This is a genomic window from Mesorhizobium sp. L2C084A000, from assembly GCF_000502875.1.
In the GTDB taxonomy this organism is placed as follows: Bacteria; Pseudomonadota; Alphaproteobacteria; order Rhizobiales; family Rhizobiaceae; genus Mesorhizobium.
The window spans coordinates 1-50,507 of the sequence record NZ_AYWX01000022.1; the positions used below are offsets into that span (position 1 = coordinate 1).

Consider the following 50,507-nt stretch of genomic DNA (forward strand, 5'->3'; position numbering starts at 1 on the left):
GCCGGCTCGACGCCGCCGGCGACCAACGGCACGGCTCCCGCCGCGCCGGCGGCCCCGCAGGTGCCGAACCAATAGTCTTCGGGCCCCTGAAACCGCGATCTGTGGTCGTTTGAACACAGTCGCGGCAAATGCGGCGAGATCACGAAGATTCGACGAGGTGAGGCATGGCCTCGCGCTTGAGGCGCCCGCGCTTATTCGACTATAGATTGCGTGCGGCATTTCCGGCGCCCTTGGGGGGCGCTGGGCGACGCCGTGGCAACAAGCATAGAACGATCGGATCTTCGCCATGCAGCTTCGCAGCTTCATTTTCCTGGGACTTTGCGCCGCACTCGGCGTGAGTTCCCCCGCTTTCGCAGGCGTTCCGGCCAATATGGCCGCACAGCCTTCGGTTGAAACAACCTCCGCCATCAACGTCGCCGTCAAAAGTGACGCGTCGCAATTGAAGCTTCTCAAGAAGAAGAAAAACCCGACGCCCGACGACCTCGCCCAGATCAAGAAGATCGAGGCCAAGATCGTTGCCGACAAGGAGGCCGCCAAAGCCAAGGCGCTCGAAGCCAGGAAACTGGCGATGCGCGAGGCGGCCAAGGCCAAGGCCGACGCTGAACGGCAGGCGTTCCTTGCCAAGAAGGGCAAGAGCGCGCCGGCAACCGAGGTGGCCGATGCCAAGCCGGCCAAGAAGCAGGTTGCCAAGATCATCGAGCCTATCGAACCGATCGCGCCGATCCAATCGGCAGAGCCGCTTCCGGCAGAGGCGATGAACGTCGCCTTGACCGGCAACAATGGCGAGCTGCGCAGCGAGGTCATCGGCCAGAAGCAGCCGAGCAACGGTGGTCTGTTCGCCGGTCTCTTCGGCGGGACCTCGTCCGGGTCTTCGATAAGCTATCTCCCTGAGACACGGGCTCTCGACCAGGTGCTCGCCAAGAGGGAAGCCAAGAAGCAGTTCAAGGTGAAGCCGGAATTCGTGCCGCAGGACGTGGAATTCAGCGGTTACGATGCGGGCACCATCGTCATCGACACCAGTGCGCGGCGCCTCTACCTCGTCGAATCGTCCTCCACCGCCCGCCGCTACGCCATTGCGGTCGGCCGCGAGGGTCTGCAGTACAAGGGTACGGTTGCGGTCGGCGACAAGCAGGAATGGCCGCGCTGGATCCCGACGCTGGACATGCAGAAGCGTGAGCCGAAGCATTATGGCCAGTACAAGGACGGCATGCCCGGCGGTGGCCAGAACCCGCTCGGCGCCCGCGCCATCTACCTCTATGACGGCAAGAAGGACACGCATCTGCGTATCCACGGCACAATCGCGCCGCAGTCGATCGGAACCAGCGCCTCGAATGGCTGCTTCCGCATGATCAACGAGCACGTCATGGACCTCTACAGCCGCGTCAGGGTTGGCACCAAGGTCGTCATCATCTGACGTTTTCGTCATCCTGCCGAAAGGGCCGGCTCAGCCGGCCCTTTTGTTTTGCCCTGTTCACGATCCGAGCGCCTTCTTGGGAAAAAACCTTCGCGGTGGTTTTTTCTCTGGCGGAATCAATCCGGCCGCGTTAAGCGATGACTCCCATGGCGCGATATGTATTCATCACAGGCGGCGTGGTTTCCTCACTTGGAAAAGGCATAGCCGCAGCGGCCCTTGGGGCTCTCCTGCAGGCGCGAGGCTATCGCGCACGCATCAAAAAACTCGACCCCTACCTCAATGTCGATCCGGGCACGATGTCGCCGTACCAGCATGGCGAGGTTTTCGTCACTGATGATGGCGCGGAAACCGATCTCGATCTTGGCCATTACGAGCGCTTCACCGGCCGCTCCGCCAATCAGCAGGACAACATCACCACCGGCCGCATCTACAAGAACATCATCGAGCGTGAGCGGCGCGGCGATTATCTCGGCGCAACCGTGCAGGTCATTCCGCACGTCACCGACGAGATCAAGAATTTCGTCCTCAACGGCAATGACGACTATGATTTCGTGCTTTGCGAGATCGGCGGCACGGTCGGCGACATCGAGGCGATGCCGTTCCTGGAAGCGATACGCCAGCTCGGCAACGACCTGCCGCGCAACAACGCCGTTTACGTGCATCTGACGCTGATGCCCTACATCCCGACAGCGGGCGAGCTGAAGACCAAGCCGACTCAGCATTCGGTCAAGGAGCTGCGCGGCATCGGCATCGCGCCCGACATCCTGCTGGTCCGCGCCGACCGCGCCATCCCCAAGGAAGAACGCAGAAAATTGTCGCTGTTCTGCAACGTCCGCGAGAGCGCTGTGATCCAGGCGCTCGACGTGCCGCACATCTACGACGTGCCGATGGCCTATCACAAGGAAGGGCTCGATTCGGAAGTGCTGGCCGCCTTCGGCATCGATCCGGCCCCGAAGCCGCGCATGGAGCCGTGGCAGGCGGTGTCCAACCGCATCCACAATCCGGAAGGCGAGGTGACCATCGCCGTCGTCGGCAAGTACACCGGCCTCAAAGACGCCTACAAATCGCTGATCGAGGCGCTCTCGCATGGCGGCCTGGCCAACCACGTCAAGGTCAAGCTCGACTGGATCGAATCGGAGATCTTTGAAAAGGAGGATCCGACGCCATGGCTGGAAAAGGTGCATGGCATCCTGGTTCCCGGCGGCTTTGGCGAGCGCGGTGCCGAAGGCAAGATCCTGGCGGCGAAGTTCGCGCGCGAGCGCAAGGTGCCGTATTTCGGCATCTGCTTCGGCATGCAGATGGCCTGCATCGAGGCGGCGCGGTCGCTGGCCGGCGTCGAACATGCGTCTTCGACCGAGTTTGGTCCGACCGAGGAACCGGTCGTCGGCCTGATGACCGAATGGCTGAAAGGCAACATGCTGGAGAAGCGCCGGGAAACCGGCGATCTCGGCGGCACGATGCGGCTCGGCGCCTATCAGGCCGAACTCGCCAAGGGCTCCAAGATCGCCGAGATTTACGGCGACACACAGATTTTCGAGCGCCATCGCCACCGCTACGAGGTCAATATCGACTACAAGGAGCGACTCGAGGATTGCGGCCTGGTATTCGCCGGCATGTCGCCCGACGGCGTGCTGCCGGAGACGGTCGAGTATCCAGACCACCCCTGGTTCATCGGCGTGCAATATCATCCGGAACTGAAAAGCCGGCCGCTCGACCCGCATCCGCTGTTCGCCAGTTTCATCGAGGCGGCGGTGGAGCAGAGCCGGTTGGTGTAGCGATCAGGTCGGGCGGCAATGCAGACCTATGTCGCGCTGCTTTACAGCATCATCCTGGGCGAGGGCCGTCGGGTCGTCATGGCCGACCTCAAGGCCATGGCGGAAGATTTCGGGTTGAAGAATTCGCGCACGCTGGTGGCGACCGGCAATCTGGTCTTCGAGGCGCCAGCAACTGATATCGCCGACCTCGAACGGCGGCTGGAAACAGTCTTCGAAAAGACCTTCGGCCGCCATGTCGATATCATCGTGCGTGGTGCCGAGGACTGGCTGAAGCTTGCCGCCGGCAATCCGTTCCCGGCCGATTCGGCTAAAACAGGCGATCAGGTGGCCGTACGGGTGATGCGCAAGCCTGCGCCCGTGGAGGCCGTGAAGGGGCTCCAAGCCTATGCCGGCGAGGATGAAAAAGTGACTTCGGTCGGCGGCGACATCTGGGTCGTATTTTCACGCGAGAGGACAAGCTCGCGGCTGCTCGCGGCCATGAATCACAAGCGCTTGGGCACGGGCACGTCGCGCAACTGGAACACAGTGCGCAGATTGGCCGAGATGCTCGGGTAGGTTTTGGGGCGGCTCTCGCCGCCCCAAAATTCACCTTGTCAGGCTTTCGCGGTCCTGGCGCCGGCGCCCAAAGCGGCGGTGCGCAGCACGTAGTAGATGATGCCGGCGATCGCCACGCCGAAGAACCAGCCATAGACGCCCCACCAGGACGGCAGCCAGTTGGTGAAGTTGGGCAGGATCGACGAGAAGATGGCGCCGATGCCGGCGGCGATAAAGGCATTGACGTGCCAGCCGCCCTGGAAACGGAACTCGCCGTCTTCGCGGTAAAGCGCTTCGACGTCGACCTCACCCTTCCGGATCAGGTAGTAGTCGACCATCATCACCCCGAAGATCGGCCCCATCGTCGCGCCGATGATGTTGACGAAGGAAGCGGCACTGCCTTCCCATGGCGCGAAGGGATAGAGCAGCAGGGCAATGACGGCCGCGATATAGCCGCCCTTCTTGAAGTCGATCTGCCTGGGGAAGACGTTGGAGAAGTCGAAGGCCGGCGAGACGAAATTAGCGACCACGTTGATGCCCAGGGTCGCAACCGCAAAGGTCAGGGCTGCGAGCGCCGCCAGGAACCAGCTGTCGAATTTCGCCGAGATCTGGTCGGGATGCAGCAGCACTTCGCCATAGACGTCAAAGGCGGCAATGGTGGTGACGCCGGCGACCAGCGAGAACAGGATGAGGTTGATCGGCAGACCCCAGATGTTGCCCTTGCGCAGCGATGCCTTGTCCGGCGCGTAACGGGCGAAATCGCAGAAGTTGAGATAGAGCGCCGAGAAATAGGTGACCCAGATTGCTGCCACCGCAAACAGCGAAGTCCACGAGCCGGGCGTGCCGGGCACGCCCGCGTCCTTCGTCTTGTCCAGCAACACGTCCATCGGGATGTCGCTGGTGAAGGCAAATCTCCCGGATTTGACGCAGAGATAGATCGCCAGGATCAGCATCATCACCCACACCGCGGGGCCGGCCCAGTCCTGGAAGCGGCGCACCGTTTCCATGCCGTTCTGGATGATCAGCAGTTGCAGCCCCCAGATGACCACGAAGCAGATCACCTCCAGGCCGGTATGGCCGAGGAAATGCGTGCTGGCGTTGAAATGGGCGAACCACTGCGTGCGGATCAGCAGCGCCACGATCGCGCCCGAGGCGGCGGCCGTCTGCGCGCCGTACCAGAAGCAGGCGACGATGGCGCGCACCAGTGCCGGTATGTTGGCGCCCCAGATGCCGAAAGAGGCGCGGGCAAGCACGGGGTAGGGCACGCCCGTCTTCACGCCGGCATAGCCGACCATGTTCATCAGCGCGTAGATGATCAGCGATCCGATGCCTATGGCGATGATGAAATTGACAAAGCCGCCGCAGAACAGGAACAGACTGGCGGCAAGATAGTAGCCCCAAAGGCTGTGGACGTCCGACGTCCAGACGTTGAAGATCGAGAATGGCCCCCAGTTTCGAACTTTGGCCGGAGCCAGATCCTCGTTGTACAGATCAGGTGAAGCACCCTGTATCGTCATGGCAATGTTCCCCTTTTGCAGCACGCGCCCTCACGCGTTGGCCGCGTGCAGGTTAAGCCTGCCGCAGGGGAACCGACAAGCAACCTATTTGCCGGCTTTGGCCTTAAAGATATTCAATGAGAACTGCGATTATCGATGCACGGCGATGGTGGGTCATCGCTGAGCCCGGCACGGATGATTCGAAGTTCGACGCTGGGATTCCAATCTGAAGCGGTGGCTCCCGACATCTTCGGTAGGGGGCCATCTAGGTGATGGCCATAAGCTGCTTGTGATCCGCGACTTCGGCGAGCAGCCAATCCTGAAACAGGCCGGTGCCTGGTTTGTTGCCGATGCTGCGACGCTGATGCAGGTAAATGCCGGCCGGATAGGTGTGGCGGGCACGGAACGGGGCGACCAGTTTGCCTTGCTGCAGAAAATCTTGCGCCATCATCGTGTCCGCGAGCGCTATTCCCGCGCCATTGATCGCTTCGCGCATGATCAAGGTGCAATCATCCAGTGTTGTGCTGGATTTTGGCGTCGTTTCCAGAACGCCTTCCTGCTCCAGCCAACGCTTCCATCTCATGGTTTCGCATTCATGGATCAGATGATGATTGACCAGATCGGCCGGCGATCGCAGCGGCACAGGCCCCTCCAAAAGCGAAGGCGCACAGACCGGCGTCAAAAGCAGCGGGATCAGCAGCGTCAAAGCCGGGCCGGCCTTGTAGACGAACTCGTCGACAATGGCCAAATCGAAGTTGGCGCGCTTGCCTGAAGTGGAAATCTCCAGATCCACCGACGGATGCAACCGGCGAAAGTTCGGCAACCGATCCGCCAGCCAAAGGTTCAGAACGGTGGGCACGCACAAGACCCGCACACGTTGGATCTTGCCGTGGCGCGACCCCTCGGAGAGGCTGACGTCATCGGTGGCGCGCCAGATGGCTTCGAACGCCTCCGAGAGGCTGCGCGCATAGTAGGAGCCCCTTATGGTTGGGGTTATCTGGCGAAAACCGCGTTCGAACAGGTCCTGGCCGAGATTTCGTTCAAGCGCGCGGATGTGGCGGCTGACAGCCGAGGGTGTCAGATGCAGTTCTTCCGCCGCGTCCTTGACGCTGCCGAGGCGAGCGGCGGCCTCGAAAGCGCGCATGCCATTGAGTGAGGGAAGGGCCATTGGCCGATCATGAATTGTCAGTTGAGTTTTTGTCAATCGACATGGGCAGAATTCGCGTTTGATCGCCTGCCCCGTTAGGGGATACCCAGAAGGCAAGAGCAATTAAGTCGTCTCAAGAAAGCGACTGTTTGGGGACCGGCATTATACCACGAACGGCGGAGACCGGCTTGACCAGTCTCCACCGGGGCGAGCGAAGCGTTGCTCGCTACCGGCTGGTATTGCCGCAATTGGAGAGAGCGCCAGCCTATGCCTCAATCGCCAGCGCCGGTCTTCGAGACCGCGGACGAGATTTCTGCGGAAACCTCCGTCGTCGTGATTTTGCAAACTGCCCACACGGGCTTTGGCCCGCGGGCAGTCGCCCTGGATGCCGAGATGAGCGGGATCCTCTCTCGCGCCTGCTCCGACCCGGCCGCCTTGGCCGAATCCGGCACCTGCATCGATCTTATTGCTCCTCAGGCCGTATCGATTAAGCGCGTGGTCGTCCTGGCCTTGGGCAAAGCTGAAACCGTAACCGCCCTGTCATTGGCACGCGCCGGCGGTTTGCTTGCCGCGCATCTGGAGGGCAAGGGAGAATGCGCGGCCACCCTGGTCCTGGACCCCATCGCCGGCGTTGACCTGCCCGGAGCCGAAATCCTGGCGCGTGTCGCGCTTGGCATGCGGCTGCGCCGCTATCGTTTCGACATGCGCAACCGGCGGCAAGGAGCAGGAGCGGATCGAACCTTGCGGGTGCAACTGGTCGGGGCCCGCGGCCCAAATCTGACTGCGGCGCTGGCGCGGATCAATGCCATCGCCGACGGTGTCGAATATGCGCGGACCTTGGTCAACCTGCCGCCGAACCATCTCCATCCCGACAATTTCCATGATCATCTGGAGCCGCTGCGTGAAGCCGGAATCGACATCGAAATGCTCGATGCCGCGCAACTGAAGGAGCTCGGCATGAACGCGCTTCTTGCTGTTGGATCGGGCTCGGCGCGCCCGCCCCGGGTCGCTGTCCTGCGTTACCGGGGCAAGGGTGCGCCCGCTCAACCACTCGCTTTCGTCGGCAAGGGCGTCTGCTTCGATTCGGGAGGCCTCTGCATCAAGGGCGGAGCGCAGATGTTCGACATGAAAGCCGACATGGGCGGAGCGGCCGCTGTGGTCGGCCTGCTGATCGCGCTCGCCCGGCAAGGCAGCCCGGTACACGTTGTCGGTGTTCTCGGCATCGCCGAGAACATGCCATCCGGCACCGCGCTCAAACCGCGCGACATCATCACGACGGCGTCCGGACAGACCGTGGAAGTGTTCGACACGGATGCGGAAGGACGCCTGCTTCTGGCCGACTGCCTCCACTATGCAGCCACGCGCTTCAACCCTTCGGTGATCGTCGATCTGGCGACGCTGACCTATTCGGTGACGCGTGGCCTGGGCTCGATATTCGCCGGCCTGTTCAGCACCGACGATGCCATCGCGTCACAGATGATCGCGGCCGGAGAAACGGTCGGCGAACGGTTCTGGCGGCTGCCGCTCGACCGGGCCTATGATGAGGGTCTGCAATCGCCGTTCGCGGACCTCAGGCATCATGCCAAGGACATGGAGGACGGCGACGCTCCCTATGCCGCGGCCTTTCTGCGCCATTTCACGGAAGATCGCCCCTGGGTGCATCTCGACATCGCCAGCAAGGAACTGACCGACACCGATCGGCCTCTCGGCAGGCAAGGTGCCACGGCATTTGGCGTGCAGATGCTGGAAGAGTGGGTGCAGGTCACCCGCAACATGAGTTAGGCCCCCGTCGTCACGGACAAATACAAGATGCCTTCAACCGCACTGGGAACTGGTATGTCATCTGAGATCATCGGCATGGAAGGACGGGGCGCTTTCGGTGCCTACGAGACCTGGTATCGGGTCAGTGGCGAACTCGGTGGCGAAAAGGCGCCGGTGGTGATCCTGCATGGCGGCCCGGGCGTCGCCCACAATTATGTCGCTGCCTACAAGCTTCTTGCGCGAAGGGATCGCGCCGTCATTCATTATGACCAGTTGGGCTGCGGCAATTCCACCTTGCTGCCTGAGAAAGGCGCCGATTTCTGGACACCTGGGCTGTTCATCGACGAGCTTGAAAACCTGATCGACCACCTCGGCATTCGGGCGGGCTTCCACGTGCTCGGCCAGAGCTGGGGCGGCATGCTGGGCGCCGAATATGCCGTGACGCGGCCGAAGGGTCTGAAATCGCTGACCATTGCCAACTCACCGGCGTCCATGAAACTGTGGGTCGAAGAGGCCAACCGGTTGCGTGCGGATCTGCCCGCCGATGTGCAGGAGACTCTGACCCGGCACGAGCAGGCCGGCACGACGGACGATGCGGCGTACCAGGCGGCGACGATGGTGTTCTACGAGCGGCATGTCTGCCGGGTCGTGCCTTTCCCGCCCGAAGTCACGGAAAGTTTCGCCCAGGTCGTGCGCAATCCGACCGTCTATAATCTGATGAATGGGCCGAACGAGTTCCATGTCATCGGAACGCTGAAGAACTGGAGCATCGTTGAGCGCCTGCCGGCCATCGATGTTCCCACATTGATCATCTCCGGACGTCACGACGAGGCCACGCCCGCGACCGTGCAGCCCTACAAGGACGGCATCAAGGGGTCTCGCTGGGAGATATTCGAGCATTCCAGCCACATGCCGCATGTCGAAGAGCAAGATGCGTGCATGCGGGTGGTGGGAGACTTCCTGGACCACAACGATAACTGAAAAAAGGGGAATCAAGACATGAAGAAACTGCTTCTGGCGGCAACAGCCGCGGCATTGCTGGCCGGTACATGGCTGGCCCCGGCACAGGCCGAATATCTCAAGGAGCACCGGGGCGGCACCATCCGCCTGCTGGCCCGCTCCGCGGCCGGAACGCTCGATCCGCACATCAATTACACGGACCAGGGCTGGCAGATGTACCAGCCGATCTATGACGGCCTGGTGGCCTTCCGCAAGGCCGAGGGCATGGACGGCTTCACCATCGTTCCCGATCTGGCCGAGGCCCTGCCGCAGGTCAGCAATGACGGTAAGACCTTCACCTTCAAGCTGCGCAAGGGCATCAAGTTCTCCAGCGGCCAGGATCTTGGCGTGAAGGACGTCGTCGCTTCCTTCCAGCGCATCTTCAAGGTTTCCGGACCCACCTCCGGCACGTTCTATGCCGGCATCGTCGGCGCGGACAAATGCCTGGCCGACACCAAGAGCTGCACGCTGGAAGGCGGCGTTGTCGGCGACGAAGCGGCCGGCACCATCACCATCAACATCACCAAGCCGGATGCCGAACTGCTCTACAAGCTGGCCTTGCCGCATGCCGTGGTCCTGCCGGCGGACACGCCCGCAGAAGACATGGGTTCCAAGCCCATTCCCAGCACCGGCGCGTACACGATCTCGGCCTTCGACCCCAACAAGGGCATGACGGTTTCCCGCAACCCCAATTTCAAGCAGTGGAGCGAAGAAGCCCAGCCGGACGGCTATCCGGATGTCGTCCAGTATGATTTCGGCTTGTCCGAAGAGGCAGCCGTCACCGCGATCCAGAACGGCGAAGCGGACTGGATGTTCGACGCTCTGCCCAGCGATCGCCTGGGCGAACTGGGCAGCAAATCCATGGACCAGCTGCACATCTCACCGCTTTCGGCGTGGTGGTACGCGCCGCTGAACAACCGTCTCGCACCCTTCGACAATGAAAAAGCCCGCCAGGCCGTTGCCTATGCGATCGATCGCAACACGCTGGTCAAGCTGTTCGGCGGCAAGGTGCTGGCTTCGCCGGTCTGCCAGGTCCTGCCTCCGGACTTCCCCGGCCATGAAGACTATTGCCCCTTCACCAAGAATCCGGGCGCCAAATGGTCGGCTCCCGACCTCGACAAGGCAAAGCAGCTCGTCGAGGACTCCGGCACCAAGGGCCAGAAGGTGACGATCATCGTCGAGGACACCGCCATTTCGCGGTCCATCGGCGTCTATCTGCAGAGCGTGCTGACCAGCATCGGCTATGTCGCCGACGTCAAGCCGATCTCGTCGAACATCCAGTTCACCTACATCCAGAACACCAACAACAAGGTGCAGATGTCCGTCACCCAGTGGTACAAGGACTATCCTGCGGCCTCGGACTTCCTGAACATCCTGTTCAGCTGCGCCTCCTTCCGTGAAGGTTCGGACGCCTCGATCAACATCGCCGGCTTCTGCGACAAGGAAATCGACGCCAAGATGCAAAAGGCATTGGACCTCGGCGTCACCGATCAGAAAGCCGCCGACAAAATGTGGGCTGAAATCGACAGGCAGGTCACCGACAAGGCACCTGCCGTCGGCCTCTTCACGCCGAAGCGGCTCGACTTTGTCAGCAAACGTCTCGGCAATTTCAAGTTCAACCGGCAGTTCAACTGGATGATCACCCAATCCTGGGTACAGTAATGGCCTGGGTGCAGTAACGAACCGCGGAGAGGCACGCGCGTGTCGAACCAAGCTGTCACCATGCCGCGCAAGACGCGAGGGCCCTGGGCCGTCGCGTTTGCGAAGCTGGCAACGGACGGGGCTGCCATGGCGTCCCTGGCCGTGTTCCTCCTCATCGTCCTTGCCTGCCTCAGTGCGCCTCTTTATGCGAAATGGGCAGGCGTGGATCCCTTCGCCTCGACGCTCGACGCCGTCATCCAGATCGACGGTGCCGACGTTCCGGTGATGGAACAATCGACGGAAGGGCTGGGGCTTGGCTACACACCGCTCGGCCCGACCTGGCGGCTGGGCAATTATTTCCTCGGCGCCGACAGCCAGGGCCGCGATGTCATGGCCAGGATGCTCTATGGCGGGCTGAGCTCGTTGTTGATCTCCGGAGCAGCCACTATCTTCACCCTGATCCTGGGCACGGCGGCGGGATTGATCGCCGGCTATTTCGGCGGCGTCACCGACACGGTGCTGTCGCGCTTCCTCGACATACTGTGGGCGTTCCCGATCTATCTGCTGGCGATTTCGCTCTCCATCGTCACCATCGCGCATGGTATCACGATCGGTCCGATCCAGATCGAGTCCGGCAGTCTGTGGCTGCCTGTCATCATCATCGGCATCGTCTACGTGCCCTATGTGGCCCGCCCAATCCGCGGGCAGGTTCTGGCACTGCGTAAAAGCGAGTTCGTGCTGGCCGCGATCAATCTGGGCGTGCCGGGGTGGCGCATCCTGTGGCGCGACATCCTGCCCAACGTCACCACCACGCTCATCGTCTTCGTGCCGCTGATGATGGCGCTAAACATGCTTACGGAATCGGCCCTTTCCTTCCTTTCGATCGGCGTGCAGCCACCCGCAGCGAGCTGGGGCACCATCATCCAGGACGGACAGGCGCTGCTTTACACCAGGCCATTGGTGGCGCTGGTGCCGGGGCTGGCGATCGCGGTTTCCGTCATGGCGCTCAATGTCTTTGGCGACGGCCTGCGCGACGCGCTTGATCCGCGCTCCAAGGTTCGGCTGGGGCGCGACTGATGATCTACGCCATCCTGCGCCGTTTCGGCCAGATGCTGTTCGTGATGTTCGGCATCTCGGTCATCGTCTTCCTGATTTTCTTCGCAACGCCGGGCGCCGACCCGGCGGCGCGGATCGCCGGCCGCAATGCATCGCCCGAAGTGCTGGAGGCGGTACGCCACAGCTTCGGCTTCGACCGGCCGCTCTACGTGCAATATGTGACGATGATGGAGAAGATCTTCGTCACAGGCGACTTGACCTCCTTCGTCAATCGTGGCTGGAAAGTGGTGCCGGCGGTGATGGATTCGATCCCGGTCACGCTCTCGCTGGTGTTCGGAGCAGCGATCCTGTGGGTGGTCGTCTCCATCATCATCGGCATCGCCGCCGCCGCCACGCGCGGCAGCTGGCTGGACAAGCTGCTGATGGCGCTAGGGCTGCTCGGTATTTCGATGCCGGTGTACTGGCTGGGCGAAGTGATGAACCTGATCACCCAGAGCCGCTACCACGACAGCTGGGCGTTCTCCTGGGTGCCACCGCTCGGCTACAAGAATTTCTCCGACGATCCGAAGGGCTGGTTTCTGACCCTGGTCATTCCCTGGATCACACTGTCCATTCTCTATATCGGCATTTACGGGCGCGTGCTGCGCGCGGCAATCATCGAATCGCTGCAGGAAGACTATATCCGCACGGCCCGGGCCAAGGGGCTGTCGGAAACCCGCATCCTGCTGCGCCATGCCTTGCGCACGTCGCTCATCGCCTTCGTCACTCTGTTCGGCCTGGATTTCGGCGCGCTGGTGGGAGGCTCGGCCTTGCTGACAGAGGTGGTGTTCGGGCTGCACGGCATCGGCAAGCTCACTTATGACGCTCTGCAGAATCTCGATCTGCCGATGATCATGGCGACGGTGATGTATGCGTCCATGTTCGTGGTTATCGCCAATGCGGTCGTAGATTTCGTCTACATCCTTCTCGATCCGCGCCTGAGGACATCATGATACTGTCGGTGCGCGACCTCAGAGTTTCCTTCCGCACAAATGATGGCCTGGTGCGGGCCATCGATGGCGTTTCCTTCGACCTCGAGGAGAGCGAGATCCTCGGTGTCGTCGGTGAGTCCGGTTCCGGCAAGACCGTGTCGCTGCTGGCCGTCATGGGTCTCATCACCGATCCCAACGCCACCATCGAAGGGTCGATCCGCTACAAGGGCCGCGAACTCGTGGGACTGCCCGCACGCGAACTCAGGCGGCTGCGCGGCAACGAGATCGCGATGATCTTCCAGGATCCGATGACCGCATTGACGCCTGTCTACACGATCGGCTGGCAGATCGCCGAACAGATCCGCGCGCATCGCAACATCAGCAAGTCCAAGGCGATGGAGCGCGTCGAGGAACTGCTGGCCGAGGTGAATTTTCCGAACCCGCACGAGGCGATGTCGCGCTACCCGCACCAACTGTCCGGAGGCATGCGTCAACGGGCGGTGATCGCAATGGCTTTGTCCTGCAATCCGGCGCTGCTGGTGGCTGACGAACCGACCACGGCGCTCGACGTCACCGTACAGGCCGGTATTCTCGATCTGGTGCGCAAGCTGCGCGCGACGCACAAGTCGGCGGTCGTCTTCATCACGCATGACATGGGCGTGGTCTCCGAACTCGCCGACCGGGTCATGGTCATGTATGCCGGCCGCGTGGTGGAGCGCGGCAGTCGCGCGGAGCTGTTTTCCGATCCGCGACACCCCTATACGCGCGCGCTGCTGGGTTCGATCCCGCCGCTGACCGGCGAAAAACCACGGCGCCTGCCGGCCATTCCCGGTTCGCCGCCATCATTGCTGCGACTGCCGCAGGGCTGTGCGTTCGGTCCGCGGTGTCCAGTTCACTACGAACCCTGCGAGGCCGGCAAGCCCGATCTCGGGAGCGGCACCCATGCCGCGGCATGCTTCAGGGTGGCACAGGCATGAGCGGACCGATGATCGACAAGAACCGCCCAATCCTCGAGACGCGTTCGCTGGGCAGGCGCTTTTCCATCGGCAGCCGCTTTTCTGCCGAGGGCAAGCGAACCGTCCATGCGGTCGACAATGTTTCCCTGACCGTGTGGCGCGGCGAGACGGTTGGGCTGGTCGGCGAATCCGGATGCGGCAAGTCCACGCTGGCGCGCTGTCTGGTGAGGCTCTACGACATATCGGACGGCGAGCTTCTGTTCGAAGGCAACGACATCACCTCGAAGTCGCTGTCTGAACTCAGGCCGCTGCGGCGGCGCCTGCAAATGGTTTTCCAGGATCCGTCGGCATCGCTCAATCCGCGCCGGCGCGTCGGCGACCTGGTGGCCGAGCCGCTGCGCATCCATGGCAGGCTCTCGTCGAGCGAGATCACCAAACGCGTGGCGGAACTGTTCGACCTTGTCGGCTTGCTGCCGGATCACGTCATGCGGTTTCCGCACGAATTTTCCGGCGGACAACGCCAGCGCGTCGGCATCGCGCGGGCTATTGCATTGAATCCGGACCTTGTGGTCCTGGACGAACCCGTCTCTGCGCTCGACGTGTCGGTGCAGGCGCAAATCGTCAACCTGCTCGCCGATCTGCAGGAGAAGCTCAACCTCACTTACATCTTCATCGCCCACGACCTGTCTGTGGTACGTCAGGTTTCAACCCGCATCGCGGTCATGTATCTCGGCTCGATCGTCGAAGAAGGGCCGGCGGAAGAAGTGTTTGCAGCACCAGCCCATCCCTATAGCCAGGCGCTGATCTCGGCGGTTCCCGTCGTGGAGACGACGCCCGGTGGGACGCGCAAGCGCATCATCCTCACCGGCGACGTACCGAGCCCGCTGAACCCTCCAACCGGCTGCCGTTTCCATCCCCGATGCCCGATCGCGGCGGAGCGCTGCCGTTCGGAGCGGCCGCAGTTACGGGAATACCGGCCCGGTCGCAAAGTCGCCTGCCACTTCCCCACGATGTAGGCGACACTCACCACCGCACGGGTGATCGCCTTCGCCTGACAGATTTCTAAAAAATTCCATTTTTGCCTGGAACCAACCGGCTATTGGCGCGTTTGGTGGGGTTCGATCGAGCGCATTGCGGTCGACCGGGAGGAAACGATGGATCAATTGCATTTCTTTTCGCCCGTGCGGATTTCGCGCGGGCAGGGACACCCTTTGGAAGAAATCGATAGTGTTGCCGAAGCCATGATGTTCTTGCGGAAATGGCCGACGGGACGGCGCGGTCCGGTTTATCAGTGCGCGCTGAATTGTTGCTCGGCCGCCTTGTCGGGCCAGATGTCGGCCGAGGAAGCAAGGAAAGCGTTCACCGGCTTTGCCCGCATCACGCGTCTTCTCGATGACGACATGGCGTTGCCGGTGCCCGGCGAAAGCAAGGCAAGCATACACGCGTTGCGGCGATAGGCTGTTGTCCTGACGGTCCCCACAAGGTCCCGCGCTGCAGCGGGCCGGGCTCTCGTTGTGCAATGCGCTCGGATGGCGCGTCGAAAGTTCGTCCTGTATGGCACACTTCACAGCGGACGGTCGTCGATCATGCTTACTTCAGTCACGAGCTTGCGGCGAAGCGCCATCGTGTAGTCGTCTGGCCCCTTCGGCGTCATGACGAAGGCCTGGGAACCGCCAATGACCGATTCTGCAAAATAGGATGCCAGAGGTTCGTCGGGACTCTCATCCTCCGTCGGGATGGCGATGGCATTGATCGTATATCCCTTGGCTATGGCGTTCGACCTGCTCGGTTGGACGGGAAGCCCGTCGTTGTTCTCGCCGTTGGAGGAGATATCGATGACTTTCTTGGCTGCCTTTCCCGGAAACTGGTCGAGCAGGAGACTGCCGATGTCGATAGCCGAGGAAACGGATGTTCCGCCTCGCCCTCTGCGGATGAAGCCGGTATCGCCTTTCCTGCTGATCACCGCAGCCGCCGCTTTGGCATCTTCCAGTCCGCAGATGCTTGTCCACGGCAGCACGATGCGCGCGTGTCCGGGGCTCGACCATTCAAAGTAGGCAATGCCGATGCAGCCAACGTAATTCCGGCTGATGGCGGCGATGATCTCTGGCGAGGTGAGTGCCGCGGCATGTCCCTCGCGTTGCATATCGGCGATCTTTGGATCGATTGACGACGAGAAATCGACCGCGAACACGATAGCGACGTCAACGTTCGCGGCATGGGCAGAGATCGCCCAAAACATCGAAGCTGCGACTATTCCTGTCACTCTCGAGATTGAACTGACCGGCGTCAGAATGCCCCAACCTTTCGTCCGTACCCGTTCACGAAAGGATAGGGGGCCGGCGTCCTGATGATATACACTGCCAAACATGTCATTCTCCATCTCGACATCCGGTCGTTTCAAAAAGCGAGCTCAACATGTGGAAATTTGGCGGGGCGCCTTGGCACCCACCCCGAACAGCAGCAGATCGGCCTTGGTCCACAAAAGATAACAGCCGAGCAAGGTCAGTGGCATGGCGAGTGCCGCGAAGGACCCGCCCGACCAGACCTCCGGCAGAGCTCGGCCGAGGGCGACGGTCGTCGCCAGCATTGCCGGCAACCGGCTGGCGAGCACCGCACTGCGGAACGGATCGGGCCAAGCGGCCGGCCACATCGGAATTGGCGTGCCGGGCCTGTGGAAGGTGCTGCCGAATTTGCCCAGGGCATGGAGCAGGCCAGAGGTCGCCGCAAGCAATGGATCGCCGAGCAGCAACAGGGCAATACCGAGTCCGATCGCACCCAGACCCGACAGGAAGTCGCCCAGACGGTTGAGGGTGGGATCGGGAGCATCCGGCCTTGCCCAGGCCCGGTGATAGGCCTCGCCGCCCCAGAAGAAGACCAGGGTGGTCAAGGTCAGCGCAACAGTGCCATGGCTGCCGGCGAAATATTCGATCACCGCCATGGTGACGCTGCTTCCCTCATGCAAGCCGACCGGCGCGGTAGCAATCTGGATCGCGAGACCGACAATGAGGCCGAGCGCGTTACCGCTGTTGTAATAGCCGCCCGGTCCCTTCATGCGGGCGCGAAGCGCCGAAACCAAATGTGCGATAGGAAGAAGGATCGTCCGCGCGTCCATCACTGCGCCCCCACGACAAGTCCTGCCGCCATCGGCAAGGCCACCGCCGCCTGGCTGATCGACGCCACTGGCCCCGTGTCGGGCGGCAGCCGGGGCCGGAATAGGTTTCGCATCACCGGCAAGGGTCATCACATTCCTCCACTGGACCTGAATTGTTGGGGTGACGATCGCCTGCCCAATTTGCGGCGGCAGCTGCAAAGGCAGGGGCCCCGTCGGAGGGTTGAACCGAAGCGGTTCGCAAGGACGTGCGTGCCTGCGGCGCTCGGTTCGACAGTGCCACGGACAGGATCGCACCCAGAATGATGGCGGCACCCAATGCGCTCGCGGACGAGCTCCGCTCGCCGAGAAAGATCGCCGCGCCCAGCGCCCCGAAAACGCTTTCTGCGCTGACGATCACGGCGGCGTGGCTGGCCGGCGTAAAGCGGAGGGCAACCGTCTGTATGCCGAAGGCAATCGCAGTGGAGAACACGCCGAGGATCGCCAGTTCCGGGCCGGCTGCGAATGCGGCGGCCAACGACAGATTGCCTTGCATTGCGCCGAGCGGCAGGGCGAAGGCTGCGGCGCCGAAGAACTGTGTCGCGGCTGCGGTGAACGGCCGCGCATGCACCTGCATGTGCCGGCCCAGCTCGACTGCCCAGAGCGCATAGCAGGCAGCCGAGAGGACAGCGGTGAGATCGCCACTGCTGAACCCGGCAATCCCATCCGACAACAGCAGTGCGCCAACAACGGTCAGCCCGGCGGCGACCGTGAGACTCGCTGTCGGACGCTCGCCTGCGAGAAACCAGGCGGCTAGCGGTGTCATTACCGTTGCCGTGCTGACCAGGAAGCTGGCATTGGTGACGGAGGCACTGATATAGCAAAGCTGCTGGAGCGTGATGGAGATGGCAAACAGCGCGCCCACCTTGGCCAAGCTGGAAAAATAGTCCGGCCCGAGCGAAAGCCGCCTCTCCATCAAGACAAAGGGCAGCACAAGCAGCCCGCCGATCAGGCAGCGCAGACCCACCGCACTCAGCGCGTCGAGATGCACAAGCACCATCTTTTGCGAGACATTGCCGAAGCCCCACAAAGCGGCTGCGAATAGCAGCAGCAAATTGGCTCTTGTCCTGGACACGCGTCCCCCTCGAACCAAGCCTTTCGTTGACTTGGTCACTTTAATTTAGCAAAGCCTAAACAGCCTGCCGTTACGGCAGCGCTTGAGCGCGAAGGCCGACTGTTGCGAAGCGTTAGTTTTGAGTTAGGATTTCGTCAGGCTGGGATAGCAAATGCAAAGTGAGGACAGGGGCGCTGCAAATAGAATCTCACTCTTCGGCGGTTTCCGGATTGAAAATGAAACGGCCGGTCCGCTTCGGCTGACCGGGAAACGAGGGCCGGCAATCATCGCCTATCTGGCCCGGTGTCCGGGCATGGCGGCGACGCGGGAGAGGCTGGCTGACCTCCTATGGGGCGACAGTGACGGCGAACATTCGCGCAACAGCCTTCGGCAAGCCCTCAGTGTCCTGCGCCAGGATCTGGCGCGAGAAGGGGTGGATCTCATCCATTCCAGCGGTGAGCTGATCGCCCTGAGGCCAGAGGCCTTTCAAATCGACGTGGAGAAGTTCGAAACGGGTCTCTCGGCCCGTTCCGCTCAGGACCTCGCGAAGGCCTTGGCGAACTACACCGGGCCCTTCCTCGACGGGCCTTATCTGGGAAGCAATGCGTTCGATGACTGGATCACATCGGAACGCGACAGGCTGCTTAGCCGTGCGCTTGAGTCCTTCGAAAAGCTGGCCCGTCTCGTCGACCCCGATGCAGGGCTGATCCTAGCCGATCGTATTTTGGCCATGGAACCGACACGGGAAGAATCCTATCGGCTCAAGATGGAATTGCTCCTTGCATGTGGCCAACGCGACAGGGCAATCAGGACATACGAAGCTTGCAGAAGCATGCTGAAGAAGGAGTTCGGCGTCGAAGCAGGCCCTGAAACGCGGGCGCTTTGGCAATCTCTGTTGCTTGCCGCCGACGACGCCTCAAATGTGCAGTCGACAAGTGGTGTTCCGGCCAGCCAGCGCCTTGGGCGCCCGTCCATCAGCGTTGCCGACTTCGTCAATCTGACCGGAAAGCAAGGCGACGACTTTTTCGCCAAGGGACTTGTCCAGGACATCACGACGGCCCTCTCCGAAGTGGCCGACTATGTCGTGCTCGCCGCGCTTCCGCCCGAGAAGAGCGGCCCGGGCGAAGAAGCCAAGACGCCAGGGATACTCCGGGCGCGATATATGCTCAGCGGCAGCGTCCAGAGATCCGGCAATGGGTTGAGGGTGAATATCCAGCTCGTCGACGCCGCCGGCGGCCACCACGTCTGGGCCCAGAAATTCGACGGCCACTCCGAAAACGCGCTCGAATTCCAGGACAGGATCGCACAGTCTGTTGTTCTTGCCGTGATCCTCGAACTTCAACTGACCAACTGGAAGGTTCGAGACAAAAGCCCGCCGGGTACCCCTGAAGTGCGCAGGCTGGTCAACGAAGCCCTCATGAAATATTTTGAGATGACTCGGGACTCGCTTTTGGTGGGGGTAGAGCTTGCCGAGAAGGCTTTCTCGATAGGTCCCGACAACGCCCGTGCAAAGCGGACGCTCTCGATCGTAATATCCATGGGCGTGGCGTTTGGCGCGCTGCCTCGGGAGCGTGGGGTGATCGAGCGTGCGGTCGAACTCGCGGAAGCCGCGGTGCGGGCGGTACCGGACGATGAAATTGCCCGATGTATCTTGTCGTTCGCTCTCGAAAGTTGCGGTCGTATCGACGAGGCGATCGCCGAATGCCGCCACGCGATCAGCCTCAACCCAAGCTACCCGACTGGCCACGGCGATATTTCGATGCTCTTTGCGTTGCGCGGGCAGGTCGACGAAGCGGTGCGCGAGGCCAACGAAGCAATCCGGCTCGGAACGCACGATGTGATCGACTTCTGGCGCCACCACGGCCTGGTTGTGGCGCTCTTCGCTGGCGGAGACAACCAGCGGGCGCTCGAAGCCGCCCGCAAAGTGGTCAGGACAAAGCCGGGCTTCGTTCGCGGTGCCCTTTATTGGGCCGCGACCGCGTCGGCCACCGGGAACAACGAAGAAGCGTCCCGAGCCATCCACCATTGCCTGTCACAACTTCCGCATCTCAATCTGAGCAATGTCTGCCCTGGCTTTGTGCCGCGCTATGTGAAGGATCATCACCATTCCCGGTTCCTTGAGATGCTGTCGAGGGCTGGCCTTCCCAGTTCCTAGCCACATCTTTGGCGCAGACACCATCATACGAAACTGGAGGGTTCCATCCTCCGCCCAGGCATCGAAAGCAGATGACGCGTTGGCAATTCCGGCCAGGTCGACCTATAAGCTACCCCTGCGATTGAGCTAGTCGCGCCGCACGCCGTCGCGCCAGCCAGTCATCCGCCGAATTTGCGGCTTGGCCTATCATGGCACGTGATAGAGTTCATACGATACGATTTAACCTATTGAAGTTACTAAATATGCAAGAGTATCAAAGGTTTAGGATAGCCATAGCCCCGATGATGGACTGGACGGACCGGCATTGCCGGTTCTTCCACCGCCAGTTGACGAGCCATGCACTGCTTTACACCGAGATGGTGGTGGCCGACGCGGTCATTCACGGCGCGCGCGAGCGGCTGCTCGGCTTCGATGCGACGGAACATCCGGTCGCGCTGCAGCTCGGCGGCTCTGATCGTGAAAAGCTCGCCGAGGCTGCCCGCATCGGCGAGGCTTTTGGCTATGACGAGATCAACCTCAATGTCGGCTGTCCGTCGGACCGCGTTCAGTCGGGCACGTTCGGCGCCTGCCTGATGAAGGTGCCGGACCTCGTCGCCGGCTGCGTCGCAGCGATGAAGGCGGCGGTGACAATTCCCGTCACCGTCAAATGCCGCATCGGCGTCGACGAGCAGGACCCGGAACCAGCCCTCGATGCGCTGGCGGATGGGGTTTTCGATGCCGGCGCCGACGCGTTGTGGGTGCATGCACGCAAGGCGTGGCTGGAAGGGCTGAGTCCCAAGGAAAACCGAGACATCCCGCCGCTCGATTACAGCAGAGTCTATCGACTGAAGGCAAAAAAGAACAACAAATTCATAGGCATAAATGGTGGAATTCAGTCGATTGAAGAGGCCCAGGCGCATCTCGGTCACGTCGACGGCGCCATGCTTGGCCGCGCCGCCTACCACACGCCCGGCATTCTGGCCGGCGTCGATGCCGCTTTCTACGGCGTCCAGTCCGAGCCGTTCGATTTTGCCGCGCTGATCGATACCATGGCGGACTATGCGGCACGCCATATCGAGCAGGGTGGCCGGCTTGGCCATGTCACCCGCCATATGGTCGGACTGTTCCATGGCCTGCCCGGTGCGCGCCGCTACCGGCAGATCCTGTCCACCGACGCGACAAAACCCGGCGCCGGCCCGGACGTGCTGAAGACGGCTTTCGCGGCCGTCGAGTTCGGTGGAGCAGCAGCCGAAGCGGCTTGAGTTTTGGGGATCAATCCCTGAGGATCATGCGGTCGCCGCGCACGTCAAAACCCGACAATGAACCGATGAAGTTCATGCCGAGCAGGCTCTGGCTGAGCATGCCGGGTGCGGCGATCATCACCGACATATCCCTGCGCATGATGCCGCCGATCGCAATCTGATCGGTTTTCACGGCCGCGGCGCGTGCCATGCCGTTAGCGGTCGAAACCGGTATGGTGTAGTTGAGCGCGGCCGGATTGAATCCGGCGGCCTGCGCATCCTGTGACGTCAGCACGGTGCTGGTTGCACCCGTATCCACCACGGCCCGGACCGGGTTGCCGTTGACCAGGATGCGCGCTTCGAAATGGCCGTTGTCGGCCTTGTCGAGCGTCACCGTGGCGTGACCGTCTTCGACGCCGAGCGCAAGCGGGCTGCCGGGAACAAGGCCCGCGGTCACCCGGCTGGCGACATCCTGCAACTCATAGCGATATTGGTAGCCAGCGATCAGCGCGAGTGCGATCGCCGCCCAGGCGCCGAGGTTGCGGGCCATGGCGCCCAGGGGCCGGCCCGAGCGAAGCAGGCCGGCGCCGACAAGGGCGCCAAAGGCGCCGAGCCAGATCAGTCGGCTGAAATCGTTGTTCTCGACGCCGAGCGTGCTGCCGGCGGAATCGTTGAGCATGAGCAGGACTGCTCCCACCCCGATCGCGGCCATCAAGATCCAGAACAACCGGCTCATCCGCACCTCACGATAGCGCGTCGCGTTCGCGCGTCATGCGGGTGCGGCGCGTTTCCCGGCGCGGCCGGCGCTCGACCGTTTCCAGCCGGGCCGGCAATTGCGCCATGACGCTGCGGCGCGTTTCCGTCGTCATCCCGATCCAGGCGCCGATCTCCTCGCGCGTGCGGCCGCAGCCGAAACAGAAGCCGGTTTTCATGTCGATCGAACAGACCAGGATGCACGGGGATTCGATGGCCGTCATGACTTTCTCTTGGGCTTCCATCCGGAATCCCTTGTTCCACCTCCACATGGTGCAACGGCAAAGCCAATGCAAGCCCTCGCGATTGCGCCCTTCGGGGCCGGCTTTGCGTCAAATGCAGGCCCATCATCCCGGAGGTTGTGCCAACCTCGCAAGGCGGCTATGCCGCTCACCAACTCCAGGGAATGATCGACAACAAGATGACCAGCGCACTGCCTTTCGACGATTTTCGCAACCTGTTGGCCAATCTGCCGACGGCCGACACGGCAGCCGAGACCCGCGTGCGCATGCTGTTTGCCAAGGCCGACAAACCAGGCAATTCGCTTGGCCGTATCGAGGACATCGCCGCGTGGCTGGCAGCCTGGAGCGGGCGGGCCCCGCCCGCGGTGACAAGACCGCTGATGGCGGTCTTTGCCGGCAATCACGGCGTCACGCGCCACGGCATTTCGCCACGGCCGGTGGCGGCGACCGCCAATGCGGTCGAGCTTTGCGCCGCCGGAGGTGCCGCGATCAACCAGATCTGCATCGCCAACGATCTCGGACTGAAGGTCTTCGATCTCGCCCTGCACGTCCCGACCGCCGACATCACCGAGGATGCTGCGCTCGACGAGCGTGGCTGTGCCGCCACCATGGCCTTCGGCATGGAAGCGATCGCCGGCGGCACCGACCTTTTGTGTCTCGGCGATCTCGGCGTCGGCAACTCCACCGTCGCCGCCACCCTGTTTGCGGCGCTGTTCGGGGGCAGGGGCGCCGACTGGGTCGGCGCGGGGTCGGGGGCCGATGCGGCCATGCAGGCACGCAAGGCCGACGTGGTCGATGCTGCGCTGGCTTTTCATGACGGCCATCTCGGCGACCCGCTCGAGGCGCTGCGCCGGGTCGGCGGCCGTGAATTCGCAGCAATCGCCGGCGCCATCCTTGCCGCGCGGATGCAGAAAATCCCGCTGCTGCTCGACGGATTGGCCGCCACGGCAGCCGCAGCGGTACTGCATGGCGTCAATCCCACCGCGCTCGATCATTGCCTGCTGGCCAGCCTGTCGCCAGAGCCTGCGCATGCACGCGCCGCCCAACGGCTCGGCCTGCGCCCGTTGCTCGATTTGGGCATCAGCCATGGCGAAGGGGCAGGGGCCGCCCTTGCCGCGGGGCTGGTCAAGGCCGCCGCGCTGACCAGTTCGGGCATGGCTGCGGCAGTACGCGGCTAGAGTCTTGAGGTATTAGCGCCGGAGATTGGGAATGCGATAGACGACAGCGTTGTATTTTGGGTTGGAGCGGCCGCCGACTATTACGCCTCCAAGGCGTTCCGCTATTCTTCTGCTGGCCACGTTCCTTTCGGCAACCGGATGTTCGAAGCAGTCCGGTTCAAGTGCCTCGGAGGCCCACTCCGCGACAGCAGCAATTGCCTCTTGGCCAATGCCGTTTCCTTGAGCGTCTTCCCTGATCCAGATCCCGAGTTCGGGACACACGGTCTTCGCTGCATGAAGGCCGACAAGTCCCAGACAGCGATCGTCCGCCAATGCACGCACAACAAAGTGCAAATCCGATCCGTCCTGGATTGGCGTCAGCCAGGATCGCCATACTTTGGCAAAGGCCGCCAGTGATCGAGGTGGTTCCCACTGCATGAAACGGGTGATGGCGGGAGTGATGGCGAAAAAGAGGTCTTCAGCGTCGTCGGCTGTAAACAGCCTCAAGCGAAGGCGGTCCGAGTGGATCTCTATGCCAACGACGTGCCAATCACCTTCTGCCATCGTGGGGCGCCGTCCTTCTTGCTGGCCATCGACACAGTTCGCCGCGACGCTTACCGTCGTCGAGCCGCCACCGCCGCGGTCGGCAGTGCTGGCAGTTCCTCCATCACCCGGCTCAGTGGGAAGATGGCGATCGCCTCGGTGCCTTCGCGCAGCTTGGAATGAAGCTCGAACTCGCCGCCATGCATGGCGAGCAGCCCTTGCACGATCGGCAGGCCAAGCCCGGTGCCTTGCTCGGCGCTCTTGATCGCGATCGAGCCCTGGCCGAAGGCGGAAAGCACGATCGGGATCTCGTCTTCCGGTATGCCCGGACCGTTGTCCTTGATCGAAATGTATTGTCCGCCGCCCGCCGTCCAACCAACGCGGACACGGATTTCACCGCCGGTGGCGGTGAACTTGATGGCATTCGACAGAAGGTTGAGCGTGATCTGTCGCACCGCACGCTCATCAGCGAAAAGGCGCGGCAGTTCGTGCTCGAAATCCTGGACGACCCGGATATCCTTGTTGCGCGCCCTCAACTCCATCATGTGACAGCAGTCCTCGACGATACCAAGCAGCATTACCGGTTCTTCGTTGAGTTGGTAGCGGCCGGCCTCGATGCGCGACAGGTCGAGGATCTCGTTGATCAGATCGAGCAGATGCTGGCCGGATTCGTGCACGTCATGCGCGTAGTCGCGATAGGTGGGATTGCTCATCGGCCCCAGCACCTCGTTCGACATCACCTCGGAAAAACCGAGAATGGCGTTGAGCGGCGTGCGCAATTCGTGGCTCATCGAAGCGAGGAACCGCGATTTCGCCAGATTGGCGTCCTCGGCCCGCCGCCGCGCCTCGTCCGACATCGATTTCGCCGTCTCCAGTTCGGCGATCAGCGCATCCTTTTCGGAGCGGAACGACAACATCATCAGGGACGAGTGGTTGAGATGCCGGGCCACATAGGCGAAGAACGGCAGCGACATGACCAGCAGCGCGGCCATGATCGCCTCGACCGGCATCCATAGCTTGGCGCCGGCATAAGCGTAGAGCGCCACGGGAACGGCAAAGGTGGCCAACAGTGCCCCGCGCAGAGACGAGGTCATCACCGCGGTCGCCGCCATGGCGAACAACAGCACCACGGCCTTGACGATGTGGAACGGATCGACCTCGCAGACGCTGCAGCCAAGCCACACAAACCATGCCCAGCCGAGACCGCACAGGAAATGGCCGATCAGGAATTCTCGTCGTGCTTGCGAAGGGTTGAGCTCGGAAGCTTCCGTGCGCTCGATGCGCCGCGCCATGAAGGCAACGATGGTGTAGCAGGTCAGGGTGAACAGCGCCCAGAGCCCGATCTCGTTGCCGATTCCGGCCAGCCGGCCGGCCGCCGCGATCGCCAGAACAAGAAGCGGGATGGCGATGGCGCCGCTGGTCATCGCGCGGGCATGCAGCTTCAACAGTTCGCGATCGAAATCGGGATTGCCGGCCTGCTGCGAAAGACGGTCACGCGTCTTGCGCACCGCGCGCGCCACATCGCTGTTGCGATGAGGTTTCCTGCGGTCCACAATGAACTTGTCCGCTGTGTTCGAGCGTTGCAAGGGCATCAAAACTTCAATTTATGCGAGCAGCGGTTTCCAAGTGTTAAGCTACGTTCGAATGATTAACCAACCGTTTGCCATATGAGCCGCTCGTGGTCGCCAAGACCGCGCCGGCGATACGTTGCGCGCCCCAGAAGCCTGTGGCGCCGGCTGGTGGATTACGGGCTTGCCGTCATCATCCTCGGACTGCTGATCCTGCTGGCGGCCCGCCTCGACCGGGTGGAGACACGCAAAACGCAAGGCGTGGCAATCATCAACGACGGCGATTCGATCACGCTTGGCACCGAGCGTATCCGCATGCGCGGCATCGATGCTCCGGAATATACGCAGACCTGCCGCAAGAACGGCGCGGACTATTCCTGCGGCACGCTTGCGCGTCAGTCGCTCGTTCGCCTGATCGCCGGCAAGCCCGTCTCTTGTACCGGCTGGCAGCGTGATCGTTATGGCCGGCTGCTCGGCGACTGCACCGCCGGCGGCAAGAATCTCAACCGCGCGCAGGTCGAGGCGGGCTGGGCGGTTGCCTATGGTGACTTCGAGAGCGAGGAAGCCATCGCCCGCGCGGGAAAGGCCGGCATCTGGGCGGGAACGTTCGATCAGCCGCAAGACTGGCGAGACAGCCATCACGGCGAAGTCGTCGAGAAGAAGCACGGCACGCTGGCGTCGATCGGCGATGCCGTGCGCGAGATTTTTCGCTTCTGGTGATGCACATCCTGGAACTGGAACCGAGAACGAACAGGAGGATGGAATGAAACTCTTCGACGGTGGCCGGGCGCCCAACCCGAGGCGGGTCCGCGTTTTCCTGGCCGAGAAAGGTATCGAAGTTCCACAGGTGCCCATCGACATGGGGGCGCTGGAACACAGGCAACAGGTGGTCGGCTCGCGCAATCCCTTGCTGCGCCTGCCGGTGCTGGAACTCGACGACGGCACCATCATCACGGAATCCGTCGCCATCTGCCGTTATTTCGAGGAACTGCATCCCGAACCGGCCCTGTTCGGGCGTGGCGCACTCGGCAAGGCGCAGGTCGAGATGTGGCAGCGACGGATGGAATTCAATTTGCTCAGCTGCGTCACGCAGGCTTTCCGGCACACCCATCCGGCGATGAAGGAATGGGAAATCCCGCAGTTCCCCGAATGGGGTGAGGCCAATAAGCCGAAGGCCGTGGCGTTCCTCAGGCTTCTGGACGGCGAACTGGGCAGCCGGGAGTTCATCGCCGGTGACAGCTATTCGATCGCCGACATCACCGGCCTGATCGCCGTCGACTTCATGAAGCCGGCACGCATCAAGGTGCCGGATGACTGCGCGAATGTGTTGCGCTGGCATCAGGCCGTCTCCAGCCGGCCGAGCGCATCAGCCTGAGAATGACTGTTGAACTCGAAAACCTCGTCGCCAGGGTCCGCGCCTGCCGTATCTGCGTGGAAAATCCGGCCGGCAAGCCGTTGCCGCATGAGCCACGACCAGTGCTGCGCCCTTCGTCCAGCGCTCGTATCCTGATCGCCAGCCAGGCGCCCGGCACCAAGGTGCATCTGTCGGGCATGCCGTTCACCGACGCCTCCGGCGACCGCCTGCGCAGTTGGCTTGGCGTGACGAGCGACGAATTCTACGACATCGAAAAATTCGCCATCGTCCCGATGGGCTTCTGCTTTCCCGGCCAGGATGCCAAGGGGGGAGATCTGCCGCCGAGGCGCGAATGCGCGGCGGCCTGGCGCGCGCCTTTGATGGCCTCGATGCCACAGATCGATCTGGTGCTGACGATCGGCATCTATGCGCAGTCCTGGCACATGGGTGCGGCGCGCCGGCCCTCCCTGACCGAAACGGTCATGGACTGGCGCTCCATCTGGGAGAATTCCGTCGGTCCGAAAGTGCTGCCGCTGCCGCATCCCTCGTGGCGCAACACCGGCTGGCTGAAGAAGAATCCATGGTTTGAAATGGATTTGCTGCCTTTTCTGCGTTCGGAAATCCGATATCGCCTCGGCTGACCTTACAGCAAGAAATCACTCGCTTTTCCGTCAATTGGCAGAATTTCTTTCTTGTGAAAGGTCGGAATAAGGGGGAGTATAGCCAATCTATTCCCCTGGGGAGCAAAATATGGACCGCCTCGATAGAAAAATTCTCCGTCTTTTGCAGGAGGACGCGACACTCGCGGTCGCCGACGTCGCCAAGAAAGTCGGGCTGTCGACAACACCTTGCTGGCGGCGCATCCAGAAGCTCGAGGAGGAAGGCGTCATCAAGCGGCGCGTTGCCATTCTCGACCATGAAAAGGTCAATGTGCGCGTCACCGTCTTCGTGTCGATCCGCACCAATTCGCACAGCCATGAATGGCTGCGGCGTTTCTCGGAAGTCATCCAGGAGTTTCCCGAGGTGGTCGAGTTCTACCGCATGAGCGGTGACGTCGACTATCTCCTGCGCGTCGTGGTTCCAGACATCGCCGCCTATGACGCCTTCTACAAGCGGCTGATCGCCAAGATCGAAATCCGTGACGTGTCGTCGTCCTTCGCCATGGAGCAGATCAAATACACGACCGAAATCCCGCTCGACTACATGGTGCTGGACAAGGAATCGGGTGCCAACGCCGCCTGAGCTGCAGCAGGTTGTCCTGCTTAGTTCTTCTTTTTGTTGAGGAAACTCCAGGGCGAATTGACCGGCAGGGTGACGGTGTCCGGTACGCTGCCGACGGCGACCACGTCTGCCTTGCGGACGCTGTAGCCAGACTGGATGACGCTGACGCCGTCGAGGATGAACAGCTGGCTCTTCTCCATGTCCGGCTTCAGCGCGCCGGTGACCGCGACCGGCTGATAGGCCTCGGAGATTTTGTAGGGACGTGCCGGCGTGACCAGCACGATCTGGTTGGGGGGCGGCGTTGGCATGTGGCTGCACGCACCCGTCCACGGCACCAGCAGGAACTGATAGACAAGATCGCCGTCGCGATCGACCGGCAATGCGTAGCCGGCTAGCTGAATGCTTTTGTCCTGCAGGTTGAGGGACAGCGTCTCGCCATGGTCGGGCAATTTTGCCGCGATCATCGGCAGCCCGACGTTTTCGGCGGCGGATTGCGTAGCCGGACGCAGATCCTTCCAGAATATGTGCGCGGTCTCGGCCGAGGCATCGGTGGCCGCGGACACAAACAATGCCGCTGCGAAGGCCAGGATTGATTTGGGAGGATTGCTCATTGGCCGCGTCCCTTTGAAGCTCAAGTAAAGACGCCGCTGTCAACGACGTCAACGCTCCCGCCGCATCACATGTCGGCAGCCACTTCACATGTCGGCGAGATCCAGACATGCCGGAAAGCGGATTTCCGCGCCGTCAGCCTTTCCTGGCGACGATCCGCGCGAGCGTCTTGGCATTGGTCAGCTCCCTTACGGCGTCCTTGCCGATCCAGCGCGCCGTCTTGTCAGCCGACTGCGCCAGCCGTTCGGCGGCAGCAAGGGCAGCACCGTGCATGTCCATCGATCTTTTGCCGATCGACCGAAGCGCCCAGTTGACGGCTTTCTTCACGAAATTGCGGCTGTCGGTGGCATGCGCTTCGATGATCGGCAGGAAGGAGAGGAAGGTCGCCCCTGGCTCCTTCTTCCGGTGGACGACAGACCAGGCCATCATGGCGAAGGCCGTGCGCCGAACGAATTCCCGCTCGTCCGCCGCGAACTCGCCGATCAGTTCCTTCCAGGCGTCCGTATCGACAAAGAGGTCGGAGACGCCGTCGACGATGTCCCAGGAGTCGAAGCTGGCCGCCCATCGTCTTGCATCTTCAGCAGAAAACCGCTTCGGGTCAGCCGTGACGGAGGCAATGAACTGCGCCTCCATGATGCCGCTGTCCCATAGTTCGAAGGCGCGCTCGTGGTTGCGTTTGATCTTCCTGGCGATCTGCCGCTGCATACTGTGCGAGATGCCAAGCGCGCGGTCGATCTTGATGCCGTAGCGCAACATGCCGAGGCGGTTCTCCTCCGATCCGATAGCGCGAAGATGGGCGACGATTTCCGCGGCACTGGATTGAGGCGAGAGTTCTGCCACCGCGGAAACCTATTTTTCGAGACGCGCCAGAAGGGAGGACGTGTCCCAGCGCTTGCCGCCCATCGCCTGCACATCCTTGTAGAACTGGTCGACAAGTGCGGTGACCGGCAGTCTGGCGCCATTGCGGTCGGCTTCAGCCAGACAGATGCCAAGATCCTTGCGCATCCAGTCGACCGCGAAGCCGAAATCATATTTGCCGGCATTCATGGTCTTGTGGCGGTTCTCCATCTGCCAGGAACCGGCGGCGCCCTTGGAGATCACCTCGATCACCTTCTCGATATCGAGCCCGGCCTTTTTGCCGAAATGGATGCCTTCGGCCAGGCCTTGGACGAGGCCGGCTATGGTGATCTGGTTGATCATCTTGGTGAGCTGGCCGGCACCGGCCGATCCCATCAGGCCGACCATGCGGGCAAAAGCGTCGATGACGGGCTTCGCTCTGTCGAAAGCGTCCTGCTCGCCGCCGACCATGACGGTCAGCACGCCATTCTCGGCGCCGGCCTGGCCGCCCGAGACAGGCGCGTCGAGAAACGAAAACCCGCCGGCTTGCGCCGCCGCCGCCAGCTCGCGAGCGACCTCGGCCGAGGCTGTGGTGTTGTCGATGAAGACCGAACCCTTCTTCATCGATTTGAAGGCGCCTTCCGGGCCGGTCGTCACCGAACGCAAATCGTCGTCATTACCGACACAGGAGAAGACAAAATCCTTGCCCTCGGCGGCCTGTGCTGGCGTCGCCGCAAGGCTACCACCATGCTGGCCAACCCATTGCTCAGCCTTGGTCTTGGTGCGGTTGTAGACTGTGACGTCATGGCCGCCCTTGTTCTTCAAGTGCCCGGCCATCGGATAGCCCATCACGCCAAGACCGAGAAATGCAACAGATGCCATGAGCCTGCCCTTCAGAATGGAAACGGAATTTGCTGCGAGACGTCTAGGCTCTGCGCGCAATTCGTCAAGATGCGTAGGGCAGGATCGACTGGTGCAGCTGAATTGAAAATAGTCAGCGTTTCAGGTGAACGGTGATCCGGCGCTCGATCCATTCGACGCCATGGCGCAATATCTCGACCATCACCAGATAGACGAGCGCGACCCAGATATAGGCCTGGATGTCGAACGAGTTGGCGAAGGCGAGCTTGGCATTGCCCATCAGATCATAGACCGTGATGATGGCGACGATGGCGGACGCCTTGACCATCAGGATCAGTTCGTTGCCATAGGGCCGCAAGGCGACGATCAGGGCCTGCGGCAGGATGATCTTGCGCAAGGTCTGCAGTTTGTGCAGGCCAAGCGAGGCCGCACCTTCCCATTGCCCTCTTGGCACGCTCTCGATGGCGCCGCGCAGAATCTCGGCCTGATAGGCGGCGGTGTTGAGCGCAAACGCAAAGACGCCGCAATTGAACGCGTCCTTGAAAAAGTCCCACAGCGTAACTCGCTCGATCGTCAATCCGGCCGGGATGCTTATGTGAGGCAGAAGTTGGAACCAGTTGCTGATGACCGGCATGTAAAAGCCAACTGCACTAAGTTCCTGCCGGAACGAGCCCAATCCGTAATAGACGAGATAAGTCTGGACCAGCAGCGGCGTGCCGCGGAAGAAATAGACGTAGCAATAGGCGAGGCCGGACAGGATCCGGTTCTTGGACATGCGCCCGTAAGCGACGGGCACCGACAGGATCGCGCCGAGCACCATCGATATGGAAACCAGCGCGAGCGTAACCCCAAGCCCGCTCAAATAAGCCGGCGCATATTTGGCGAAGAAATCGGGATTCCAGGCAAGGAAGAGATAGCTGACGATGCCAATGCCGAACAAAATCCATAGGCAGACCAGCGCGTAACCGGCGATACGCCTGCGCGGCCAGCCGCGCGCCCGTGGCGGCGGCCGTTCGACCATTGTGGCCGTGGCGCTCATCGCTGCGCCTCCTGCCGACCAAGCGAGCGCAGAATAGCGCTGGTGGCGAAGGACGACAGGACGGCCAGGCCAAGAAAGACCAGCGAGGCGACACCGAAGAACAGGAAAGCATGCTTGGTGACGCGGGCGGCAATGCTGGCATTGCGCAGCGTCTCGGCCAGGCCGACGACCGACACCAGCGACGTGTCCTTGAGCAGGCTGAGCCAGCAATTCTCCAGGCCGGGGAACGCGATGCGCAGCAGCTGCGGCACGATCACCTTGCGCATGGTCAGCCAGTTCGAAAGACCGATGGCATAGCCGCCCTCGTATTGGCCTTTGGGAATGGCGCGGAAGGCCGACAGGAAAACCTCGCTGGCATAGGACGAGAAGATCAGCGCAAGCACGATCATGCCGGCGACGAAGCTGTTGACGTCGATGGTGGTGTCCGGCCGGAAATACCTGACGAGATGCTGCAGCAGGATCGGCATGCCGAAGAAGAACAGGAAAAGCGTCACCAGCTCCGGCAGGCCGCGAAAGACGGTGGTGTAAATGTTGGCGGCAAGGCGCAACGAGGGTTCTTCGGACTGCTTGGCGAGTGCAATGAAAAAGCCGATCGCCAGGCCGATGGGCAGCGTGGCAAGCGCAAGCGCAATGGTGATCAGTGCGCCATAGGCAATATCGTCAAGCCAGCCTTCGGGTCCCCAACTGAGAAGTGTCCATATGCTCTGGGCTGGCATCGACCGGTCTTATCTCCACGGCATTCCCAAGACGAATAGAAAGACGGCGGGGAAATTCCCCGCCGTCTTGACCGTATTTATCAGGACTCGGCGCCGTAGACGTCGAACTTGAAGTACTTGTCGTTGATTTCCTTGTATTTTCCATTGGCGCGGATGGCGTCGATGGCCGAATTGAGCTTGTTGACTAGGTCGGTCTCGCCCTTGCGCACGGCAATGCCGGCGCCCGGCCCGAAGATCTCGACCGGCTGCGGCGAAGGCTGGCCGAGAATCTTGCAGCAGGCGCCATCAGGCGAATCCAGAAACTGCTGCAGCACGACGATATCGTCCTGGATGGCGTCGAGACGACCATTGGCAAGATCGGCCTGCTCCTCGGGGCTGCTCGGATAACCCTTGACGGTGCTGTCGGTGTAGGTCTTCGAGGCATAGTTGAAATGCGTGGTGGTGGTGGCGACGCCGATGGTCTTGCCGGCGAGATCTTCCTTGGTCACGCCTTTCAACGTCGAGTCTTTCGGCACGGCGAGCGCCGACGGCGTGTTGTAGTATTTGTTCGAGAAGTCGACCTTTTCCTTGCGCTCGGGCGTGATCGACATCGAGGCGACGATGGCGTCAAACTTGCCGGCCTGGAGGGCTGGAATGATGCCGTCCCAATCCTGGGCGACGAAGGTGCACTTGACCTTCATCTCATCGCAAAGCGCCTTGGCGATGTCGATGTCGAAGCCGACGAGCTGGCCATCGGCGGTGAGGTTGTTGAATGGCGGGTAGGCGCCTTCGGTGCCGATCTTCAGGGTCTTTTCCTGGGCCTGAGCTACGCCGAGCGTCAGCAGCGCGGCCGAAGCGGCGAGCGCGATACGCAGTGCAATACGCATGATAGTCCTCTCTTTATGGTCCCGGCCGTCGTTCCGAACGGCTCTGTGGGGCGGTGCTTTTGACCGCCCGCTGGCGCGATACTCCCATTCTTTCCAAGAAAAAAGCAACTGCAAAACCACAAAAATGGGCAAGGCTATTCTGCCGTTGCGTCAGCGCTCAAGCAACGAGCCCAGTGGTGCGCTCGATGAAGTCGGCTATCGATTTTGCATCGTCGAGATCGAATACCGGCAGCAGCTCGCCTTCAATCGCAAAATCGGCGGCGACAGCGACGATGTTGGGATCCTCCGCCGAAAGCGGCGTACGGTCCTTCGCATCCAGCCGGCGGGTTTCGATCTTGTCATGGGCTTCGCGCTTGTAGCCCTCGACCAGCACAAGGTCGCAAGGGGCAAGCCGCGACAGGACAGTCTCCAATGTCGGCTCGTCCTCGCCGCGCAGCTCGTGCATCAGTGCCCAGCGAACGCCGGAGACGATCGCGACTTCGGTGGCGCCAGCCTGCCGGTGGCGAAAACTGTCGGCGCCCGGTTTGTCGATGTCGAAATCATGATGGGCGTGTTTCACCGTCGAGACTTTCCAGCCGCGCCGGACAAGTTCGGTGACCAGCCTTTCGGTCAAAGTCGTCTTGCCGGAATTCTTCCAGCCGGTGATGCCGAAGACGCGTCTGTTCATGGCTTGATGCTCTGCAACAGACGCTCGGCAGACACAAGATCGTCCGGATCGTTGATGTTGAAGAAAGGGTCGACCCCCGCCGATTGCAGAACAGGGAATTCCACCTCGACAAAACCGTGCCGGTCGATGAAAGCCGAAACCCGCCTGATATCCTCGTCGACCAGAAAGTGCCGCAAGGCATCGCGGCAGCCGAGCGGCCAGAGCGCGAAGGTCGGGTGCCGCTTGCCGGCCGAGCAGGCAACGGCAATCGAACCGGGACTTTGATCGGCGGCCGCTGCCAGACGCTCGACAAGGTTCAACGGCAGGAAAGGCGTGTCGCCGGCAGCACTGACGATCGCTTTGCAAGACGTATTGGCCGCGGCCCATTCGAGGCCGGTCAGGATTCCGGCGAGCGGCCCGGCAAAGCCGGGCACGCTGTCGGCAAGCACCGGCAGTCCAAAGCGCAGGAATCGTGCAGGATCGCCATTGGCGCTGAGCGCCAGCGATTCTATTTGCGGGGTGAAGCGCGACACGACCTGGTCAAGCAGGCAGCCATCGCCAAGCGGCAACAGGCTCTTGTCGCCGCCGCCCATCCGTCTCGACTGGCCACCGGCCAGGATGATCCCCGCAATGTCTCGCTTCATGCCACGAAGCCTGTACGCCAGCCGTCGGAAATCACAAGAACCTTCAATGATCTGGCTAGATTCCGTCCGGAACCATGCTCGGCCCCGTGCTTTCGGCGACGATCTTGCGCCGGCCGGCGACCCGCTCGCGGTAGAGCGCATAGAGGCCCGAGCCGATGATGATGGTGGCGCCGACGATCATCGGCGGATCGGGGATATCGGCGAAGATGAACAGGCCAAGCAGGATCGACCAGATCAGGGCCGTATAGCGGAACGGCGCGATGAAGGAGATGTCGCCCGCCCGCATCGCCATGATGATGAACTGGTAGCCGATCAGCACCAGCACCGCCGCCAGGGCCAGCAGGGCTGTGCTGTCCCCCGTCATCGGCGTCCAGCCGCCCATTGCCGGCAACAGCGCCGCACCGACGATGGTCATGGCAAGCGCGGTTGCCGTCGACACCAGCAATGTCGGAATGGCCTTGGGAATTTGCTTGGTGGCGAGATCGCGCACCGCACAACAGGCAACGCTGGCCAGCGCCGCCAGCGAGTAGATGCTGAACCCTTCGAAGCCAGGCCGCACGATGATCAGCACGCCGGCAAATCCGATGGCGATGGCCAGCCAGCGCCGCCAGCCGACAGCCTCGCCAAAGACGAGCGCGGCCCCCATCGTCACCGCCAGTGGCAGCGCCTGCAGCACCGCCGAAACATTGGCGATCGGCAAATGGGCGAGGGCGACGAGAAAACTCACCGTGGCACCGGCCTCGCTGATCACGCGCAGGGCCACCAGAGGCTGCAGCATCGAGCCCGGGCGGGCGAGCGCGCCGCGCTGCCAGGCGAGCAAGCCAACGAAAAGCGAAGCGAAAGCCCCACGGATCAACATGACCTGCGCCATGTTCATCGATTGTGACGAGTATTTGGTGATGGCGTCGTTGAGGCAGAAGCCGGCCATCGCCACCATCATGAACAACGCGCCGCGAATATTTGGTGACAGGGGCAAGACGGCTACCGGTTCTGCTAATGCATGTCGCCCAAAAGTGACCTCGATTTTTGGGAAACGGCATGCATAAGAAACAAAGACCTAAAGCGCGTCACCTGAATCCGTTCAAACGCGACGCGCTTTAGGCAGCAAGCCTGTAACAGCCGGGCATGAAACAGCAATAGCAAAGGGCTGGGCCACAGCCTTGTTTGTGGCCCAGAAGATCACCTGCAATGGCGGCAGAACTTACTTCTTCGGCGTCAGCACCTCGGTGCCATTGCCTTCCTTGCCGGCGATGGTCCACAGACCATGCAGCGAGCCGTCGTCCGTCATCTTGTAGACGACGAGGCCGATATCCTTGCCCATGACATAGCCGGCGGAGAAGGCGTCATCGTTGCGCATGCAGATGCCGTCGGAAGATGAGCCACCGGTTTCCCAATGGATCGCGCAGGTCGTCCCGCTGGTCAGCGTGATGGTGGCTTCGCCGCCATAGGCCGAACCGTCGAAGTTGGTGCCGGCGACCGTATAGGTGCCGCCGATCGACTGCGCCGCGGCGGGCGCGGCCGCGAGACCGAGCAAGGCGAGAGAAAGAATGAGTTTGCGCATGATGTATTCCCCCTGTGAGCGAAGAGCCGCTTCCAGAGAAAGGCTAGGCTGGAACAGACTGGCCGTAAATCCGGCTGCGGTTCGCGAACAAGACTTTTTCTGGGGTGTGGTCCGAAACGTTCATGGTCCCTTGAGACTGCCGGCAATGGCGCCGACCAGCGGGTCGTATTTCGACTTCAGGGCCGGAGGGTAGTCGACCCAGACCGTGCGGATGACGCCATCTCCACCAAACAGGCGCCGCTCGTAAAAGATCTTTCCTTCCTTCAAGCCCGACAGCACTGCCCAGTCCTTTCCGGCCCTGCTGTAGGTCACCTTGTAGCCCGGCTCGTTGCTCGCCTTCTGCGCCGCGACAAAGCCTTTCGGCGTATCGTCGTCGATGTTGAGGATGCCCGAGCAGATCAGGCTGGCACCATCGGCACTCAGCCATTGCTGCCCGTCGCCATTGTCAGGCTCGGGCTGGTGCTCGGTGAAGATTTCCTCGGGAAAGGTGCAGACGGTGCCGAAGCGCTCGTTCACATAGGTGAACGGCGCGGCAATTGCCGTGCTCGCCGCGATCGCAGCGAAAAACGTCCCGAATGAAAAGAACCGCCGCATGTCTTGCCCCGAAGTCGATGACCGCACGGCAATTCTTGCACAGATCGGCGGGAAGATCAGCCGCCGGTGACGCTCATATGGCGCGATACCGATGGGCGGCTGGTGCGGCGGTCGATGATGAAGTCATGGCCTTTCGGCTTGCGGCCGATCGCTTCGTCTATCGCTTCGGCGACCAGCTCGTTGCCTTCGGAGGCGCGCAAGGGCGCGCGCAGGTCGGCTGCATCTTCCTGGCCCAGGCACATATAGAGGGTGCCGGTGCAGGTCAGCCGGACGCGGTTGCAGCTTTCGCAGAAATTATGCGTCATCGGCGTGATGAAGCCGAGCCGTCCGCCGGTCTCGGCGACCTGGACGTAGCGGGCCGGGCCGCCGGTCTTGAAGGGAATGTCGGTCAGCGTGAACTGGCGTTCCAGCGACGCGCGCAGCAGCGACAGCGGCAAATACTGGTCGGTGCGGTCGGCATCGATCTCGCCCATCGGCATGGTTTCGATGACCGTCAGGTCCATGCCGCGGCCATGCGCCCAGCGCATCATCTCGGGCAGCTCGGCGTCGTTGAAATCCTTCAGCGCCACCGCGTTGAGCTTGACCTTCAGCCCCGCCGCCTGCGCGGCATCGATGCCTTGCATGACCTTGTCGAGATGGCCCCAGCGGGTGATCTTGTGGAACTTGTCGGCATCGAGCGTATCGAGCGACACGTTGATGCGCTTCACGCCGCAATCGGCGAGTTCGGCGGCAAAGCGCGACAGCTGCGAGCCGTTGGTGGTCAGCGTCAGTTCTTCCAGCGCGCCGCTGGCGAGATGCCGCGACAGCTGGCGCACCAGATGCATGATGTTCTTGCGCACCAGCGGCTCGCCGCCGGTCAGGCGCAACCGCCTGACGCCCTTTTCGATGAAAACCGTGCACAGCCGATCGAGCTCTTCCAGCGACAGCAGGTCCTTCTTCGGCAGGAAGGCCATGTCCTCGGCCATGCAATAGGTGCAGCGGAAATCGCAGCGGTCGGTGACCGACACGCGGAGATAGCTGATCGTGCGGCCGAAAGGATCAATCATGTCCATGCAAGCGCTTCCCGTGGCCGTGAACGGCTTCGTTATATACCGCTATGTGATACGATCCGGCCATTCATTCAAGATACCGCCTCTCGATCTTTGGTAACATCCCTCAGCCGACATCGCATGTCGGTCGGTCTCATCAGGTCTTTTCCCGTTTGGCGAAGCGGCGTAGGGAAGGGCGGATGAGACGGGATCGAACAGCATGACCGCACCGAAAGAGCTCAGGGTCTCCAAGGACCGCAAACTTTTGTCCGTCACCTTTCCCGACCATCGGCCGTTCGAACTGCCGGCGGAACTGCTGCGCGTCGCCTCGCCATCGGCCGAAGTGCAGGGCCATTCGCCGGATCAGCGGGTGACGGTCCCCGGCAAGCGCAATGTCGCAATCCTCAAGATCGAGCCAGTCGGCAACTACGCCGTGCGCATCACCTTCGACGATTTCCACGACACCGGCATCTTCACCTGGAATTACCTGCATACGCTCGGCCACGAGAAGGATGCGCGCTGGGAAGCCTATCTCGCGGAGCTTGCGGAAAAGGGCCTGAGCCGGGACCGCTAAAATTGATTCCCCTCGCTGTCGTCAAAACGTCATCGATATGGCGTAGCGCCGGCAAAAGTTTGGAGGCGAAAACATGTCCGTCATCACCACGGTCGAGCAGCTCGAGGCGCTCTATGGCGTTCCAGGCGAGGCCTCGCTGGTCAAGGAACTCGACCACGTCATTCCCGAATATGCCGCCTTCATCGAAGCCTCGCCGTTCGTCGCGCTGGCGACCAGTGGCCCGGAGGGGCTGGACTGTTCGCCGCGCGGCGATCTCGCCGGCTTTGTGCGCATCCATGATCCGAAAACCCTGATGATGCCGGATCGTCGCGGCAACAACCGCGCCGATTCGCTGAAAAACATCATCCGCGACCCACGCGTCGGCCTGCTGTTCCTGGTACCGGGCTCCGGCACGACGCTGCGTGTCAACGGCCGCGCTCATATCACCACGGATACGGCGCTGTGCGCATCATTCACGGTGGACGGCAAGGCGGCGCGATCGGTAACCGTCGTCGACATCGATTCGGTCTATTTCCAATGCGCCCGGGCCATCGTCCGTTCCGAGCTCTGGAACGCGGCAAGGCACGTCGACCCGAAGTCGCTGCCGACGCCCGGACAAATCCTGGAAATCACCAGCCGCAGCAACATCGACGGCGAAACCTACGACAAGGAATGGCCGGAGCGGGCGAAGAAGACGATGTGGTAGGTCTGGCTGAAAGGTCGTCACGCCTCTTTTAGCACATCATAGATCTTGCGCATCTGCTCGCCGATCATGTCGCATTGTTCCGGCGTCGACTGGCTCATCGCCTTCTCGATCAGCGCCATATGCACTTTCAGCGCCTGCATCAGCAGCGCCTCGCCGGCCTCGGTGAGCGCGAGCCGCAGGATGCGCTTGTCCTTCTCATCACCTTCGCGGCGCAGCAGGCCGCGCGCCTCCAGCTGCGGCAAAAGCATGGTGATGTTGGAGCGGCCGACGAGCAGCTTGCGGGCAAGATCGTGCTGCGACATGCCGGGGTGGCGATAGAGGTTCATCAGCACGTCGAGCTGCGCCGGTTTCAAATCGAGCGGTGCAAGCTTCACCGCGAGCGTGCGCTCCAGCACATGGCATGCGCGCGCCACCGCGACCCAGTTGCGGAAACGGGGGTTGTCCCAAGGCAGCTCTTGTTTATTGTTCATCTTTGAACTATTATGTTCATGCTTGAACGTATGGATGGATTTTCACTATGGCATCATTCGGGCTGAAGGTCATCCGGGGCGTGTTCGGTGCGGCAGAGCGTGTCGCGCCGCGGCTTAGCGGACGCGCGGCGTTCGAATTGTTCTGCCGCACCCCGAATGTCAAGGTGCTCAGCGATGGCGAGCGCCGCGCTGTCGAGCGTGCGGCCGGGTTCATGACCGAGGCGCGACATCACCGACTGAAGACCGCGACCGGCTGCGTCATGGTGCACGAGTTCCGGCCCGAGCCGGGCAGGGCGGCCGCCGGCACGGTGCTCGTCGTCCATGGCTGGCGCTCGCGCACCGAATATATGCGCGCCTTGATCGAAGGCTATCGCGCCGCCGGCTACAGGGTCGTTTCGCTTGACCTGCCCGGCCACGGCCAGTCGCAGGGCCGGCGCCTGAACATGGTCAATGCCGTGGATGCGGTGCGAATTGCCGGCGAATGGTTCGGCCCCTTCGTGGCGGCGGTCGGCCATTCCTTCGGCGGCGCCGTCGCCGCCAATGCCATCGCCGGTTCGGTCAAGAACATTCCGCCGCTGGCGGCCGGACGCCTGGTGCTGATCGCGGCGCCAAGTTCCCTGCCGGCGATCTTTGCCGACTTCAGTCATATGTTGAATGTCGGCCCGCGCTCGCAAGCCGCCATGGCGGACCGGGTCGAGCATCTTTCCGGCCGGCCGCTGCACGAATTCACCGGCGACCGTCAGCTCGCCCAGGCGCCGGTGCCGACCCTGGTCATCCATGCGCAGGACGATCGCGAAGTGTCGGCCGATCATGCAAGGCGCTATGCCGGCGCCGGCGGCCATGTGCGGCTCTACTGGGCCGACGGGCTCGGCCACCGCCGTATTCTCGCCGACAAGGGCGTGGTCGAACGCGCGGTCGGCTTCGTGACGCATCGCGAGCCATTGCTGCTGCACTGAGCGGCGGTCGAGATTATTTCTTCTTCTCGCCGGGTTCGACCGGCAGTCCGGCGGCCTTCCAGGCGGTGTAGCCGCCAAGGATGTGCTTGACCGGCGAAAGCCCCATGTCCTGCGCCGTCTTTGTGGCCAGCGCCGAGCGCCAGCCGCCGGCGCAGAAGAACACGAAGCTCTTTCCCGAGGCGAAGAACGGCTTGTGGTAAGGGCTTTCGGGGTCGATCCAGAACTCCAGCATGCCGCGCGTGACATGCTTGGCGCCGGGAATCTTGCCGTCGCGTTCCACTTCGCGTGGATCGCGCAGATCGACGAAGATCGTGTCTTCATCGTCGAGCAGCCCGGCCGCTTCCTCCGGCGAAACCACCTCGATCACGGCGTTCGCCTCGTCCAGCAGCTCGCGATAACCCTTTTTCACACTCTCATCCCTCCCGGCCTTGCCGGCCCTAGCATTGCTGGCCTCCCGGCCTTGCCGGCCCTAGCATTGCTGGCAAGTCAGAATTTCGAGCACACCAGCCGGCGTTTGTCACGCCGCGTTGCCGCCGGCCAGCGTCCTCCAGGCCGCCATGGCCCCGGCAACCGTCGCCAGCAGGGCATCGTGCGAGGCGCCGTCGCGTGCCTGGATCGACATGCCGTGCTGGACCGTGGCGAAGAAAGTCGCGGCGGCGCTCGCATCGAAATTCGCCGGCAATTCGCCTTCGGCAACGCCGCGCTCGAGACGCTTCTGCAGGGCGGTGTGGTTTTCGGCACGGCGACGGCGCAGATCGGCGCAGATGGCGCCTCGGCTCGAATCCTGATGCAGCGCGCCGAGCGTGATCAGGCAGCCCTGCGGACGATCGCTCTGCGCATAGGCCTTCGCCGTCAGGCACAGGAATTGTTCGATCGCCTGCCGCGCGGTCGGAGCTTCCTCCAGCGCCAGCCAGATGTCGGCACCCTCGGTGTGCGAGTAAAAATCCGTCGCCTCGAGGAACAGCGCCTCCTTGCTGCCGAAGGCGGCATAGAGGCTGGGCGAGTTGATGCCCATGGCGGCGGTCAGATCGCTCATCGATGCGCCTTCGTAGCCACGCGCCCAGAACACCTGCATAGCGCGGCGCAGGGCTGCGGTTCGATCGAAGGTGCGGGGGCGGCCTCGTTCCGACATGATGATCTTTTCTGTGTTGATCGATACATAATTAAGTTGACGCCGGTGGGCAAGGCTGACAGATATTTATGTATCGATCGTTACAAAAGGAGAAATCGATGTCTTCCAGCAAATTGAACGGCAAGGCCGCGCTCGTCACCGGCGGCAGTCGCGGCATCGGTGCGGCGATTGCGCGACGGCTCGCGGCCAACGGCGCCAGTGTCGCTCTGACTTATGTGCATGGCGAGGAGCAGGCTCGCTCGGTTGTGGCCGAAATCGAGGCCAAGGGCGGCCGCGCCATCGCGATCAGGGCCGACAACCGCGATGCGGTGGCCATAGACAAGGCCGTCGACGACGCAGTGACCGCTTTTGGCCGGCTTGACATCCTGGTCAACAGCGCCGGCATCTGGCGGGCCGCCCCCATCGACACGCTGTCGCTCGCAGATTTCGACGAGACCATGGAGGTCAATCTCCGGGGCCCGTTCATCGCTTCCAAGGCCGCGGCCGTGCATATGGGTGAGGGCGGCAGGATCATCTCGATTGGCAGCAACCTTGCCGAGAGGGCGACCGACGGCAGCCTCACGGCCTATTCAGCCAGCAAGGCGGCGCTGGTCGGCCTGACCAAGGCGCTGGCGCGCGACCTCGGCCCGCGCGGCATCACCGCCAACGTCGTCCACCCCGGTTCGACCGACACCGACATGAACCCGGCCGACGGCCCGCATGCCGAGCATCAGCGCCGGAAGATGGCAACACAGCGTTTCGGCAAGGCCGATGACATTGCCGGCATGGTCGCCTGGCTTGCAGGCCCTGAAGGCCGCTTCGTCACCGGCGCTGCCCTGACCATCGATGGCGGCGCCAACGCCTGATCCCGAGAGATTTCCGGCTGGGGCGGAACAACCCTCCGCTCCAGCCGTCACGATCTTGTGAAACCGTTCTGCAACAGGCTTTCCAAAATTTATGAAAGCTTAACGAAATCGGTATGAATCAGTATAGTCGCGCCTTACATCCGCCATGCGGTGAGCGGGACGATCTAGCGTGCGGAACGGGAACCGGTTGCGGCCGGAGCGGGTGATTCATGAAATTCCTCGGAAACAAAGCAACCGTGATGCCGCTGATGGCGATCACGGCAACGCTGGCTTTCGGTGTACCCCAGGCAGGCGCGCAGGGGCTGTTCGACATGCTGTTCGGCGGCGGCGTCAAGCATGCGCCGAAAGGCGAGTTTCCGCCTCCGCCACCGAAGCACAAGCCAAAGCCGAAGGCTCCGGCCAGCGGTGGCGGTGGCGGTGGCGGTGCGAGAATCAGCAGCCCATCCTACTACACCTACAAGGCCGACCGGCTGGTTCGCGTCGACTTCTCGGCGCTGGCCCCGACGCCAGAGCCGGCGACGCCACAGGATGCGGCTTTCGTGCCGTCGGCAACGGGCGCCGCGTTTCGTGATGCGGTTGCCAGCTTGGGTGACTACGAACTCTTAGCCGAGCCCGACATCGCCAAGGCGCTGATCGCGTATTACTCGGCCAATCCGGATTTCATCTGGATAAGCGGAACCAGCCTCAACAGCCGCGCGCAGGATGCGGTGCGGGTGCTTGGCGAGGCTTCAAGCTATGGTCTCACGCCCGCCGACTATACGGTCGAAGTGCCCGCTGCCGGCGCATCGTCGTCCGATGCCAATACGCAACTGAAAGAGCTCGTCCGTTTCGAGATGGCGCTTTCCGCGCGTGTGCTGCGCTATGCCCACGACGCCCAGAACGGCCGCGTCGATCCCAACCGCATGACCGGCTACTATGATTTCCCGGCCAAGCCGCTCGACTTGCAAGGCGTGCTGAGGACGCTGGCGCATACCCAGCAAGTGCGCACCTATCTCGAGTCGCGGCATCCGCAGAATGCGGAATACCAGGCGCTGCGTGTCGAACTCGAATCGCTGCAGGCCAGTGCGGAAAACGAAATCGTCGTCGACCCCAAGCTGTTGCTGAAGCCGGACGAAACCAGTCCCGAACTGCCGAAGCTCTTGACCTTGATCGCGCGCAATATCGATGACGATATGGGCGGCGCCTATGGCGAAATCCTGTCCAGGCTGGCCACCAGCGAGGTTTATGTTCCGGAACTGGTTCCGGTCATCAAGGCGGTGCAGCAGAAGGCAGGCATGAAGGGCGACGGCGTCATCGGCCCGCGCACCGTCGCGACGTTGGCCGGAACATCCAAGGCCGACAAGCTGCTGAAGGTGGAAGTGGCGCTGGAGGAACTGCGCTGGCTGCCCTCCGATCTTGGCAGTCCGCGCGTCTTCATCAACCAGCCAGCCTTCACCGCAAGCTACATCGACAATGGCGAGGAAAAGCTCAAGACGCGTGTCGTCGTTGGCCGGACCACCAACCAGACCTCTTTCTTCTACGACCAGATCAAGCAGGTCGATTTCCATCCCTATTGGGGCGTGCCGCAGTCGATCATCGTCAACGAGATGCTGCCGAGATTGCGCAACGATCCGGGCTATCTCGACCGGGCCGGCTACGAGGTGACGGATTCGCGCGGCAAGCGCATTCCTTCGTCGGCGGTCAATTGGGGCGCCTATGGCTCCAACATCCCCTACAGCGTTCGCCAGCAGCCGAGCGAGGCCAACGCGCTGGGCGAGTTGAAGATCCTGTTCCCCAACAAGCACGCGATCTACATGCACGACACCCCGCAGAAATCATTCTTCCAGCGGGATATGCGCGCGCTCAGCCATGGCTGCGTGCGGCTGCAGGACCCGCGCGGCATGGCGGCGGCGGTGCTTGGCACCTCCGTGGACTATATCGCCGAGAAGCTGAAGCACGGCCACTCGACCGAGAACGTGACACGCACGATCCCGGTCTATGTCGCCTATTTCACCGCCTGGCCCGATCTGTCCGGCAAGGTCGAATATTTCGGCGACGTCTACGACCGCGATTCGCGCCTGAAGCAGGCTCTGGACGCTACGGAGGCGGTTCGCTCGCCTTTGAGTTGATCCAGGACTTCGGTAGACCGTTAACTCATAAATACGGAATGACCGAAAGCGGAAAGGCGGCTGAGAGGGAACGAGGAGCGGCGGCTACCGTTATCGAACAAGCTCAAAACGCAACTGTGATCCTGTTTCGGTAGGGACGAACGATGTTGAGCGATCGAAGCGATTCTGCGACGGTGTTTTGCCATCGTCGGCATTCTGCCGATGGCTGACGAAGGTCGACCAAGCTACGGAAGTGGGCACGTTTCGCTTCAGCGTTCAGATGGAAGACGCGCAACCGTTGGCACGACACCATAGCGACGATGCCAACGACTTCGGGCCTTCATTCGCGATCACACGGCCACAAAAGGGGCCCTGACCTACTCGCGAAATGGTCACTAACGGAGGCGCCTATGTCGAGCCATTATGCGATTCTCGAAGCCCCTCCACGCTGGGCCTGGCGACCGACGGTGTGGAGCGCTTGCCTGACCGGCTCCTGGACCTTGCCTTGCGGAGCGCATCCAGGCGCGCCGCGCCGGGCGGCTGGCTGTGCCTGCGAAGGACCCGACGCCCGATCCCGAGACCGGCACCCTGAACGCCAGGGCAATTGCGCAGTGGTCGCCCCAGCTCGCCGACGCCGTGGAAGCGGTGCTTGACGCAGGCGGGTTTCCAGTGGTGCTGGGCGGCGATTGCACGATCGTGCTGGGCTCGGCGCTCGCGTTTCGACGACGCGGCCGCTACGGCTTGCTCTTCATTGACGGCAACGCCGATTTCTTCCAGCCAGAGGCGGAACCCAATGGTGAGGGCGCCTCGATGGACCTCGCCTTCGTCACCGGCTACGGTCCATCGCTCCTGACCGACATCGAAGGTCGCGGTCCTCTGGTCCGCCCTGAAGACGCTGTCGCCTTCGCGTATCGCGATCACAAGGATCAGGAGGAGTACGGAAGCCAGCCGCTCCCCGAAGAGCTCAAGGTGCTTGACCTTCCCGCTGTGCGCGCCACGGGCATCGAGGCCGCCGCACGCGAAGCGATCGATCACCTGACGAGAGCTGAATTGGACGGCTTCTTCATCCATCTCGACGCCGACTGTCTCGACGACGTCATCATGCCAGCTGTCGATTTTCGCGTGCTAGGCGGGTTGTCGTGGGACGAGCTGACGGCTGCGCTCCGGCTTGCCTTGGCGAGCGGCAAGGCAGTCGGCCTCGAGATCACCATCTACAATCCGCGCCTTGATGAGGACGGCAGCGCCGGACGCGGCCTCGCCGACGTACTGGCCGCTGCGCTCGGAACAGCAGCGCCATGACGACGAGCTATGGCTGCTCTCAGGCAGCAAGGCGCACTGAGCGACCGATTTGAGATCGTTTTCCGACTGGCGGCTTTCATAATGCGGCGGAATCTGTTTCTTTCAGGCTCGGCATGAGCCGATATGCCGGGCTCGCGATTGTGAGCCTGCAAGCTAGTAGCGCTGGAACAATGGCCGCCGGAAGCCGGCGTCGCGCCCGGCGATCAGCCAATAGAGCAACCCGGCGACAAGTCCGGCAGCGGCAATGATGCCGATGTCGACCCAACGCTCCGGGTCCATATCCTCCGGTGCACTCGGCCAGATCAGGGCGAAACCGCCGACCGCGGCGCCGGCGCCGAAAACCATGTGCAGCAGGACATTGCGCAACGAGAAGAACTCGGCGATCAGCGCGAAGATCAGCGTCTGCAGCGCGGTCACCACGATGGTCAGGAAATAGACGAACATGCCGAGCGGCGGCACCAGCAGCACCGCGATCGGCGAAACGCCCATGACGTCGAAATAGCTGGGCGCGTTGGGCAAGGAGCTGAGCACGCCATAGATCACCGCGATGGCGATCAGGCCGACCAGCACCGACACGAAGTAGCCGGCCAACATCATCAATATGCGCTTCATCACGTGCTTTGCCGTCGCCATCCCCATCCCCCAATGCGGCGCCCAGAGCAATTCCAGGAAAAGTGTGAAACGGTTTCCGTCCGGAATTGCGCCAAAACAAAGAGTTAGAGCGGTTCACCGTTTCCATGAAGCGGTGAACTGCTCTGGCGCACAGTCAGCCATCAAAGCGACGCTGACGCAAGGGGAGGCGCCCGCGCCGGGAATGGCCGCTGACACGGCCGGGAACGAAATGTCTGCCGGCGAACCCTATTTCGGCTCCGCCGTCACAGGATCGTAGGTGATTTCGACCTTCGCCTTGTCCGCCGTGTAATAGGTGACGGTGTAGGCGCCGCTGTCCCAGTCGACCTCGTCCACATAGCGAAAGCCGTCGCGCTGCTCGACCTTGGCGATGATCTCGGACAGCTTCTTGGCATTGGGCGGCGGCAGCGGCTTGTCGTCCGCGGCCAAGGCCGGCGCGCCGGCGAGAAGAACGGCGACGCTGGTCGCCGGCAGAAATCTGGACATGGCTTTCCCTCAAGTTTTCGTCGGAGAGAAACTCGCTGGCGTGCCGGTTTGTTCCGCAGCCGGAATGCGTGCCGATTCAGTCCACAGGTTTGCAGCTGCCCGAATAATGGGCCGCCGCCCGCTTGACTTACGCAGCGCGTCGTTGAGCGGGGTGGAGACCTGAACGGGTTCGACGAGGGTCGACGGCGGTCACGATGCTGTGGTGGTGATCGCAATAGACGCGATCCGCCGAAGTTGGCCCAGCACAGAAACGATAACCGCCGGGCACTGACCGGTCTTCGCTCACCGGGAAGCGGCACTGATAGACGCCTAGCTGAATGAGGGGGACGTCTTTCGAAATCGGTCTGATATTTTCAGGCATGGTTTTTCAGGTTCCTGGTTCATAGCCATTGCCGGCCGATGGCCGCAAAGCGACCGTGTCAAGGCGAGCTTCTCTCGTTTTGGAGGGCTGTGGATCACCATATGGTGTTGGTCGCAGCGTCAATGAAGCCCGAAACCCTGCATTTCGGAAGTCAATCATTGCGACTTAAGGCCACACCAGCTGCTGGGCGGGCGGGCTACGGAAGCGAATACATCTGTCAGCAGAAGTGTGGTCGCGTCCCCGAGCATCTCTGCGAACCGCTTCGCCGGTGCTATGGTGTGCCTGCATGATCAGGCAGCAGGGATATGAGCCATGCCCGAAGTCACCCGCCGTACACTTCTTGCGTTCACCGCCGTGGCCTCAGTCATTGAACCGACATTTGCTGAAGGGGAAGGGGCCTCACCCGGATTGCGGGCGCTGATCGGAGCCCATGAAGCCACCTATGTCGGGCTTCACAGGGTTGTTCATCAAGCGGGCAGTAGCAGCCACGAACGCAAGAGGGCAGACCGGATTGAACAGGAAGCACTGCTGGCCATCTGCTCCTATCCTGCGATCAGCCGAGGCGATCGCCGGGCCAAGGCCGATTACCTGTTGACCGCCGAGGCTCGGGGTGAACTCGACCTGGAAGAGCACATGCAGGCCATCCTGCACTCGATGAAGCGCTGATCGCGGCTGGTGCATCTCCACCAGACATCGCCAACTGCCGTAAGGATTTTGGTGGGCGATGCAGGGATTGAACCTGCGACCCCACCCGTGTGAAGGGTGTGCTCTCCCGCTGAGCTAATCGCCCGCTCGTTGCCCAAAGGCCAAGCGAGCCGCGATATAAGGGAGGCGGGTGCGGGAAGTCAAGGCGGTGTTCGGCGTTCCGACAGGATCGGATTGTCGGCCTATCCGGCCTTGTCTCGACGAGACGTGGCCGCTTCCAAAGGCAATCGAATATAGGTTCTTGCGAAGAGGACCCCCACCCTAGCCCTCCCCACAAGGGGAGGGAAGCTGCCGCGCTCTCGCCTTTTGCGTCGAGAACGTTGGAAATCTGCTGATATCAGCGCCGACGGAATCTCCTCCCCCTTTGTGGGGAGGGGTTAGGAGTGGGGGTATTCGTAGGGCGCAAGCCTTTGCCCATATGCGATTGCCTGCGCCACTCCCCGTCACTACCCGGCGGCGGCAATCAGCTTCTGCGCCAGACCGAGCGTCAGGGCGTCGAAATGCGAGATCACCGCCGAGGGCTCGAATTCGCTGACATGCCGGTCGGTGTAGCCGAAATCGACCGCCACCACCGGGATGCCGGCGGCTTTCGCCGTGTCGATGTCGGTTTGCGAATCGCCGACCATCAGCGCGCAGTGCGGGTCGCCACCGGCCAGCTTGATGGTCTCGATCAGATGGCGCGGGTCGGGCTTGCGGAAGGCGAACGTGTCCTGTCCGGCGATGGCCGCGAAATGCCTGGACAGGCCGAGCGCCTCGATCAGCGCCAGCGAGTTGGCTTCGTATTTGTTGGTGCAGATGGCCAGGAGATAGCCGGCCTTTTCGAAGCGCGCGATCGCCTCGACGACACCGGGGTAGGGGCGCGATTTGCCGGGGATGTTGATTGTGTAGTGGTCGAGGAACAGTTTCAGCAGCCGGTCGTGCTCCGCGACATCGAGCGATCGCTGATGGGCGGCGTGCGCCCGCTCGATCATCACCCGGCCGCCGTGACCGACAAAACGCCTGAAGCCGGCTTCGTCGACCGCCGCGATCTCGCTGGCGGCCAGGCTGTGGTTCAGGCTGTCGAGCAGGTCCGGCGCTGTGTCGATCAGCGTACCGTCGAGGTCGAACACGATGATCGGTCGGGTCATGGTCTGTCCTGGGCAGGTGTGCAATGGGCAGGCGATAGCGGCTGCGGCGCGTCAAGGCAAGCGCGGGGCCAGTTCGTTCAGGCGGGGCCTGCCCATCAGGCCGGGCATTCGCGGCGGGCCGTCCTATATGAAAAAACCCGCCTCGACGGCGAGTTGTTGGCACAAATCAGCACCATGGACAAAAATGTAGCATAGCTGCCCTCACCGGTCAAGGAAATAATTCCTACACAGGCATCACCTGGAGAAGCGCCGTCCAGGGCTTTGACCGGACCGGCAAAAATGCTACGAGCCCGGCAGCGAATTTCCGGGGCAATTACCGACATGGATGCAAGGCAATTGAAGGTCGAAGCCGCGCGCGCCGCACTTGCCCATGTGGGCGACGGCATGCGGCTCGGCATCGGCACCGGCACCACGGCCGAAGAGTTCGTGCGGCTGCTTGCCGAAAAGGTCGCCACCGGCATGACCATCATCGGCGTGCCGACTTCGGAGCGCACCGCGTTGCTCTGCCGCGAGCTTGGCGTGCCGCTGTCGACGCTGGAGGAAACGCCAGAGCTCGATCTCACCGTCGACGGCGCCGACGAAGTCGACCCGGAACTGACCCTGATCAAGGGCGGCGGCGGCGCGCTGCTGCGCGAGAAGATCGTCGCCGCGGCGTCCCAGAGCATGATCGTCATCGCCGACCGCTCCAAGATGGTCGAGACGCTCGGTCGTTTTCCGCTGCCGATCGAGGTCAATCCGTTCGGCCTGCGCGCCACTGAAATCGCGGTTGCCACAGCGGCTGAAAAGCTCGGTCTTTCCGGGCCGGTCACATTGAGGATGACGGGGGGGCAGGCTTTTGTTACAGACGGCGGCCATTTTATCCTCGATGCATCTTTTGGCCGCATTCCGGATACAAGAGCGCTTTCGAATGCTCTCCACGCCATTCCGGGCGTGGTCGAGCATGGTCTTTTCATCGGGCTGGCTTCAGCGGCCATCATCGCCGGCGGCGACGGTATCCAAACCGTCCATGCCGCCCGAAAACCAGGGAGTTCTACCGATCATGACGTTGCATAACCGGGTTCGCAGCCTTTCCGTCCTTCTGGCGGCCTCGGCCGTTTTCGCCTTCTCTTCGCCGGCGTTTTCGCAGGATGTCACGGATTCGCACCTGAAGGCCGCCCGCGCGGCGGTCGCTGCGATCCACGCGACCGACCCGTTCGACAACATCCTGCCGCAGGCAGCCGCGGCGCTCGAATCGCAGCTGATCCAGAAGAACCCGGACATGCAGGAACTGATCGGCAAGACGATCAGCGAGAAGGCGCTGGCGCTGGCCTCGCGCCGCGCCGACCTCGAGAAGGAAGCAGCACTCGCCTACGCGAAAGTGTTCTCCGAAAAGGAACTGGCCGACATCGCCGCCTTCTACAATTCCGATTCGGGCAAGAAGCTGCTCGATAGCGGCCCGACGGTGACCCGCGAACTGGTCAAGGCAGCCGACATCTGGCAGAACGGCCTCGGCCGCGATCTCGCCCAGCAGGTTGGCGAAACGCTGGCCGCCGCCGCCAAGGCAAAGGCGCAGGCAGCACCTGCCGCGCCCGCCGACGGAGCCGC

General features: G+C 62.2%; 53 protein-coding genes, 1 tRNA gene and 1 pseudogene. 27 read left to right on the forward strand and 28 right to left on the reverse strand.

Annotated elements, in window-relative coordinates; genetic code table 11:
* Nucleotides 1-286 precede the first annotated feature (286 nt).
* From X735_RS138200 to X735_RS138190, 3 genes are all read left to right on the forward strand, one after another.
* Nucleotides 287-1,414 (forward strand): L,D-transpeptidase, encoded by a 1,128-nt coding sequence (locus X735_RS138200; protein ID WP_023813920.1) that lies wholly within the window; start codon nt 287-289, stop codon nt 1,412-1,414.
* Nucleotides 1,415-1,551: 137 nt separating this feature from the next.
* Nucleotides 1,552-3,189, forward strand: a complete 1,638-nt coding sequence (locus X735_RS138195; protein WP_081734993.1) for a CTP synthase — start codon at nt 1,552-1,554, stop codon at nt 3,187-3,189.
* Between the two features lie 18 nt (nt 3,190-3,207).
* Nucleotides 3,208-3,744: a DUF1697 domain-containing protein gene (locus X735_RS138190; RefSeq protein ID WP_023813922.1), complete on the forward strand. Its 537-nt coding sequence runs from the start codon at nt 3,208-3,210 to the stop codon at nt 3,742-3,744.
* A 38-nt stretch (nt 3,745-3,782) separates the two neighbouring features.
* On the opposite strand, the gene X735_RS138185 is transcribed toward X735_RS138190, so the two are convergent.
* Together X735_RS138185 and X735_RS138180 are read right to left on the reverse strand one after the other, a co-directional pair.
* The gene (locus tag X735_RS138185) at nt 3,783-5,240 is read right to left on the reverse strand and encodes an NCS1 family nucleobase:cation symporter-1 (RefSeq protein ID WP_023813923.1); all 1,458 of its coding nucleotides are present in this window, start codon (nt 5,238-5,240) and stop codon (nt 3,783-3,785) included.
* A gap of 244 nt (nt 5,241-5,484) precedes the next feature.
* Nucleotides 5,485-6,387, reverse strand: coding sequence for a LysR substrate-binding domain-containing protein (locus X735_RS138180; RefSeq protein WP_023813924.1), 903 nt, complete (start codon nt 6,385-6,387; stop codon nt 5,485-5,487).
* A 246-nt stretch (nt 6,388-6,633) separates the two neighbouring features.
* Between X735_RS138180 and X735_RS138175 the strand changes: the two genes are divergently transcribed.
* The 8 genes from X735_RS138175 (at nt 6,634) to X735_RS138140 (ending at nt 15,207) form a co-directional block, all read left to right on the forward strand.
* Nucleotides 6,634-8,148 carry a leucyl aminopeptidase gene (locus tag X735_RS138175; RefSeq protein WP_023813925.1) on the forward strand — a complete coding sequence of 505 codons (1,515 nt, stop codon included), beginning with the start codon at nt 6,634-6,636 and terminating at the stop codon, nt 8,146-8,148.
* 54 nt (nt 8,149-8,202) lie between these two features.
* On the forward strand, nt 8,203-9,108 hold the full coding sequence (locus X735_RS138170) for a proline iminopeptidase-family hydrolase (RefSeq protein WP_023813926.1): 906 nt from the start codon (nt 8,203-8,205) through the stop codon (nt 9,106-9,108).
* Between the two features lie 18 nt (nt 9,109-9,126).
* The gene (locus X735_RS138165; protein WP_023813927.1) at nt 9,127-10,788 is read left to right on the forward strand and encodes an ABC transporter substrate-binding protein; all 1,662 of its coding nucleotides are present in this window, start codon (nt 9,127-9,129) and stop codon (nt 10,786-10,788) included.
* Nucleotides 10,789-10,827: 39 nt separating this feature from the next.
* Complete coding sequence (locus X735_RS138160) at nt 10,828-11,844, forward strand: ABC transporter permease (protein WP_023813928.1); 1,017 nt, start codon at nt 10,828-10,830, stop codon at nt 11,842-11,844.
* Nucleotides 11,844-12,815: an ABC transporter permease gene (locus X735_RS138155; protein ID WP_023813929.1), complete on the forward strand. Its 972-nt coding sequence runs from the start codon at nt 11,844-11,846 to the stop codon at nt 12,813-12,815. The genes X735_RS138160 and X735_RS138155 overlap by 1 nt, the downstream gene beginning before the upstream one ends.
* Entirely contained in the window at nt 12,812-13,771 is a 960-nt protein-coding gene (locus tag X735_RS138150) for an ABC transporter ATP-binding protein (protein WP_013531724.1), read from the forward strand. Before X735_RS138155 ends, X735_RS138150 begins: the two co-directional genes overlap by 4 nt.
* On the forward strand, nt 13,768-14,766 hold the full coding sequence (locus tag X735_RS138145) for a dipeptide ABC transporter ATP-binding protein (protein WP_245273306.1): 999 nt from the start codon (nt 13,768-13,770) through the stop codon (nt 14,764-14,766). Before X735_RS138150 ends, X735_RS138145 begins: the two co-directional genes overlap by 4 nt.
* Nucleotides 14,767-14,904: 138 nt before the next feature.
* A complete protein-coding gene (locus X735_RS138140) occupies nt 14,905-15,207 on the forward strand; it encodes a DUF982 domain-containing protein (RefSeq protein ID WP_023813931.1) in 303 nt (100 codons plus the stop codon).
* 107 nt (nt 15,208-15,314) lie between these two features.
* On the opposite strand, the gene X735_RS138135 is transcribed toward X735_RS138140, so the two are convergent.
* Genes X735_RS138135 through X735_RS138125 form a run of 3 tightly spaced genes read right to left on the reverse strand, consistent with a single transcriptional unit; the run spans nt 15,315 to nt 17,973 of the window.
* Nucleotides 15,315-16,118 (reverse strand): DUF1194 domain-containing protein, encoded by an 804-nt coding sequence (locus tag X735_RS138135; protein WP_023813932.1) that lies wholly within the window; start codon nt 16,116-16,118, stop codon nt 15,315-15,317.
* Between the two features lie 42 nt (nt 16,119-16,160).
* Nucleotides 16,161-16,991, reverse strand: coding sequence for a hypothetical protein (locus X735_RS138130; protein ID WP_245273307.1), 831 nt, complete (start codon nt 16,989-16,991; stop codon nt 16,161-16,163).
* Nucleotides 16,975-17,973, reverse strand: coding sequence for a DMT family transporter (locus X735_RS138125; protein WP_023813935.1), 999 nt, complete (start codon nt 17,971-17,973; stop codon nt 16,975-16,977). The genes X735_RS138130 and X735_RS138125 overlap by 17 nt, the downstream gene beginning before the upstream one ends.
* 151 nt (nt 17,974-18,124) lie before the next feature.
* On the opposite strand from X735_RS138125, the gene X735_RS138120 reads away from it, so the two are divergent.
* The gene (locus X735_RS138120) at nt 18,125-20,107 is read left to right on the forward strand and encodes a BTAD domain-containing putative transcriptional regulator (protein ID WP_023813936.1); all 1,983 of its coding nucleotides are present in this window, start codon (nt 18,125-18,127) and stop codon (nt 20,105-20,107) included.
* 242 nt (nt 20,108-20,349) lie between these two features.
* Nucleotides 20,350-21,348, forward strand: a complete 999-nt coding sequence (gene dusA, locus X735_RS138115; RefSeq protein ID WP_023813937.1) for a tRNA dihydrouridine(20/20a) synthase DusA — start codon at nt 20,350-20,352, stop codon at nt 21,346-21,348.
* A 10-nt stretch (nt 21,349-21,358) separates the two neighbouring features.
* Here the strand turns inward: dusA and X735_RS138110 are convergent, their stop codons facing one another.
* Both X735_RS138110 and X735_RS138105 read right to left on the reverse strand, forming a co-directional pair.
* Entirely contained in the window at nt 21,359-22,063 is a 705-nt protein-coding gene (locus X735_RS138110; protein ID WP_023813938.1) for a TIGR02281 family clan AA aspartic protease, read from the reverse strand.
* A gap of 7 nt (nt 22,064-22,070) precedes the next feature.
* Nucleotides 22,071-22,304 carry a DUF1289 domain-containing protein gene (locus X735_RS138105; RefSeq protein WP_031213804.1) on the reverse strand — a complete coding sequence of 78 codons (234 nt, stop codon included), beginning with the start codon at nt 22,302-22,304 and terminating at the stop codon, nt 22,071-22,073.
* Nucleotides 22,305-22,501: 197 nt separating this feature from the next.
* Between X735_RS138105 and X735_RS138100 the strand changes: the two genes are divergently transcribed.
* A complete protein-coding gene (locus X735_RS138100; protein WP_023813940.1) occupies nt 22,502-23,500 on the forward strand; it encodes a nicotinate-nucleotide--dimethylbenzimidazole phosphoribosyltransferase in 999 nt (332 codons plus the stop codon).
* Between the two features lie 12 nt (nt 23,501-23,512).
* On the opposite strand, the gene X735_RS138095 is transcribed toward X735_RS138100, so the two are convergent.
* Complete coding sequence (locus X735_RS138095) at nt 23,513-24,043, reverse strand: GNAT family N-acetyltransferase (RefSeq protein WP_023813941.1); 531 nt, start codon at nt 24,041-24,043, stop codon at nt 23,513-23,515.
* A 50-nt stretch (nt 24,044-24,093) separates the two neighbouring features.
* Entirely contained in the window at nt 24,094-25,614 is a 1,521-nt protein-coding gene (locus X735_RS138090; RefSeq protein WP_023813942.1) for a HAMP domain-containing sensor histidine kinase, read from the reverse strand.
* Between the two features lie 75 nt (nt 25,615-25,689).
* Between X735_RS138090 and X735_RS138085 the strand changes: the two genes are divergently transcribed.
* The 4 genes from X735_RS138085 to X735_RS138070 all read left to right on the forward strand — a co-directional run bounded on the left by X735_RS138085 (nt 25,690) and on the right by X735_RS138070 (nt 28,186).
* Nucleotides 25,690-26,310, forward strand: coding sequence for a thermonuclease family protein (locus X735_RS138085; RefSeq protein ID WP_023813943.1), 621 nt, complete (start codon nt 25,690-25,692; stop codon nt 26,308-26,310).
* Nucleotides 26,311-26,353: 43 nt separating this feature from the next.
* Nucleotides 26,354-26,965: a glutathione S-transferase gene (locus X735_RS138080; RefSeq protein WP_023813944.1), complete on the forward strand. Its 612-nt coding sequence runs from the start codon at nt 26,354-26,356 to the stop codon at nt 26,963-26,965.
* A complete protein-coding gene (locus X735_RS138075) occupies nt 26,905-27,585 on the forward strand; it encodes a uracil-DNA glycosylase family protein (RefSeq protein ID WP_032909543.1) in 681 nt (226 codons plus the stop codon). Before X735_RS138080 ends, X735_RS138075 begins: the two co-directional genes overlap by 61 nt.
* 109 nt (nt 27,586-27,694) lie before the next feature.
* Nucleotides 27,695-28,186: an Lrp/AsnC family transcriptional regulator gene (locus X735_RS138070; RefSeq protein WP_006205209.1), complete on the forward strand. Its 492-nt coding sequence runs from the start codon at nt 27,695-27,697 to the stop codon at nt 28,184-28,186.
* Between the two features lie 20 nt (nt 28,187-28,206).
* Here the strand turns inward: X735_RS138070 and X735_RS138065 are convergent, their stop codons facing one another.
* The 12 genes from X735_RS138065 to moaA all read right to left on the reverse strand — a co-directional run bounded on the left by X735_RS138065 (nt 28,207) and on the right by moaA (nt 37,590).
* On the reverse strand, nt 28,207-28,776 hold the full coding sequence (locus X735_RS138065) for a DUF3299 domain-containing protein (RefSeq protein WP_023813946.1): 570 nt from the start codon (nt 28,774-28,776) through the stop codon (nt 28,207-28,209).
* Between the two features lie 133 nt (nt 28,777-28,909).
* A complete protein-coding gene (locus tag X735_RS138060) occupies nt 28,910-29,614 on the reverse strand; it encodes a DNA alkylation repair protein (RefSeq protein ID WP_023813947.1) in 705 nt (234 codons plus the stop codon).
* 9 nt (nt 29,615-29,623) lie between these two features.
* Nucleotides 29,624-30,493 (reverse strand): NAD(P)-dependent oxidoreductase, encoded by an 870-nt coding sequence (locus X735_RS138055; RefSeq protein ID WP_023813948.1) that lies wholly within the window; start codon nt 30,491-30,493, stop codon nt 29,624-29,626.
* A gap of 112 nt (nt 30,494-30,605) precedes the next feature.
* Nucleotides 30,606-31,511, reverse strand: a complete 906-nt coding sequence (locus tag X735_RS138050; protein WP_023813949.1) for an ABC transporter permease — start codon at nt 31,509-31,511, stop codon at nt 30,606-30,608.
* Nucleotides 31,508-32,227: an ABC transporter permease gene (locus X735_RS138045; protein ID WP_023813950.1), complete on the reverse strand. Its 720-nt coding sequence runs from the start codon at nt 32,225-32,227 to the stop codon at nt 31,508-31,510. The genes X735_RS138050 and X735_RS138045 overlap by 4 nt, the downstream gene beginning before the upstream one ends.
* Nucleotides 32,228-32,307: 80 nt before the next feature.
* Complete coding sequence (locus tag X735_RS138040; protein WP_023813951.1) at nt 32,308-33,093, reverse strand: ABC transporter substrate-binding protein; 786 nt, start codon at nt 33,091-33,093, stop codon at nt 32,308-32,310.
* 157 nt (nt 33,094-33,250) lie between these two features.
* Entirely contained in the window at nt 33,251-33,760 is a 510-nt protein-coding gene (gene mobB / locus X735_RS138035; RefSeq protein ID WP_023813952.1) for a molybdopterin-guanine dinucleotide biosynthesis protein B, read from the reverse strand.
* Nucleotides 33,757-34,383 (reverse strand): molybdenum cofactor guanylyltransferase MobA, encoded by a 627-nt coding sequence (gene mobA / locus X735_RS138030; protein ID WP_023813953.1) that lies wholly within the window; start codon nt 34,381-34,383, stop codon nt 33,757-33,759. The genes mobB and mobA overlap by 4 nt, the downstream gene beginning before the upstream one ends.
* 55 nt (nt 34,384-34,438) lie before the next feature.
* Nucleotides 34,439-35,359: a DMT family transporter gene (locus X735_RS138025; RefSeq protein WP_023813954.1), complete on the reverse strand. Its 921-nt coding sequence runs from the start codon at nt 35,357-35,359 to the stop codon at nt 34,439-34,441.
* Between the two features lie 225 nt (nt 35,360-35,584).
* Complete coding sequence (locus X735_RS138020; protein ID WP_023813955.1) at nt 35,585-35,944, reverse strand: hypothetical protein; 360 nt, start codon at nt 35,942-35,944, stop codon at nt 35,585-35,587.
* A 120-nt stretch (nt 35,945-36,064) separates the two neighbouring features.
* Nucleotides 36,065-36,538 (reverse strand): hypothetical protein, encoded by a 474-nt coding sequence (locus tag X735_RS138015; protein ID WP_023813956.1) that lies wholly within the window; start codon nt 36,536-36,538, stop codon nt 36,065-36,067.
* A 56-nt stretch (nt 36,539-36,594) separates the two neighbouring features.
* The gene (gene moaA / locus X735_RS138010) at nt 36,595-37,590 is read right to left on the reverse strand and encodes a GTP 3',8-cyclase MoaA (RefSeq protein WP_031213805.1); all 996 of its coding nucleotides are present in this window, start codon (nt 37,588-37,590) and stop codon (nt 36,595-36,597) included.
* A gap of 196 nt (nt 37,591-37,786) precedes the next feature.
* On the opposite strand from moaA, the gene X735_RS138005 reads away from it, so the two are divergent.
* Both X735_RS138005 and X735_RS138000 read left to right on the forward strand, forming a co-directional pair.
* A complete protein-coding gene (locus tag X735_RS138005; protein ID WP_023813958.1) occupies nt 37,787-38,140 on the forward strand; it encodes a DUF971 domain-containing protein in 354 nt (117 codons plus the stop codon).
* A 73-nt stretch (nt 38,141-38,213) separates the two neighbouring features.
* Nucleotides 38,214-38,825 carry a pyridoxamine 5'-phosphate oxidase family protein gene (locus X735_RS138000; protein ID WP_023813959.1) on the forward strand — a complete coding sequence of 204 codons (612 nt, stop codon included), beginning with the start codon at nt 38,214-38,216 and terminating at the stop codon, nt 38,823-38,825.
* 17 nt (nt 38,826-38,842) lie between these two features.
* Here X735_RS138000 and X735_RS137995 read toward each other — a convergent pair whose 3' ends face one another.
* Nucleotides 38,843-39,295 (reverse strand): MarR family transcriptional regulator, encoded by a 453-nt coding sequence (locus X735_RS137995; protein WP_023813960.1) that lies wholly within the window; start codon nt 39,293-39,295, stop codon nt 38,843-38,845.
* 47 nt (nt 39,296-39,342) lie between these two features.
* On the opposite strand from X735_RS137995, the gene X735_RS137990 reads away from it, so the two are divergent.
* Entirely contained in the window at nt 39,343-40,251 is a 909-nt protein-coding gene (locus tag X735_RS137990; RefSeq protein WP_023813961.1) for an alpha/beta hydrolase, read from the forward strand.
* Between the two features lie 13 nt (nt 40,252-40,264).
* On the opposite strand, the gene X735_RS137985 is transcribed toward X735_RS137990, so the two are convergent.
* Together X735_RS137985 and X735_RS137980 are read right to left on the reverse strand one after the other, a co-directional pair.
* On the reverse strand, nt 40,265-40,660 hold the full coding sequence (locus tag X735_RS137985; protein ID WP_023813962.1) for a rhodanese-like domain-containing protein: 396 nt from the start codon (nt 40,658-40,660) through the stop codon (nt 40,265-40,267).
* Nucleotides 40,661-40,768: 108 nt separating this feature from the next.
* A complete protein-coding gene (locus X735_RS137980) occupies nt 40,769-41,383 on the reverse strand; it encodes a TetR/AcrR family transcriptional regulator (RefSeq protein ID WP_023813963.1) in 615 nt (204 codons plus the stop codon).
* A gap of 98 nt (nt 41,384-41,481) precedes the next feature.
* On the opposite strand from X735_RS137980, the gene X735_RS137975 reads away from it, so the two are divergent.
* From X735_RS137975 to X735_RS01000000166440, 3 genes and pseudogenes are all read left to right on the forward strand, one after another.
* The gene (locus X735_RS137975) at nt 41,482-42,228 is read left to right on the forward strand and encodes a 3-oxoacyl-ACP reductase family protein (RefSeq protein WP_023813964.1); all 747 of its coding nucleotides are present in this window, start codon (nt 41,482-41,484) and stop codon (nt 42,226-42,228) included.
* Nucleotides 42,229-42,437: 209 nt separating this feature from the next.
* A complete protein-coding gene (locus X735_RS137970; RefSeq protein ID WP_023813965.1) occupies nt 42,438-44,336 on the forward strand; it encodes a murein L,D-transpeptidase in 1,899 nt (632 codons plus the stop codon).
* A 367-nt stretch (nt 44,337-44,703) separates the two neighbouring features.
* Nucleotides 44,704-45,614: pseudogene (locus X735_RS01000000166440) on the forward strand (arginase family protein).
* Between the two features lie 153 nt (nt 45,615-45,767).
* On the opposite strand, the gene X735_RS137965 reads toward X735_RS01000000166440, so the two are convergent.
* Both X735_RS137965 and X735_RS137960 read right to left on the reverse strand, forming a co-directional pair.
* A complete protein-coding gene (locus tag X735_RS137965; RefSeq protein ID WP_032909546.1) occupies nt 45,768-46,253 on the reverse strand; it encodes a hypothetical protein in 486 nt (161 codons plus the stop codon).
* Between the two features lie 219 nt (nt 46,254-46,472).
* The gene (locus X735_RS137960) at nt 46,473-46,730 is read right to left on the reverse strand and encodes a PepSY domain-containing protein (protein ID WP_023813967.1); all 258 of its coding nucleotides are present in this window, start codon (nt 46,728-46,730) and stop codon (nt 46,473-46,475) included.
* Between the two features lie 673 nt (nt 46,731-47,403).
* Between X735_RS137960 and X735_RS0135250 the strand changes: the two genes are divergently transcribed.
* Nucleotides 47,404-47,757, forward strand: a complete 354-nt coding sequence (locus tag X735_RS0135250; protein WP_031213807.1) for a hypothetical protein — start codon at nt 47,404-47,406, stop codon at nt 47,755-47,757.
* Between the two features lie 49 nt (nt 47,758-47,806).
* On the opposite strand, the gene X735_RS137955 is transcribed toward X735_RS0135250, so the two are convergent.
* Together X735_RS137955 and X735_RS137950 are read right to left on the reverse strand one after the other, a co-directional pair.
* Nucleotides 47,807-47,881, reverse strand: a tRNA-Val gene (locus X735_RS137955).
* A gap of 361 nt (nt 47,882-48,242) precedes the next feature.
* On the reverse strand, nt 48,243-48,923 hold the full coding sequence (locus tag X735_RS137950; protein WP_023813969.1) for a phosphoglycolate phosphatase: 681 nt from the start codon (nt 48,921-48,923) through the stop codon (nt 48,243-48,245).
* 321 nt (nt 48,924-49,244) lie between these two features.
* Between X735_RS137950 and rpiA the strand changes: the two genes are divergently transcribed.
* The gene (gene rpiA, locus X735_RS137945) at nt 49,245-49,976 is read left to right on the forward strand and encodes a ribose-5-phosphate isomerase RpiA (protein WP_023813970.1); all 732 of its coding nucleotides are present in this window, start codon (nt 49,245-49,247) and stop codon (nt 49,974-49,976) included.
* Nucleotides 49,963-50,507, forward strand: a 545-nt coding sequence (locus tag X735_RS137940) for a DUF2059 domain-containing protein (RefSeq protein ID WP_023813971.1), incomplete at its 3' end; no start/stop codon positions are given. The genes rpiA and X735_RS137940, both read left to right, overlap by 14 nt.

What these genes read in the sequence shown, in the direction of transcription:
- X735_RS138165 (WP_023813927.1), top strand. Translation starts at nt 9,127, where the DNA reads ATGAAGAAACTGCTTCTGGCGGCAACAGCCGCGGCATTGCTGGCCGGT.
- X735_RS138095 (WP_023813941.1), bottom strand. Translation starts at nt 24,043, where the DNA reads ATGGCAGAAGGTGATTGGCACGTCGTTGGCATAGAGATCCACTCGGAC.
- X735_RS138020 (WP_023813955.1), bottom strand. Translation starts at nt 35,944, where the DNA reads ATGCGCAAACTCATTCTTTCTCTCGCCTTGCTCGGTCTCGCGGCCGCG.
- X735_RS137990 (WP_023813961.1), top strand. Translation starts at nt 39,343, where the DNA reads ATGGCATCATTCGGGCTGAAGGTCATCCGGGGCGTGTTCGGTGCGGCA.
- X735_RS138195 (WP_081734993.1), top strand. Translation starts at nt 1,552, where the DNA reads ATGACTCCCATGGCGCGATATGTATTCATCACAGGCGGCGTGGTTTCC.
- X735_RS137995 (WP_023813960.1), bottom strand. Translation starts at nt 39,295, where the DNA reads ATGAACAATAAACAAGAGCTGCCTTGGGACAACCCCCGTTTCCGCAAC.
- X735_RS138100 (WP_023813940.1), top strand. Translation starts at nt 22,502, where the DNA reads ATGACCAGCGCACTGCCTTTCGACGATTTTCGCAACCTGTTGGCCAAT.
- X735_RS138090 (WP_023813942.1), bottom strand. Translation starts at nt 25,614, where the DNA reads ATGCCCTTGCAACGCTCGAACACAGCGGACAAGTTCATTGTGGACCGC.
- X735_RS137975 (WP_023813964.1), top strand. Translation starts at nt 41,482, where the DNA reads ATGTCTTCCAGCAAATTGAACGGCAAGGCCGCGCTCGTCACCGGCGGC.
- X735_RS138050 (WP_023813949.1), bottom strand. Translation starts at nt 31,511, where the DNA reads ATGAGCGCCACGGCCACAATGGTCGAACGGCCGCCGCCACGGGCGCGC.
- X735_RS138185 (WP_023813923.1), bottom strand. Translation starts at nt 5,240, where the DNA reads ATGACGATACAGGGTGCTTCACCTGATCTGTACAACGAGGATCTGGCT.
- X735_RS138190 (WP_023813922.1), top strand. Translation starts at nt 3,208, where the DNA reads ATGCAGACCTATGTCGCGCTGCTTTACAGCATCATCCTGGGCGAGGGC.
- X735_RS138015 (WP_023813956.1), bottom strand. Translation starts at nt 36,538, where the DNA reads ATGCGGCGGTTCTTTTCATTCGGGACGTTTTTCGCTGCGATCGCGGCG.
- X735_RS138145 (WP_245273306.1), top strand. Translation starts at nt 13,768, where the DNA reads ATGAGCGGACCGATGATCGACAAGAACCGCCCAATCCTCGAGACGCGT.
- X735_RS138120 (WP_023813936.1), top strand. Translation starts at nt 18,125, where the DNA reads ATGCAAAGTGAGGACAGGGGCGCTGCAAATAGAATCTCACTCTTCGGC.
- X735_RS138110 (WP_023813938.1), bottom strand. Translation starts at nt 22,063, where the DNA reads ATGAGCCGGTTGTTCTGGATCTTGATGGCCGCGATCGGGGTGGGAGCA.
- X735_RS138005 (WP_023813958.1), top strand. Translation starts at nt 37,787, where the DNA reads ATGACCGCACCGAAAGAGCTCAGGGTCTCCAAGGACCGCAAACTTTTG.
- dusA (WP_023813937.1), top strand. Translation starts at nt 20,350, where the DNA reads ATGCAAGAGTATCAAAGGTTTAGGATAGCCATAGCCCCGATGATGGAC.
- mobB (WP_023813952.1), bottom strand. Translation starts at nt 33,760, where the DNA reads ATGAACAGACGCGTCTTCGGCATCACCGGCTGGAAGAATTCCGGCAAG.
- X735_RS138105 (WP_031213804.1), bottom strand. Translation starts at nt 22,304, where the DNA reads ATGACGGCCATCGAATCCCCGTGCATCCTGGTCTGTTCGATCGACATG.
- X735_RS138080 (WP_023813944.1), top strand. Translation starts at nt 26,354, where the DNA reads ATGAAACTCTTCGACGGTGGCCGGGCGCCCAACCCGAGGCGGGTCCGC.
- X735_RS138175 (WP_023813925.1), top strand. Translation starts at nt 6,634, where the DNA reads ATGCCTCAATCGCCAGCGCCGGTCTTCGAGACCGCGGACGAGATTTCT.
- X735_RS138055 (WP_023813948.1), bottom strand. Translation starts at nt 30,493, where the DNA reads ATGGCATCTGTTGCATTTCTCGGTCTTGGCGTGATGGGCTATCCGATG.
- mobA (WP_023813953.1), bottom strand. Translation starts at nt 34,383, where the DNA reads ATGAAGCGAGACATTGCGGGGATCATCCTGGCCGGTGGCCAGTCGAGA.
- X735_RS138180 (WP_023813924.1), bottom strand. Translation starts at nt 6,387, where the DNA reads ATGGCCCTTCCCTCACTCAATGGCATGCGCGCTTTCGAGGCCGCCGCT.
- X735_RS137970 (WP_023813965.1), top strand. Translation starts at nt 42,438, where the DNA reads ATGAAATTCCTCGGAAACAAAGCAACCGTGATGCCGCTGATGGCGATC.
- X735_RS138040 (WP_023813951.1), bottom strand. Translation starts at nt 33,093, where the DNA reads ATGCGTATTGCACTGCGTATCGCGCTCGCCGCTTCGGCCGCGCTGCTG.
- X735_RS138155 (WP_023813929.1), top strand. Translation starts at nt 11,844, where the DNA reads ATGATCTACGCCATCCTGCGCCGTTTCGGCCAGATGCTGTTCGTGATG.
- X735_RS138070 (WP_006205209.1), top strand. Translation starts at nt 27,695, where the DNA reads ATGGACCGCCTCGATAGAAAAATTCTCCGTCTTTTGCAGGAGGACGCG.
- X735_RS138140 (WP_023813931.1), top strand. Translation starts at nt 14,905, where the DNA reads ATGGATCAATTGCATTTCTTTTCGCCCGTGCGGATTTCGCGCGGGCAG.
- X735_RS137980 (WP_023813963.1), bottom strand. Translation starts at nt 41,383, where the DNA reads ATGTCGGAACGAGGCCGCCCCCGCACCTTCGATCGAACCGCAGCCCTG.
- X735_RS137965 (WP_032909546.1), bottom strand. Translation starts at nt 46,253, where the DNA reads ATGGGGATGGCGACGGCAAAGCACGTGATGAAGCGCATATTGATGATG.
- X735_RS138045 (WP_023813950.1), bottom strand. Translation starts at nt 32,227, where the DNA reads ATGCCAGCCCAGAGCATATGGACACTTCTCAGTTGGGGACCCGAAGGC.
- X735_RS138130 (WP_245273307.1), bottom strand. Translation starts at nt 16,991, where the DNA reads ATGACCCTTGCCGGTGATGCGAAACCTATTCCGGCCCCGGCTGCCGCC.
- X735_RS0135250 (WP_031213807.1), top strand. Translation starts at nt 47,404, where the DNA reads ATGCCCGAAGTCACCCGCCGTACACTTCTTGCGTTCACCGCCGTGGCC.
- X735_RS138150 (WP_013531724.1), top strand. Translation starts at nt 12,812, where the DNA reads ATGATACTGTCGGTGCGCGACCTCAGAGTTTCCTTCCGCACAAATGAT.
- rpiA (WP_023813970.1), top strand. Translation starts at nt 49,245, where the DNA reads ATGGATGCAAGGCAATTGAAGGTCGAAGCCGCGCGCGCCGCACTTGCC.
- moaA (WP_031213805.1), bottom strand. Translation starts at nt 37,590, where the DNA reads ATGGACATGATTGATCCTTTCGGCCGCACGATCAGCTATCTCCGCGTG.
- X735_RS137960 (WP_023813967.1), bottom strand. Translation starts at nt 46,730, where the DNA reads ATGTCCAGATTTCTGCCGGCGACCAGCGTCGCCGTTCTTCTCGCCGGC.
- X735_RS138200 (WP_023813920.1), top strand. Translation starts at nt 287, where the DNA reads ATGCAGCTTCGCAGCTTCATTTTCCTGGGACTTTGCGCCGCACTCGGC.
- X735_RS138085 (WP_023813943.1), top strand. Translation starts at nt 25,690, where the DNA reads ATGAGCCGCTCGTGGTCGCCAAGACCGCGCCGGCGATACGTTGCGCGC.
- X735_RS138000 (WP_023813959.1), top strand. Translation starts at nt 38,214, where the DNA reads ATGTCCGTCATCACCACGGTCGAGCAGCTCGAGGCGCTCTATGGCGTT.
- X735_RS137950 (WP_023813969.1), bottom strand. Translation starts at nt 48,923, where the DNA reads ATGACCCGACCGATCATCGTGTTCGACCTCGACGGTACGCTGATCGAC.
- X735_RS138065 (WP_023813946.1), bottom strand. Translation starts at nt 28,776, where the DNA reads ATGAGCAATCCTCCCAAATCAATCCTGGCCTTCGCAGCGGCATTGTTT.
- X735_RS138170 (WP_023813926.1), top strand. Translation starts at nt 8,203, where the DNA reads ATGTCATCTGAGATCATCGGCATGGAAGGACGGGGCGCTTTCGGTGCC.
- X735_RS138135 (WP_023813932.1), bottom strand. Translation starts at nt 16,118, where the DNA reads ATGTTTGGCAGTGTATATCATCAGGACGCCGGCCCCCTATCCTTTCGT.